At 58.3% G+C, this 57671-nt stretch carries 51 protein-coding genes and 5 tRNA genes (2 of these 56 cut by a window edge); 15 read left to right on the top strand and 41 right to left on the bottom strand.

The window, feature by feature from the left end:
- From rpsG to DXD24_RS02615, 4 genes are all read right to left on the bottom strand, one after another.
- A protein-coding gene (rpsG, locus tag DXD24_RS02630) for a 30S ribosomal protein S7 (protein ID WP_006235013.1) crosses the window boundary here: on the bottom strand, positions 1 to 281 show its 5' portion. The gene continues 193 nt to the left of window position 1, outside the view; 281 of the gene's 474 nt are visible here — the first part of the coding sequence; its start codon is at positions 279 to 281; its stop codon lies off the left edge, out of view.
- 73 nt (positions 282 to 354) lie between these two features.
- Positions 355 to 732, bottom strand: coding sequence for a 30S ribosomal protein S12 (rpsL, locus tag DXD24_RS02625; RefSeq protein WP_006235012.1), 378 nt, complete (start codon positions 730 to 732; stop codon positions 355 to 357).
- A 444-nt stretch (positions 733 to 1176) separates the two neighbouring features.
- Positions 1177 to 2253, bottom strand: coding sequence for a DUF4179 domain-containing protein (locus DXD24_RS02620; RefSeq protein ID WP_117646089.1), 1077 nt, complete (start codon positions 2251 to 2253; stop codon positions 1177 to 1179).
- On the bottom strand, positions 2204 to 2722 hold the full coding sequence (locus tag DXD24_RS02615) for an RNA polymerase sigma factor (protein WP_233502311.1): 519 nt from the start codon (positions 2720 to 2722) through the stop codon (positions 2204 to 2206). Before DXD24_RS02615 ends, DXD24_RS02620 begins: the two co-directional genes overlap by 50 nt.
- On the opposite strand from DXD24_RS02615, the gene DXD24_RS10155 reads away from it, so the two are divergent.
- Positions 2615 to 2935, top strand: coding sequence for a hypothetical protein (locus DXD24_RS10155; protein WP_199407968.1), 321 nt, complete (start codon positions 2615 to 2617; stop codon positions 2933 to 2935). The two genes, DXD24_RS02615 and DXD24_RS10155, sit on opposite strands and share 108 nt — an antisense overlap.
- A gap of 97 nt (positions 2936 to 3032) precedes the next feature.
- Here the strand turns inward: DXD24_RS10155 and DXD24_RS02610 are convergent, their stop codons facing one another.
- The 7 genes from DXD24_RS02610 to DXD24_RS02575 all read right to left on the bottom strand — a co-directional run bounded on the left by DXD24_RS02610 (position 3033) and on the right by DXD24_RS02575 (position 15715).
- Positions 3033 to 7508: a DNA-directed RNA polymerase subunit beta' gene (locus tag DXD24_RS02610; protein WP_187361807.1), complete on the bottom strand. Its 4476-nt coding sequence runs from the start codon at positions 7506 to 7508 to the stop codon at positions 3033 to 3035.
- A gap of 6 nt (positions 7509 to 7514) precedes the next feature.
- Positions 7515 to 10943, bottom strand: coding sequence for a DNA-directed RNA polymerase subunit beta (locus tag DXD24_RS02605; protein WP_233502310.1), 3429 nt, complete (start codon positions 10941 to 10943; stop codon positions 7515 to 7517).
- A gap of 408 nt (positions 10944 to 11351) precedes the next feature.
- Positions 11352 to 12233 (bottom strand): hypothetical protein, encoded by an 882-nt coding sequence (locus DXD24_RS02600; RefSeq protein WP_117646087.1) that lies wholly within the window; start codon positions 12231 to 12233, stop codon positions 11352 to 11354.
- A gap of 93 nt (positions 12234 to 12326) precedes the next feature.
- Positions 12327 to 13085 carry a hypothetical protein gene (locus DXD24_RS02595; protein WP_117646086.1) on the bottom strand — a complete coding sequence of 253 codons (759 nt, stop codon included), beginning with the start codon at positions 13083 to 13085 and terminating at the stop codon, positions 12327 to 12329.
- A 335-nt stretch (positions 13086 to 13420) separates the two neighbouring features.
- On the bottom strand, positions 13421 to 13993 hold the full coding sequence (locus tag DXD24_RS02590) for a hypothetical protein (protein WP_117646085.1): 573 nt from the start codon (positions 13991 to 13993) through the stop codon (positions 13421 to 13423).
- 332 nt (positions 13994 to 14325) lie between these two features.
- Positions 14326 to 14628, bottom strand: coding sequence for a hypothetical protein (locus DXD24_RS02580; protein ID WP_117646083.1), 303 nt, complete (start codon positions 14626 to 14628; stop codon positions 14326 to 14328).
- A 388-nt stretch (positions 14629 to 15016) separates the two neighbouring features.
- Positions 15017 to 15715: a hypothetical protein gene (locus DXD24_RS02575; RefSeq protein ID WP_117646082.1), complete on the bottom strand. Its 699-nt coding sequence runs from the start codon at positions 15713 to 15715 to the stop codon at positions 15017 to 15019.
- A 269-nt stretch (positions 15716 to 15984) separates the two neighbouring features.
- Here DXD24_RS02575 and DXD24_RS02570 point away from each other — a divergent pair, with 269 nt between their 5' ends.
- Positions 15985 to 17010 (top strand): WYL domain-containing protein, encoded by a 1026-nt coding sequence (locus tag DXD24_RS02570; RefSeq protein ID WP_117646081.1) that lies wholly within the window; start codon positions 15985 to 15987, stop codon positions 17008 to 17010.
- Between the two features lie 82 nt (positions 17011 to 17092).
- Here DXD24_RS02570 and DXD24_RS02565 read toward each other — a convergent pair whose 3' ends face one another.
- The 4 genes from DXD24_RS02565 to DXD24_RS02550 form a co-directional block, all read right to left on the bottom strand.
- A complete protein-coding gene (locus DXD24_RS02565) occupies positions 17093 to 18001 on the bottom strand; it encodes a UTP--glucose-1-phosphate uridylyltransferase (RefSeq protein ID WP_117646080.1) in 909 nt (302 codons plus the stop codon).
- 314 nt (positions 18002 to 18315) lie between these two features.
- Positions 18316 to 18693: a 50S ribosomal protein L7/L12 gene (rplL, locus tag DXD24_RS02560; protein WP_006235005.1), complete on the bottom strand. Its 378-nt coding sequence runs from the start codon at positions 18691 to 18693 to the stop codon at positions 18316 to 18318.
- 102 nt (positions 18694 to 18795) lie between these two features.
- Positions 18796 to 19317: a 50S ribosomal protein L10 gene (rplJ, locus tag DXD24_RS02555; protein ID WP_117646079.1), complete on the bottom strand. Its 522-nt coding sequence runs from the start codon at positions 19315 to 19317 to the stop codon at positions 18796 to 18798.
- A 507-nt stretch (positions 19318 to 19824) separates the two neighbouring features.
- A complete protein-coding gene (locus DXD24_RS02550) occupies positions 19825 to 20961 on the bottom strand; it encodes a pyridoxal phosphate-dependent aminotransferase (protein ID WP_117646078.1) in 1137 nt (378 codons plus the stop codon).
- Positions 20962 to 21054: 93 nt separating this feature from the next.
- Between DXD24_RS02550 and DXD24_RS02545 the strand changes: the two genes are divergently transcribed.
- Positions 21055 to 21714 carry a hypothetical protein gene (locus DXD24_RS02545; protein ID WP_117646077.1) on the top strand — a complete coding sequence of 220 codons (660 nt, stop codon included), beginning with the start codon at positions 21055 to 21057 and terminating at the stop codon, positions 21712 to 21714.
- A gap of 1 nt (position 21715) precedes the next feature.
- On the opposite strand, the gene DXD24_RS02540 is transcribed toward DXD24_RS02545, so the two are convergent.
- From DXD24_RS02540 to DXD24_RS02520, 5 genes are all read right to left on the bottom strand, one after another.
- On the bottom strand, positions 21716 to 22279 hold the full coding sequence (locus DXD24_RS02540; protein WP_117646076.1) for a DNA-deoxyinosine glycosylase: 564 nt from the start codon (positions 22277 to 22279) through the stop codon (positions 21716 to 21718).
- Between the two features lie 3 nt (positions 22280 to 22282).
- On the bottom strand, positions 22283 to 23659 hold the full coding sequence (locus tag DXD24_RS02535) for an alpha-amylase family glycosyl hydrolase (RefSeq protein ID WP_117646075.1): 1377 nt from the start codon (positions 23657 to 23659) through the stop codon (positions 22283 to 22285).
- A gap of 154 nt (positions 23660 to 23813) precedes the next feature.
- A complete protein-coding gene (locus DXD24_RS02530; protein ID WP_117646074.1) occupies positions 23814 to 25010 on the bottom strand; it encodes an MFS transporter in 1197 nt (398 codons plus the stop codon).
- A gap of 175 nt (positions 25011 to 25185) precedes the next feature.
- Positions 25186 to 26007, bottom strand: coding sequence for a hypothetical protein (locus tag DXD24_RS02525; RefSeq protein WP_147326343.1), 822 nt, complete (start codon positions 26005 to 26007; stop codon positions 25186 to 25188).
- Between the two features lie 96 nt (positions 26008 to 26103).
- Complete coding sequence (locus tag DXD24_RS02520) at positions 26104 to 27477, bottom strand: 6-phospho-beta-glucosidase (protein ID WP_117646072.1); 1374 nt, start codon at positions 27475 to 27477, stop codon at positions 26104 to 26106.
- Positions 27478 to 27652: 175 nt separating this feature from the next.
- Between DXD24_RS02520 and DXD24_RS02515 the strand changes: the two genes are divergently transcribed.
- Positions 27653 to 28405 carry a MurR/RpiR family transcriptional regulator gene (locus tag DXD24_RS02515; RefSeq protein WP_158550125.1) on the top strand — a complete coding sequence of 251 codons (753 nt, stop codon included), beginning with the start codon at positions 27653 to 27655 and terminating at the stop codon, positions 28403 to 28405.
- A gap of 62 nt (positions 28406 to 28467) precedes the next feature.
- On the opposite strand, the gene DXD24_RS02510 is transcribed toward DXD24_RS02515, so the two are convergent.
- From DXD24_RS02510 to DXD24_RS02495, 4 genes are all read right to left on the bottom strand, one after another.
- A complete protein-coding gene (locus tag DXD24_RS02510) occupies positions 28468 to 30132 on the bottom strand; it encodes a PTS transporter subunit EIIC (RefSeq protein ID WP_158550123.1) in 1665 nt (554 codons plus the stop codon).
- Positions 30133 to 30446: 314 nt separating this feature from the next.
- Complete coding sequence (feoB, locus tag DXD24_RS02505; protein ID WP_117646069.1) at positions 30447 to 32807, bottom strand: ferrous iron transport protein B; 2361 nt, start codon at positions 32805 to 32807, stop codon at positions 30447 to 30449.
- 121 nt (positions 32808 to 32928) lie between these two features.
- A complete protein-coding gene (locus tag DXD24_RS02500) occupies positions 32929 to 33249 on the bottom strand; it encodes a hypothetical protein (RefSeq protein WP_117563780.1) in 321 nt (106 codons plus the stop codon).
- 47 nt (positions 33250 to 33296) lie between these two features.
- Positions 33297 to 34196, bottom strand: coding sequence for an alpha/beta hydrolase (locus DXD24_RS02495; RefSeq protein ID WP_117563781.1), 900 nt, complete (start codon positions 34194 to 34196; stop codon positions 33297 to 33299).
- Positions 34197 to 34442: 246 nt separating this feature from the next.
- Between DXD24_RS02495 and DXD24_RS02490 the strand changes: the two genes are divergently transcribed.
- The 9 genes from DXD24_RS02490 to DXD24_RS02450 all read left to right on the top strand — a co-directional run bounded on the left by DXD24_RS02490 (position 34443) and on the right by DXD24_RS02450 (position 44322).
- Positions 34443 to 35006, top strand: coding sequence for a PTS glucose transporter subunit IIA (locus DXD24_RS02490; protein WP_117646068.1), 564 nt, complete (start codon positions 34443 to 34445; stop codon positions 35004 to 35006).
- 181 nt (positions 35007 to 35187) lie between these two features.
- A complete protein-coding gene (asnS, locus tag DXD24_RS02485; RefSeq protein ID WP_089572552.1) occupies positions 35188 to 36591 on the top strand; it encodes an asparagine--tRNA ligase in 1404 nt (467 codons plus the stop codon).
- Positions 36592 to 36840: 249 nt separating this feature from the next.
- Positions 36841 to 37626: a hypothetical protein gene (locus DXD24_RS02480; protein ID WP_117646067.1), complete on the top strand. Its 786-nt coding sequence runs from the start codon at positions 36841 to 36843 to the stop codon at positions 37624 to 37626.
- Between the two features lie 160 nt (positions 37627 to 37786).
- The gene (locus DXD24_RS02475; RefSeq protein WP_117646066.1) at positions 37787 to 38767 is read left to right on the top strand and encodes an ABC transporter substrate-binding protein; all 981 of its coding nucleotides are present in this window, start codon (positions 37787 to 37789) and stop codon (positions 38765 to 38767) included.
- Positions 38768 to 38971: 204 nt separating this feature from the next.
- On the top strand, positions 38972 to 39895 hold the full coding sequence (locus DXD24_RS02470) for an ABC transporter permease (RefSeq protein WP_117646065.1): 924 nt from the start codon (positions 38972 to 38974) through the stop codon (positions 39893 to 39895).
- Positions 39888 to 40682, top strand: a complete 795-nt coding sequence (locus DXD24_RS02465; RefSeq protein ID WP_022093887.1) for an ABC transporter ATP-binding protein — start codon at positions 39888 to 39890, stop codon at positions 40680 to 40682. The genes DXD24_RS02470 and DXD24_RS02465 overlap by 8 nt, the downstream gene beginning before the upstream one ends.
- Before the next feature lie 148 nt (positions 40683 to 40830).
- Complete coding sequence (locus tag DXD24_RS02460; RefSeq protein ID WP_117646064.1) at positions 40831 to 41598, top strand: mechanosensitive ion channel family protein; 768 nt, start codon at positions 40831 to 40833, stop codon at positions 41596 to 41598.
- A gap of 94 nt (positions 41599 to 41692) precedes the next feature.
- Complete coding sequence (locus DXD24_RS02455) at positions 41693 to 43615, top strand: BMP family ABC transporter substrate-binding protein (RefSeq protein ID WP_117646063.1); 1923 nt, start codon at positions 41693 to 41695, stop codon at positions 43613 to 43615.
- Positions 43612 to 44322: a metallophosphoesterase gene (locus DXD24_RS02450; RefSeq protein ID WP_117646062.1), complete on the top strand. Its 711-nt coding sequence runs from the start codon at positions 43612 to 43614 to the stop codon at positions 44320 to 44322. The genes DXD24_RS02455 and DXD24_RS02450 overlap by 4 nt, the downstream gene beginning before the upstream one ends.
- 125 nt (positions 44323 to 44447) lie before the next feature.
- Here the strand turns inward: DXD24_RS02450 and rplA are convergent, their stop codons facing one another.
- The 11 genes from rplA to DXD24_RS02395 all read right to left on the bottom strand — a co-directional run bounded on the left by rplA (position 44448) and on the right by DXD24_RS02395 (position 50093).
- A complete protein-coding gene (gene rplA / locus DXD24_RS02445) occupies positions 44448 to 45155 on the bottom strand; it encodes a 50S ribosomal protein L1 (protein ID WP_022093892.1) in 708 nt (235 codons plus the stop codon).
- 117 nt (positions 45156 to 45272) lie between these two features.
- Positions 45273 to 45701, bottom strand: coding sequence for a 50S ribosomal protein L11 (rplK, locus tag DXD24_RS02440; RefSeq protein ID WP_022093893.1), 429 nt, complete (start codon positions 45699 to 45701; stop codon positions 45273 to 45275).
- 120 nt (positions 45702 to 45821) lie between these two features.
- Positions 45822 to 46358 carry a transcription termination/antitermination protein NusG gene (nusG, locus tag DXD24_RS02435; RefSeq protein WP_117646061.1) on the bottom strand — a complete coding sequence of 179 codons (537 nt, stop codon included), beginning with the start codon at positions 46356 to 46358 and terminating at the stop codon, positions 45822 to 45824.
- A gap of 3 nt (positions 46359 to 46361) precedes the next feature.
- A complete protein-coding gene (gene secE, locus DXD24_RS02430) occupies positions 46362 to 46700 on the bottom strand; it encodes a preprotein translocase subunit SecE (RefSeq protein ID WP_117583102.1) in 339 nt (112 codons plus the stop codon).
- 76 nt (positions 46701 to 46776) lie between these two features.
- A tRNA-Trp gene (locus DXD24_RS02425) sits at positions 46777 to 46852 on the bottom strand.
- Between the two features lie 13 nt (positions 46853 to 46865).
- Positions 46866 to 47015, bottom strand: coding sequence for a 50S ribosomal protein L33 (gene rpmG, locus DXD24_RS02420; RefSeq protein ID WP_102372646.1), 150 nt, complete (start codon positions 47013 to 47015; stop codon positions 46866 to 46868).
- A 279-nt stretch (positions 47016 to 47294) separates the two neighbouring features.
- Positions 47295 to 48485, bottom strand: a complete 1191-nt coding sequence (tuf, locus tag DXD24_RS02415; protein ID WP_089572520.1) for an elongation factor Tu — start codon at positions 48483 to 48485, stop codon at positions 47295 to 47297.
- A 96-nt stretch (positions 48486 to 48581) separates the two neighbouring features.
- A tRNA-Met gene (locus DXD24_RS02410) sits at positions 48582 to 48658 on the bottom strand.
- A gap of 3 nt (positions 48659 to 48661) precedes the next feature.
- Positions 48662 to 48737, bottom strand: a tRNA-Thr gene (locus tag DXD24_RS02405).
- Between the two features lie 10 nt (positions 48738 to 48747).
- Positions 48748 to 48829 (bottom strand) — tRNA-Tyr (locus DXD24_RS02400).
- Positions 48830 to 49259: 430 nt separating this feature from the next.
- Complete coding sequence (locus tag DXD24_RS02395; protein WP_158550121.1) at positions 49260 to 50093, bottom strand: MurR/RpiR family transcriptional regulator; 834 nt, start codon at positions 50091 to 50093, stop codon at positions 49260 to 49262.
- Positions 50094 to 50244: 151 nt separating this feature from the next.
- On the opposite strand from DXD24_RS02395, the gene DXD24_RS02390 reads away from it, so the two are divergent.
- Positions 50245 to 51663, top strand: coding sequence for a glycoside hydrolase family 1 protein (locus DXD24_RS02390; RefSeq protein WP_117646059.1), 1419 nt, complete (start codon positions 50245 to 50247; stop codon positions 51661 to 51663).
- A 9-nt stretch (positions 51664 to 51672) separates the two neighbouring features.
- The gene (locus DXD24_RS02385; protein WP_117646058.1) at positions 51673 to 53073 is read left to right on the top strand and encodes a PTS transporter subunit EIIC; all 1401 of its coding nucleotides are present in this window, start codon (positions 51673 to 51675) and stop codon (positions 53071 to 53073) included.
- A gap of 533 nt (positions 53074 to 53606) precedes the next feature.
- Here DXD24_RS02385 and DXD24_RS02380 read toward each other — a convergent pair.
- The 6 genes from DXD24_RS02380 to ispD all read right to left on the bottom strand — a co-directional run.
- Positions 53607 to 53681 (bottom strand) — tRNA-Thr (locus tag DXD24_RS02380).
- Positions 53682 to 53907: 226 nt separating this feature from the next.
- Positions 53908 to 54585 carry an NYN domain-containing protein gene (locus DXD24_RS02375; RefSeq protein ID WP_055309418.1) on the bottom strand — a complete coding sequence of 226 codons (678 nt, stop codon included), beginning with the start codon at positions 54583 to 54585 and terminating at the stop codon, positions 53908 to 53910.
- Between the two features lie 3 nt (positions 54586 to 54588).
- Positions 54589 to 55509, bottom strand: a complete 921-nt coding sequence (gene rlmB, locus DXD24_RS02370; RefSeq protein WP_117646057.1) for a 23S rRNA (guanosine(2251)-2'-O)-methyltransferase RlmB — start codon at positions 55507 to 55509, stop codon at positions 54589 to 54591.
- A 186-nt stretch (positions 55510 to 55695) separates the two neighbouring features.
- The gene (cysS, locus tag DXD24_RS02365; protein ID WP_117646056.1) at positions 55696 to 57162 is read right to left on the bottom strand and encodes a cysteine--tRNA ligase; all 1467 of its coding nucleotides are present in this window, start codon (positions 57160 to 57162) and stop codon (positions 55696 to 55698) included.
- Between the two features lie 3 nt (positions 57163 to 57165).
- Complete coding sequence (gene ispF, locus DXD24_RS02360) at positions 57166 to 57660, bottom strand: 2-C-methyl-D-erythritol 2,4-cyclodiphosphate synthase (RefSeq protein WP_006234975.1); 495 nt, start codon at positions 57658 to 57660, stop codon at positions 57166 to 57168.
- A protein-coding gene (gene ispD, locus DXD24_RS02355) for a 2-C-methyl-D-erythritol 4-phosphate cytidylyltransferase (RefSeq protein ID WP_117646055.1) crosses the window boundary here: on the bottom strand, positions 57650 to 57671 show its final stretch. It continues 707 nt past the right edge of the window; only the last 22 of its 729 coding nucleotides appear in the window; the start codon falls outside the window, past its right edge — the gene reads right to left on this strand; its stop codon occupies positions 57650 to 57652. Before ispD ends, ispF begins: the two co-directional genes overlap by 11 nt.

Raw genomic sequence — 57671 nt, 5'->3', positions numbered from 1 at the left:
GAGTTGACCTCCATCGGGACCTGATAGGTAGCGCCACCGACACGCTTGGGCTTAACCTCGAGCGTGGGCTTGACGTTGTCCATAGCCTTCTTGAAGGTAGCGAGAGCGTCGCCACCCTCGGACTTCTCGGCAACGATCTCGAAAGCGGTGTAAACGATGCGCTCAGCGGTGGCCTTCTTGCCGTCAAGAAGGACCTTGTTGATGAGCTGAGTCACCAGGCGGTTGTTGTAAACGGCGTCAGGCTGAACCTCACGACGATTAGCTGCTGCACGACGCGGCATGTGAAATCTCCTTAAGTGTCTACCGTGCGGCGCTTAGGCGGCACGCGGCGAAAGTATCAAAACGTTATCTGGCTTATTTAGCCTTGGGGCGCTTAGCACCGTACTTGGAACGGGCCTGCATACGGTTCTGGACCGGAGCAGCGTCGTAGGCGCCACGGATGACGTGATAACGGACACCAGGGAGGTCACGGACACGACCGCCGCGGACGAGCACGATGGAGTGCTCCTGCAGGTTGTGGCCCTCACCCGGGATGTAAGCGGTAACTTCGATGCCGTTGACAAGGCGAACACGGGCAACCTTACGAAGAGCCGAGTTCGGCTTCTTGGGGCTCGTGGTGAAGACGCGGGTGCACACGCCGCGCTTCTGGGAGTTGTGCTGCAGAGCAGCGTTCTTGGACTTCTTGGGCACGGAACGACGGCCCTGGCGAACCAGCTGGTTAATAGTAGGCAAAGCGTACTCCTTCTCGAATGATTCCAGCTTTCTGTAAAGTGCAACGGCTTGAATCGAGGGGTCAGCATCCCCCTACGAAACACGCAGTTCGATAGGATACGTGGCGTTAGCTGTGTCGTCAACAGACCACGCCGCCGGGCGTATCCCAAAATTGGCACATTTCCGCAAAGCCTACACAAAAGGAATCCCCTCCTGTGCGCGCTGGCGGATCCCCGGCCCGGGCGGGCCGCCCGGGCCGGGGATCCGACGTGCTCGTCGGGGCAACGTTACCTGCCAAAAAGGGACAGGTTTATTTTGGTCGGTTTTATCTGGGAAAACGCCGCTCTTCACGGTGATCCGCATCCATTTGCCACGTTCTTCCGAGAATCAGACAAATAGCGTTCAATCTAACCGCCCATTTAACGCTAAAAAGGCCGCTTCCCCTCTTGGGAAGCGGCCTAGACCTTACGAATAGACGATGGTAAAGGGTACTTTCGTTTCGGTCTCCCCCGTTGATGTGTACCTCGCGCCCTCGAGGGTTACCGAGACCACTTGATCGACATCAATCAACTTCGTTGGCACCCAAATGTTCTCTCCGCTATTGCGTGCCATCGAAACATAGAAATTGTACGCCCCTGCGTCGTCATCTTCGATAATCTGCTCTGACCCATCCTTGTAGGTGACGGTCAGTTTATGATCAACTGCTTCATAGCCCAGATCATCGATGTGCGTCTGGATGGAAAACGGGCTAATCTCGAGAGGCGAGTCATCGGAGCGGAGTTCTTTTGTATCGACGTGCGCTCCGACGTTAAACTCTGGCGTCGATACCTCGATCACCTTCGCATCCTCACCTTTGCCCTCCGTCCAACTGATATTCCAGGTGACCGCATGTCGTAAATCTCGATCGCGATTCCAAGATGCAAAGTACATCGTGCCGTTAATGACCGTGTCGCTTGATGTGTCTTTATCAATGGTGCAGCGTGTATCAGCCCATTCCTCGCCGAAGTTCATGCTGGGTGTACTGACGCCCCCTTCTTCTTCACCATAGAGAACAAGTTCGCCAAGCTCTGCCGCCGGCTTGTAGTAGTTAACGCCATTCGGATTGGACAATGTAAACGTCACAGCACCGCAACCGTTCTCGTCGATTGCCATCTCATGAATGTCGAGCGTATAGCCGTTGCCCTCGACGGACAGATTGACCTTCTGGACTGCACCCTCCAGGCTTTGGGGCGCGATACCATCACCAAACTCTCTGGTGTAGGTATATTTCGTCCCCGACGAGCCGCCATTTGTCCAGGTAACGGACTCTCCGTTGCCATGGTTTCCCCAGGCAGAGGCAAAATAACTGGAATTGACAACAGCGTAGGCGACCCCTCCGGTCGCCAGCACTCCGGCAAGACATCCGATTACGGCAACATACAGAGGCTTCGCGTGACCCTTTCGGCGAAGCGGCTCGCCAGCAGCGGCATAAAGAACACGGTCAGCAAGATCGCTATCGGCTTGGACGGACTCGAAGGCCTGCTTGATCTGGTTGGATTTCACGGTCGCCCTCCTCTAGGATGAACTTGAGCTTCGATCTGCCGCGAGCTAAACGCGTTCGAACGGTCGCGGCTGGCACATGCAGTAACTCGGCAATTTCTGAAGTCGAGAAGCCCAGATAGTAATAGAGCACGATGGAGATACGGAATCGTTCCGGAAGCCGCATGACGTCTAATAGGACGGCCTTGGTCTCGTCCTGCGCCGCCAAGAGCGAATCGGTCAGATTCTCGATATCCTCCACGCGCCTCCACGGTTTTCGAAAGAGAGACTTGCATTCATTGATCGTGACCCGGATAAGCCAGCGGCGAAGATGTTCCCAACTTTCAAAGTGTCCATCGCTTTTAAGCAACTTAAGAAAGACATCTTGGGCAATATCGTCGGCATCGGCGCGATCGCGCAGGTACGTCAAGGCGATCCGAAACACGACATCACGGTGGTCTTCAACCGCCTGTCTAAAAGCTTGTTCTTCCATAATCACCTCCCGGTGACGCTGATGGTTCTTGATGAGGTCCTCACCATAGATACGCTTTGGCCGAACGAAATGTTTCAAATCCAAGCAGGAAAAACCTACCAAAATAAACCTGTCCCTTATTGGCAAGGGATCAACGGAACGCAACAGGTTGAGCATACGCAAGCGAGCGGCCCCCAGAGCGTACAAGGTGGCATGAAAAAGGCAGGGCATTGACCTTTTGGTCATGCCCTGCCTTTTGAATGACAGATTGTAGCTCTGGGGGCCGCGCAGCGACGGAGGTCGCCGCCGTTCGTTAGAACGGCGGAACTAATTACTCCTCGTCGTTGTCCTTGGCCTCTTCGGCGTCGTCGGTGTCCACGAGCTGGTTGAGCAGCTCGTCGAGGGACGCCATGTCCTCGTTGATTGCGCCGTTGGCGGGAGCCTTCTTGTCGTCGATCGGGGCGCCCAGGAGCTCCTCGTCGGCGTCGGCGTGATGCGTCGGAGCGGAGGTACCCAGCAGGATATCGTCCGGACCGTCGGGGCTAAAGACCATCTGCAGCAGCTGCGAGAGGTCTTCCTCGTCGGCAACGTCGTCGTTGTTCTCGAGGATGTAGAGCAGGTCGTGGGCCTCCAGGCCGTCACGGAGCTCCTCGATCGCCTTAGCACCGATACCATCGATGCGCAGCAGATCCTCCTCGGACTTGCCGACCAGGTCGCCGACCGTCTCGATGCCGACCTCGCTGAACTTGTTGGTCCAACGCTGCGACACGCCCAGGTCGTCGAACAGGTACAGGCGAGCCTTCTCGGCGGAGATGGTATGGCCGTTGCGGGTGAACGAACCGTCAGCACCACCGAACTCGTCGTAGCCGGCCCAGTCGAGCTGCTGCGGGAGCTGCTCGTCCAGATCCTTGAGTTCAACCGGAGCCCACTCGGGCAGCGACTTGGCGTTGGGCGAAGCCGGACCGTCGATGTCGACATAGCCGTCGGCCGTGCGATACGTCAACTTGGCGTTGGCATACGGCTTAAGGCCGGTACCAGCAGGGATCTTCTTACCGACGATGACGTTGGACTTAAGGTCGAGCAGGTGGTCGACCTTGCCCTCGATGGCAGCCTCGGTAAGGACGCCGGCGGTACGGATGAACGAAGCGCTCGACAGCCAGGAGTCGATGTTGGACGCGACCTTGAGCGTACCCAGGATGACGGGCTCGGCCACGGGAGCCTGACCGCCCAGACGGGCAACGCGCTCGACCTCGTCAGCGAACTCGTAGCGGTCGACGTACTGACCAAGCAGGTACTTGGAGTCGCCGGGGTTGGTGATCTGAACGCGACGCAGCATCTGACGTGCGAGCACCTCGATGTGCTTGTCGTTCAGGTCGACGCCCTGGCTGGTGTAGACGTCCTTGACGCTCTCGACGAAGGTGTGCATCGTCGACTCGATGTCGGTCAACTTGCGCAGGTTGCGGAAGTTGACGAAGCCCTTGGTGATCTGGTCGCCGGCGCGAACCTCGCAGCCGTCCTCGATCTCGGGCATGAAGCGCACCGAAGCGGGGACGCGACGCTCGTCGAGGACACGGGTGTGATCCTCGGAGTCGGTGAGCGTCAGCACGTACTCGGACTTCTCGGGCTTAATCGAGAGGTGGCCGGAGTACGGAGCCAGCTCGGCCTCGCGACCCAGGATCTTCTCGTTGACGTTACCGACGATATCGAACATACGGCTGACCGTAGGCAGACCCTGCGTAATATCGTCGACGCCAGCGACGCCGCCGGAGTGAATGGTACGCATCGTAAGCTGCGTACCGGGCTCGCCGATGGACTGGGCGGCAATAATGCCGACGGCAGTACCGATGGCGACCGGACGACGGGTGGAAAGATCCCAGCCGTAGCACTTCTGGCACACGCCGTACTTGGAGCGGCAGGTGAGCAGTGCGCGAAGCTTGACCTTCTTGAGGCCCGCATCGACCATCTTCTGGATGTCGGCGACCTTCTCGATGTAGCCGTCCTGCTCAAAGAGCACGGTGCCATCGGGGGCCACGACGTCCTCGATGAAGCAACGGCCGACGAGGTCGGTGTTGAGGTCGGTGGTGCCGGGGATGATGAGGTTGTAGGTGACGCCCTCGTGCGTACCGCAGTCCTCCTCGCGGACGATGACGTCCTGGGCCACGTCGACCAGACGACGGGTCAGGTAACCAGAGTCCGAGGTGTGGGATGCGGTATCGACCAGGCCCTTACGGGCGCCGTAGGTCGAAATGAAGTACTCGAGCGGCAGCAGGCCCTCGCGGAAGTTCGCCTTAATGGGAAGGTCGATCGTCTCGCCAGACATGTCTGCCATCAGGCCACGCATGCCGCCGAGCTGACGCAGCTGGGTCTTAGAACCACGGGCGCCGGAGTCGGCCATCATGTAGAGCGGGTTCTCCTCGTCGAACAAGTCGAGCATGAGCGCTGCGACCTTATCGGTACAAGCGGTCCACTCGTTAACGACTTCGATGTGGCGCTCCGTCTCGTTGATGAAGCCCTCCTCGAAGTACTCGTTGATCTGGTCGACGTTGGCCTGGGCGCGGTCGAGCAGCTCCTGCTTCTCGGCAGGGATGAGAGCGTCCCACACCGAGATGGTGAGGCCGGCGCGGGTAGCGTAGTGGAAGCCGGAGTACTTGATGGCGTCGAGGATCGGACCGACCTTGGCCTCGGGATAGCGATCGCAGCAGTCCGCAACCAGCTTGGCCACATCGCCCTTGACCATCTTATAGTTCATGAACTCATAGTCTTCGGGCAGGCACTGGCGGTTGAAGATGATGCGGCCGATAGAGGTCTCGAAGCGCGCGGTCTTGTTGCCGGTGACGTCGTAGTCGACAAACTCGTTCTTGCCGTTCTTGACGCGGAAGATACGGGTGCCGTCCTCGTTGATGACATTGGCGTCGGCAGCGGACACACGGACCTGAATCTTGGCCTGCATGTCGACCTCGGAGCGGCAGTCATAGGCGTGCAGCGCATCGTCGAAGCTTGCGAACACGTGGTTCTCGCCCGGCAGACCGTCGCGGACCTGGGTCAGGTAGTACACACCGATGATCATGTCCTGCGAAGGGATGTTGACCGGCTTGCCGGATGCCGGCGAGCGCAGGTTGTTCGCAGAGAGCATGAGCACGCGAGCCTCGGCCTGAGCCTGGCTGGACAGCGGCACATGGACAGACATCTGGTCGCCGTCGAAGTCGGCGTTGAAGGGCGAGCAGACCAGCGGGTGCAGGTGGATAGCCTTGCCCTCGACCAGCACCGGCTCAAAGGCCTGGATGGACAGACGGTGCAGGGTCGGTGCACGGTTGAGCAGCACGACGCGGCCGTCGATGACCTCTTCGAGGATGTCCCACACAAAGGTGGCGCCGCGGTCGATAGCGCGCTTGGCGCCCTTGATGTTCTCGACCTTGCCGAGCTCGACCAGGCGCTTCATGACGAAGGGCTTGAAGAGCTCCAGCGCCATGGTCTTGGGCAGACCGCACTGGTGCAGCAGCAGCTTGGGGTCGGTAACGATTACCGAACGGCCGGAGTAGTCGACACGCTTACCCAGCAGGTTCTGACGGAAACGACCCTGCTTGCCCTTGAGGGCCTCGGCGAGCGACTTGAGCGGGCGACCGCCACGGCCAGAGACCGGGCGACCACGACGGCCGTTGTCGAACAGGGCGTCCACGGACTCCTGGAGCATGCGCTTCTCGTTGTTCACGATGATCGCAGGGGCGTCCAGGTCGAGCAGACGCTTGAGTCGGTTGTTACGGTTGATCACGCGACGATACAGGTCGTTGAGGTCGGACGCGGCGAAGCGGCCGCCGTCGAGCTGGACCATCGGGCGCAGATCGGGCGGAATGACCGGGATGACGTCCAGGATCATGTTCGCGGGGCTGTTGCCGCCCTTCAGGAAGGCGTCAACGACCTCGAGGCGCTTGACGGCCTTCTCGCGCTTCTGCTTCTGGGAGTCCTCGTCGGCGATGATGGCCTTGAGCTTCTCGGCCTCGGAAGGAAGGTCGATGGCAGCGAGCAGGTCGCGGACGGCCTCGGCACCCATGCCACCCTTGAAGTACATGGAGTAGTAGCGGGTCATCTCGCGGAACAGCGGCTCATCGGAGATGAGGTCGCGCTCGGTGAGCTTCATGAAGGCGTTGAAGGCGTCCGTACGGAGCTGCTTCTCGTCCTTGCACTCTTCCTCGATGTCGACGATGCCAGAGGCGATCTCCTCGGGGGTCAGCGGCTCCTCGTCGGAGAACTCGTCAAAGTTCTCGGGGTCGCCCTGCTCCTTGAGGGACTCGATCTGGCGGGCGCACTCGGCATCGATCTCTTCCAGATCGGCGGCGAGCTCCTCGCGCAGGTCGTCGGCGTCGGCCTCGCGAGCCTCGTAGTCAACCTCAGTGATGATGTAGCTGGCAAAGTACAGAACCTTCTCGAGGTCCTTGGACTTGATGTCGAGCATACGGCTCATCGGGAAGCTCGTGGGGCTCTTGAAGTACCAGATGTGGGACACGGGAGCGGCGAGCTCGATGTGGCCCATGCGGTCGCGACGCACCTTGGCCGAGGTGACCTCGACGCCGCAGCGCTCGCAGACGATGCCCTTAAAGCGGATGCCCTTGTACTTGCCGCAGGAGCACTCCCAGTCCTTGGCGGGACCGAAGATCTTCTCGCAGAACAGGCCGTCCTTCTCGGGCTTGAGGGTACGGTAATTGATGGTCTCCGGCTTCTTGACCTCGCCGTGCGACCAGGAACGGATCTGGTCGGCGGAGGCAAGGGAGATCTTTACCGAGTCAAAATCAGTAGCTTCGAAATCTGCCACAGTCAACTACTCCTTATCAGTGGTCGTGGCGGCGACAGCCTCGGGCGCCTCGGCGGTCTCGGCATCCTCGGCCTCGACGTCGGCGTCAACGCCGGCGAGCGCAGCCAGGTCGTCGAGAGCAGAGGTCTCCTCGGCGGTCACAGGGGCGGAGGCGTCCTCGTCGGCATCGTGCATGGGCTCGATGTCCAGTGCGAGGGAGCGAATCTCCTTGACGAGAACCTTGAAGGACTCGGGGATTCCCGGGACCGGAACATTCTCGCCCTTGACGATGGACTCGTAGGTCTTGACGCGGCCCACGGTATCGTCGGACTTGACGGTCAGGATCTCCTGCAGGACGTTGGAAGCACCGTATGCGTACAGTGCCCAAACTTCCATCTCGCCGAAGCGCTGGCCGCCGAACTGGGCCTTGCCGCCCAGAGGCTGCTGGGTAACCAGGCTGTAAGGGCCGGTCGAACGGGCGTGGATCTTGTCGTCGACCATGTGGCCGAGCTTGAGGATGTAGGACGTACCCACGGTAATGGGCTCGCGGAACTCCTCGCCGGTGCGGCCGTCGAACAGACGGGTCTTGCCGCGCTCGTCAAGCTGGGTGACGAACTCGGGGCGCATGTGATCGCCAAAGGCAGCGGTGGCCTTGTTGAGCATGTTCTTGTTGGCACGACGGATGACCTCGGCGATCTCGTCCTCCTTGGCGCCGTCGAAGACGGGCGTGGCGGTGAAGAACGGACCGGGGACGTACTTGTCGGAGTCGGCCTGCTCGGTATCCCAACCACACGCAGCAGCCCAGCCAAGGTGGCACTCGAGCAGCTGGCCGACGTTCATACGCGAAGGAACGCCCAGCGGGTTGAGGATAACGTCGATCGGGGTACCGTCAGCCATGTAGGGCATGTCCTCGACCGGCAGAACGTTACAAATAACACCCTTGTTGCCGTGGCGGCCGGCGATCTTATCGCCCTGCTGGATCTTACGACGCTGGGCGACGTAGACGCGCACCTGCTCGTTGACGCCGGGGGCCAGGTCGTCGCCGTTCTCGCGGCTAAAGCGGACGACGTCGATGACGCGACCGTAAGCGCCGTGAGGCATCTTAAGGGAGGTGTCGCGGACGTCGTGGGCCTTGGCACCGAAGATGGCGCGCAGCAGGCGCTCCTCGGCGGTCAGAGCGCTCTCGCCCTTAGGCGTGACCTTGCCGACCAGGATGTCGCCAGGGCCGACCTCGGCGCCGATGCGGATGATGCCGTCCTCGTCGAGGTTGGCAAGCATGTCCTCGGAGAGGTTCGGGATCTCGCGGGTGATCTCCTCGGGGCCGAGCTTGGTGTCGCGGGCGTCGATCTCGTGACGGGTGATATTGATGGTCGTCAGCAGGTCCTCGGCCACCAGGCGCTCGGACACGACGATACCGTCCTCGTAGTTAAAGCCTTCCCACGGCATATATGCCACGGTGAGGTTCTGGCCCAGTGCGAGCTCGCCGTGATCGGTCGAAGGACCGTCGGCCAGAGGCTCGCCCTGCTCAACGGTGTCACCGACGCGCACGAGCGGACGGTGGTTGATGCAGGTGGACTGGTTGGAGCGCTGGTACTTGGCCAGGTGATACTCGTCCATGCCGCCGGCATGCTTGACGATAATCTTGGAAGCGTCGGCAAAGATGACCTCGCCGGCGTTCTTGGCCAGGGTGACCTCGCCAGAGTCCAGAGCGGCGCGACGCTCCATGCCGGTACCGACATAGGGAGCGGCGGGGTGAACCAGCGGCACGGCCTGACGCTGCATGTTGGCGCCCATGAGCGTACGCTTGGCGTCGTCGTGCTCAAGGAACGGGATCAGCGTGGCTGCGACGGAGAGCATCTGACGCGGCGAGACGTCCATGTAGTCGACATCCTCGACAGGCACGTCGGCGGGAGCGCCGAAGGAGCCGTCGAAGTCGCGGGTACGGGCGATCACGGTGTGCGGACGGACGATCTTGCCCTCGGCATCAGTTGTGATGAACTCTTTGGTCTTAGGATCGAGCGGCGTGTTGGCCGGCGCGATGACGTGCTTCTCTTCCTCGTCAGCGGTCATCCAGTCGATCTGGTCGGTGGCAACGCCGTTCTCGACGCGGCGGAACGGAGCCTCGATGAAGCCGTACTCGTTGACGCGGGCGTAGAGGGCGAGCGAGCCGATCAGGCCGATGTTGGGGCCTTCGGGGGTCTCGATCGGGCACATGCGGCTGTAGTGCGAATTGTGAACGTCGCGGACGGCCGTCGGCACGTTGGTGCGGCGGCTGGAGCCGGACTTGTGGCCGGCAAGACCACCAGGGCCGAGTGCGGACAGACGGCGCTTGTGGGTCAGACCGGTCAGGGGGTTCGCCTGGTCCATGAACTGCGAGAGCTGCGAGGAACCGAAGAACTCCTTGATGGAGGCCACGATCGGACGGATGTTGATGAGCGACTGCGGGGTAATCTCGTCGATATCCTGGGAGCTCATGCGCTCACGGACGACGCGCTCCATACGGCTCATGCCGATACGGAACTGGTTGGCGACGAGCTCGCCGACGGTGCGGATGCGGCGGTTGCCAAAGTGGTCGATGTCGTCGACCTTAAAGCCCTGCTCGCCGGCGGCGAGGGACAGGAGGTAGCGCAGCGTAGCGACGATATCCTCGTCGGTGAGCACCGTGACCTCTTCCTCGGTGGTGAGGTTGAGCTTCTTGTTGACCTTGTAACGACCGACGCGGGCCAGATCGTAGCGCTGCGGGTTGAAGAGCAGGCCCTCGAGCAGGCTGCGGGAGGCATCCACGGTGGGAGGCTCGCCCGGGCGCAGGCGACGGTAGATCTCGATAAGAGCATCCTCGCGGGTGAGGGCGGTATCACGCTCGAGGGTGCGCTTGATCACATCGGAGTTGCCGAGCAGCTCGATGATGTCATCGTTGGTGACGGCGATGCCAAGGGCGCGCAGGAACATCGTGGCGCTCTGCTTGCGCTTACGGTCGATGGAGACCATGAGCTGGTCGCGCTTGTCGACCTCAAACTCGAGCCAGGCACCGCGGGACGGGATGATCTGGGCCTTGTAGATCTGCTTGCCCGAATCCATCTCGGAGCTGTAGTACACGCCCGGGGAGCGGACGAGCTGCGAGACGACGATACGCTCGGTACCGTTGATGATAAAGGTGCCCTGATCGGTCATCATGGGGAAGTCGCCCATAAAGACGAGCTGCTCCTTGATCTCGCCGGTCTCCTTGTTGGTGAGACGGACGTCGGTCAGAAGCGGAGCCTGATAGGTCATATCCTTCTCGCGGCACTCCTCGACGGTGTGCGCGGGGTCGCCGAACTGATGCTCGCCGAAGGTAACCTCGAGAACATGGTTCTGGCTCTGGATGGGGCTGGATTCCTTGAACGCCTCACGAAGGCCCTCGTCCTTAAAACGCTCAAAGGATTCCCTTTGAACAGAGATAAGGTTGGGGAGCTCCATGGCCTCCGGGATTTTCCCGAAGCTGACGCGCTTGCGCTCAGTGGCAGTGTATGCGTAGGTCACCAGGTTTTTCCTCCTTCACGGAAATGCTCGGTGGGTTGGCGAGGCATAGCTTCGCCAGTTATCGCAACCTAATAGTTTATCAGGTACCGACCGTTGGGCAAGAAAAGTCTTGACGCGATTGAGTTTTTGGAGTAGCAAAGTTTTTCGACAGAAAATGCGCAGGTAGATTAGTGCGTATCGAACACCTGTTCATATATTTTCTGTGAACAGAGAGCCGGCAATCGCAGCCCAAATAAAAAACGGGTGCAGACCGAAGTCCGTACCCGTTTGCCTACCGCCCCGGACAACCACGCGAATAATCGGAACGCATGTGTCTGAGCGATAGACAAAAATGAAACTCAACCGTTAAACGGTCGTTGAACGCCGCAAGTCACCGAGACGTTTCCCGTATTCCTTGAGCATCACTCGCGACCTGTTCTCAAGCATCTCGGTGAGCTGGCTGAATGTGGAATTAAACGGCACGATTCGATAGTCGTCATCAACAAAAGAACCCTTGAGGTAGTTCTTCTCGACGAACTCGTTCCACCCGTCGAAGTAACCAAGCCAACCCCGAAACGCCGGCCACTGGTGCTTTCTCTTTTCTATGAACAATTGTGGGAACAATTCTTCATCTTTATGCGAACTGCAAGAATAGTACAGCAAGATCCTATCGAGCACCTGATCGTAGCTCTCGCTCAATCCCGAGAGTACAAATTGGTGCCCGCGGGGAACGGGCATGAAATTGCCGATGGTTGCAACCGCATGGGCGAAATCATTCAGATCATTTATTTCGTCATCGTATTCGAGCTCAGATGCCTCGACGCGCAACGAATCCCAATCGATTTTTCCGCGTTTGATATACGACTGGTTCTCGGTCTTGCATCTCCAGAGCGCCGCGTTTGCAGAAACCAAGGTTTCCGCGGAATCAACGATGTCTCTCGGATACTCATCAACAGGCCAGAGAACTTCATACATGTCTTGTACTGGTTGAAAGTGGTAATACTTCGCGGAAGTTTTACAGCAATCGAGATCGAAACCGTCATTGCATCCCTTGTAGCGTGCAAGACGTTGCAGAGCCGTTACTTTCTCGTCTGCATAATTCTGCTCCGACCGCAGCCCCAACCTAGCCTTCAGCTTATCGAAATCGATTAGCGTCCTCAGGTCGGTAAGCCGCTCTCCGTTGCGGTACACATCGGCGGAACACCTCCCGCTCGCGTTGTCTTTGTATAGCTCCACCGGTTTCGACATTTCAGCTCGCTCTCTCCCGCTTAAGGCATCATTCGACACACGATCTAAGCTCCGCGTCTAGCAGTTAATAGTATAGACCACCCGTCTGCCCCCCTAGAGCTTCCAGCCGTTGGCCTCCGCTGTTTTAAGCAGCTGCTCTCGCTCTTCGATACGGTCGATCGCATAGCGAAGGTAAGCGTCCAGAAACCCCGGAACATAGAAATGATGGAACCTGTCGTCAAAGTCAGTAACCCCTTTGATGTGATGGAACTCAATCTCTCCGCCTTCAAAGAAGCATTCGAGACAGCTCCTCTTCGCCCAGGACTCAAGGTCTCCAAGGACATACTTCCCCTGTTCGGCACCCAGCATCAAATCTGCCAGGGTCGGAGGCATCTGGTCGCAGCATCCGCCCCAATCCGAGGCGAAACGGGTTTTTCTCCCGAGACCGTCCCCGTTCCAACAGTCAACAAGGGGGTAAAGCCCTCGGTGCTGCATCCAGCCTTCTGGCAGGATCCACATATTTGCTCGAGTGTATGCAAGCCCCAGAAACATGTGGAGGAGAGGATATTCCTCTTGCGGCAGGAGCCCTTCCAGCATCTCAGCAGTAAGTTTGCCCCGATAGATATCATTCTTATACCAGCGCTCGCCGCGTAGACTCAATAGCTCCCGTATGATCATCCAGGGGCTGAACATGATATCCGCGCGCCCTTTTTCATCAGATCCGAGATGCTCCTTCAGATAAAGGCAATCGATCTCGTACCCGGGATGCTGCCAATAACGGATCCAGTTGCTCAGTGGTCGATTGGGTTGGTACTCCTTCCCCAAGTACGCAGCCATCAAGTTGGTCGATGGCATCGAAATCACATCTACCATGTTTTCTCCTCCTCACACAACCGGGGTCCGGGGCGAATCGAACCGCCTCGGACCCCATCATCGCTCTAGCCTGTGCCGACTACGCCCTTAACTGTCACTCCATAGGACGCTGTCAAATCAACCTTTCCGACATTCACGTTCTTGTATCCCACCTGGGTGGGTACCGTGACAACATAGACACGTTCGCTCGGGTGGCCTTGCCGTCACTCCAAGTGCCGCCCGTGCTGTCGAGCTGGGCGGCAACGTGGATGTCGGCCTGCTTCTTCAACGTATCGTCCTTGGCAGTCTCAGACTGCACCTCGGACGGGGTGGCGGGGTAAGCCACCGCATCGCAACTATTTAACGGTGAGATGCCAATCGAATGTGGCTGTGCCCGCTGGGGTCTTGCCGTCCTCGGCGAGTACGGAAGTCCAGATAGTTCGAGCCGCGTACTCGCCCGAATCAAGTTTCTTCGAAAGTTCTATATGCCGAAGCTCGGCACCAGCGCGGAGGTAGGCACCCTCGGAATTAAAAATCACCTCAGAGGACTCGAAGGAGCCATTATTGTTGAGGTCTACCGCTATGGCGGGCGCTGACAGGATGGGGTTAGACCCTTCTTTCCCGTCCACGGTACAGGTGGCGGGGAGCAAGAGCGTCATATCCTGCCGTGTCTGCCCCGCCCTCCACACGGTGTCAGGGGTTGCCGAATAGCTCACATAGGAGGTCGTCAGGACGGGCTTGGAGGTAGCGCCAGATATTGAGGTCTGCCCTTGGAGGAACGCGACAGGGCTGGAACCAGAGCCGCAGAGAGAGAGCGAAAGGCACAGGAGCAGCGCGGCAAGGAGCAGCGGCAACAGGAGCAGCCAGCGGCGAAAATGCAATACAGCCGCAAACTTAATATTGCCTGTCTCAAACTCCCGAACCTGCACTACCGCCCCTTCCCTAACAAACAGGGAGCGTACAAAATGGCGGCGAGAAGGGTCACGGTGCCTAAGCTCGTGGGAGTAAGACCCGCGAAGCGCAACATCACAATTACGCGCGAAAAGGCGGCGTAGAGCGCGGGTACCCTCCTTTGCTGTAGAGAAGGAATAGAGTTCGTATTCAGGGCGCTTACCATCGGCGGGCTTACGGGCTGGAATACGGCGGGAAGTCCCATCGCGAACATTTTGGGGACTAACCCTCAAACGCTCATAAGTATCGCGGGCACCCTTATACTCGTCAGGCCAACTTATCTCTGGGTCGACAACGAAATGAAGCCACATTAGAAAATGCCTTCCGCAAGGGTGCCGTCAGCGTCTACCGACCCATTCGGGAACAAATCATCGAAGATGCTGGGGTCGATGCCCGGGTCGATACCATCGTTTCGGGGGTCGGAACGATAGGGAAACATGAGGTTATATGGGTCATAGGCGGCGGGGGCATCGGCGGGGACGGCATCGCCTGCGACTATGAGAACTTCCTTGAAACCCTCGTGCGCCAAGATATAGGAGCGGTGGACATCCTGTAGCAGCGGCAGGCATCTACGGGCTAGATTGACGGTAAGATGAGTCTTGATAGAGGACATTTCAGTACTTCCTTCCTTTCTAAAGGCACATATAAGGTTCGGACGAGGGCGAAACGACCCAAGGCCGCGTTTACGACACCGCTCCTCCTTTCGAGGGCACCCTGTTGGAACGGCGCGACCCCAGCTGGGACAGGGACGGCTTCAATCAGATGGGACTGGGACTTGGTCGTAGACATTTCTGTACTTCCTTCCAAAAGGTGCGGAACCGTACCTATGGACCCCATAAAGTAAACGCAATCGCTGGGCTACCCGAGCAATAGCGGCATATAGGTTGCCGAGAGGTAGCCCAAAAGGAAAGCCCCCCGACAATTGCAGCAGGTCAGGGGCTTAGGAGAAATGAATAGCAGCTAGCACCACTGGTTCTTTTTCATTCGCGCCATCAGATACCTCACATCGGCGCGCGCTCTTCCAGGTTCTCGAACATCCATCCGTATGCCTTTGTGTACTTCAAATCGAAAACGCTGTCGTCCAACTCTTCCTCAGAGCAGAGACGCTCCTCGAGAAACCGATTGAAGCTTTTCTTGCTAAACTCGCTCCCCATCGTTCGGCGGCAATACGCCTTCAGCCCCCTTAAAACATTAAAGTCCTCGGATGCCTTATAAAACGTCAGGTCGATCTTGGCGTCATAGAGCGGAAAACCATCTTTATCGGTCATCTTCGTCCAGTTGTCGGTCCAAAATGCGGGGTCGTCAATAGAACTTGGATACACCGCATAGGCTCCATCGTATTGCTTGATACCAAAACGCGTGATGAACACATCGTGGCCACACGCGTCTTCGAGCTCAGCCACGACGTTGACCTTAAATGCCCGGTAAAACGTTTGCAGCGAAGCTGGATTGATGCGCTTGTAATCTTCGAAAAAGCTATCGAAAATCAGCCTGAGTTTCTTGTAGGCCGTTTTGTCGGAGCCCTGAAAATGCTGGGAGCCATCGCTATTTCCCGTGAAGCCGATTACACTACTGCCCCCACCGTATCCATCGGGAGAACAGTAATAGACACCGTTGACGATGCTGTCGAGATGTCCGGAGCCAAAGCAGCCTTCGATTTCGTTGTACTTTTTCGCCGGAATAGAAACGCGCACATCCATAAGCGACTCCTCTTTCTGTCCACAAAATCGTTATCAATCCGAGCTCGTGCGAACGACATCAGGCGCGGCCCATTCGGCTCCCCTTGCTGTACTCTCTGCGGTTTTCAAGGTACGACGGTCCCCTTAGCCCAAACCCTTTCCCCGTGAACGTCGTCTGACACATCCGTCTCGCCTGAGACTCGCTCGCCTTGCTCGGCACATTTGGCATAATAGGGATTTGTATGCACAAGATTTTGTGCATAGTTTCAAATCTTCAGTAGGAGTTGAGCATGTATTCGAAACTTCTCACGCCTTTGCTCATTGTCGAAATCTTGCGGAGGCGCACAAGCGAAGATAGCCCGATGTGCCAGAGCGATATCCAAAAAGAGCTTGAACGGACGTACGGGCTTTCGCTCAGCAGAAATACGATTAGCAGCCACATCGCCACGCTCTTGGAACACTATCCAGACAATCTGGGGTTCAAGGAGCGCGTACGCGTACAATCCGACGGCGCCAAGCAGACAACGATTACGGGCCTGTTTTGGATACACGATTTCAGCGAAGCGGAGATTAGATTTCTCGGAGATGGAGCCATGTCGGCACCGCTTCCGCAGACGCAGAAACGCGAGCTGCTCGACAAACTTGCATCTCTTAATCCCCAGTCGGGGGTCAGCACCCTCAAGAACGTGGTCTCGGCTGACGCCAGAAAGGAGCGGACGGTTGTCAATCGGCTGCTCATCAATATCGGCATACTCGACCAGGCCATCGCTCAAAAGAAGCGTATAAGGTTCCTATGGGGCAGATGCGCTCCAGAGGGAAAGACGCTTGTCTTGAAACCGACAAATCACATGAGCGAGGTCGACCCCAGGCAAATCATCACAAGCGGCGGGCACTACTACCTCTTGGCAACGTATCCCAGCAATGCCGGAAAGATCTTTCATTTTAGAATCGATGTGCTGTTTGATATCGAGCTGACAGATGTCAGGATGAGCACACCGGCAACCAAACAAGAGCTCACCGACTACCAGCAAAAACATTTCATGATGTTTCGGGGCGGCTCAAATGCAACTATCCGCGTACGCAACACCGATCCCGCACTTTTGCGCGTCTTTGACGCTTTTGGGGTGCATGCGCACGTCATCGCGTGCAACAGCGAGTTCGTTGACCTTCGGGTCAAGGCCAACCTCAACGCCATGCGATATTGGATAAAGCAAAATTCTGACAGCATCGAGGCGCTCGCCCCGCAGGAGTTACGCTGTCAACTGGCAAAAGACGCTCAAACGATGCTCGCCCAGTACACGAGAAATAATCCCTGATAACAAGAAGCCACCGCGGCGAAGAAGGCCACGGTGGCTTGTTGATCTTAGCTATTTGAACAGGTCTATCCCAAGCGTTACCTTAGCTGCGCTTAAGACCGCCGCGCTCGTCGATGGCATCCCAGAAGGCGCCGGCAAAGCGAGGATCGTTTGCAGCCATGAGGGCGTTGGTGGCCATCCAGCCAGAGGGGGTACCGGTATCGTAGCCCGACAGCGGGTCGATGACGACAGCGTACATGGCCTCGCGATCGAGCGAACGTGCCATGGCGTCGGTCAGCTGAATCTCGCCGCCCTTACCGGCCTGCTGATCGGCCAGCAGGTCCATGACCAGCGGGCTCAGCAGGTAGCGACCGACGATGTACAGGTTGGACGGAGCCGCCTCGGGAGCGGGCTTCTCGACCAGGCCGCCGATGCGCCAAACGGCGCCCGGCTCGCCATCGGCAACGTCCTCGGCGCCCTCGAGCGAACCCACGCGCTCGCCGGCAATCACGCCGTAGCGGCTGACCTCCTCGGGAGCGCACGCGGCAACGGCGATAACCGAAGCGCCACCGTGCTCCTTGGAAACAGCGAGCATCTTGTCGCAGATGTCGCGGTTGGGCACAACGTAGTCGCCCAGAAGAACCAGGAAGTTCTCCCCTGCCACGGCGTCGGCAGCAGAGCGAATGGCGTGACCGAGGCCCTTGGGCTCGTACTGATAACGGAAGTCGACCGGCATACCGCCCGCATGGGCGACAGCGTCGGCGTAGGCGTCCTTACCGCGCTCGCGCAGCAGGTTCTCGAGCGAACGGTCGGGCTGGAAGTAGTTCAGCAGCTCCGGCTTGCCGGGCGAGGTAACGATGATGGCGTCGTCGACCTCCTCGGGGTCGAGCGCCTCCTCGACGACATACTGGATGACCGGCTTATCGAGAACCGGCAGCATCTCTTTTGGCGTGCACTTGGTGCCAGGCAGAAAACGCGTACCAAGACCGGCGGCGGGGATGATTGCCTTCATATTATTCAAGGATCCTTTCGCAGGCGCAGGATGCGCCCTGTGCGTGCGGCACGGCGGCCGCAGACCAAATTGCGATACCGAAGTATCTTACCGCTGGGACCAGGCGCTACCGCTAGGCAAACGCCATTCTTCAGCAGGTCAACGCAAATTATTGCTCGAACGGTGCAATTTTATCGCCCAACGGTAGTGACCCCAAAGCACTGCAAACGGCAGTAATTTGCATGCCGAGCCAGCAAAAAAGAGGGGTCATAACAAAAAAGACGGGGCTCGCAATGCGAACCCCGTCTGCAAAGAAACCTGGCGAGAAAGCCTGATTACTTGAGGGTGACAGCAGCGCCAGCAGCCTCGAGCTTCTCCTTGGCAGCCTCGGCGTCCTCCTTCTTGGCACCCTCGAGAACAGCCTTGGGAGCGCCCTCGACGACCTCCTTGGCCTCCTTCAGGCCAAGGTTGGTGAGCTCACGGACGGCCTTGATGACCTGGATCTTGTTGTCGCCGAAGCCCTCGAGCACGACGTCAAACTCGGTCTTCTCCTCGGCCTCAGCAGCGCCAGCAGCGGGAGCGGCGACAACGGCGGCAGGAGCAGCGGCGGAAACGCCGAAGGTGTCCTCGATAGCCTTGACGAGCTCGGAAGCCTCGAGAAGGGTCATTTCCTTAAGAGCATCGATGATCTCATCGGTGGTAAGCTTAGCCATTTCTAAGTCCTTTCGGTTTCCGTGTCTGTGCACGGAGATCAGTTAAAACACGGCGCGAATGCGCCAGGGGCGCGGCGTTGCCGCCGCGGGTGAAAACAGCGACTAGGCTGCCTTCTGCTCGGAGACCTGCTGGATCGAACGAGCGAGACCAGAGGAAACGCCGTTGACGCAGACAGCGATGTCGCGAGCGAAACCGGAGATGAGACCGGCGATCTGGCCGAGAAGCTGATCCTTGGTGGGCAGCTCGGCGATAGCCTTAACATCATCAGCGGAAACGGCCTTGCCGTCGGAGATACCGCCCTTGATCTCAAGGACGCCCTTGGACTTAGCGGAGAAGTCCTTAAGGGTCTTAGCGGCCTCGACCGGCTCGGTCTCGTAGAACACATAAGCGACGGGGCCGGCGAGGATCTCGTCGAGCTCGGGCTGCTCCTGGTTCTTGAGAGCGATCTTGACCAGGTTGTTCTTGTAGACCTTCATCTCGGCGCCGCACTCGCGAAGCTGATGACGCAGCTCCTGAGCCTGCTTAACCGTCAGACCGTTGTAGTTGACGACGAACAGACCGGCGTTCTCGGCGATACGGGACTCGATCTCTGCAACCTTGTCGATTTTGTACTGCTGGGGCATGAATTACACCTCCTCGAATTCTTTCCGGGCACGGTCCGCCACAAGGACGTGACGGGGGCATGTCCAAAAAGAAAGCCCCCGCGCTGCATGAGCGACGGGGGCGAGAAGACATATCTACTCGACCACCTCGGCTGGCGGGATATCCCATTAAGCTCGCGGGCAATGCCCGTTTGCACCGGCTGTCTCTGGCAGCGGATTCGTGCGTGAACCGAAAGTATTATGGCGGGGACCCCGGCGTCGGTCAACGGAAATCCGGGCTGCACACAATTCCACCATCCGGCACGCTCCGCCGAAGGCCAGGCGCAAGGTTTTCGCTCGGTCAAGTCCTGGGCTCGCACGAAGGCCACATTAAGTGGCCTTCGGCTCGTGCGGAATCTACGAAAACCTTGCGCCTGGCCTTCGGCGGCGCGTGCCTGCGTTGACTTTGGGCAGCCCGGGTTTTCGTTGGCTGACGCCCCCCACTCATAATGCTTGGGTCGATGGGCTGATGCGTTGCGTCCCGTTGGGCTATAAGGTTGAAATGAAGGTGGACAGGCGGGCTAGGCCTTCGTCAAGGTCTTTGTCGGAGACGCAGTAGCTTAGGCGGATGTGGCCTTCGGTGCCGAAACAGTCGCCCGGGACTAGGGCTACGTTTGCCTCTTTGATGGCTTTAATGCAGAAGGCTTCGCTGGTTAGGCCGAACTTTTTGATGCTCGGGAAAGTGTAGAAGGCGCCGGCTGGTTCCACTACGTCGAGGCCCATGGCGTCTAAGGCTGCGAGTACGCGTTCGCGGCGGGCTCGGTAGACTTTGAGCATGGGGGTTGGGTCGACGGTCAGGGCTCGGGTTGCGGCGTCCATCTCAAAGGAGACGGCGCTCGATACTAGGTATTGGTGGGCCTTTGCGATCTCGGCGATGACGGGAGCTGCCGCTGCGAGCCAGCCCAAGCGCCAGCCGGTCATGGCCCAGGGCTTGGAGAAGCTCTCGATGACGACCGTCTGCTCGCGTAGCTCCGGGTGGCGCTGGGCAAATCGCTCGTAGCCGTCCACGTAGACCAGACGGTTGTACACGTCGTCGCAGACCACGTAGATGCCTGCCTGCTCCGCCACGCGTGCCACGGCGTCGAGCGATGCCGCGTCGAGGATGCAGCCCGTGGGATTGTTGGGCGAGCAGATGACGATGGCTTTGGTCGCCGGCGTCACGCAGGCACGGAGGGCGTCCTCGTCAATCTGAAATTGCGCAGGTTCCGTATCCAAAAAGACCGCCTTGGCATGGTTGGCCACGACGATGCTTTCGTACAGGCCAAAGGCCGGCGTGGGGATGATGACCTCGTCGCCGGGGTTGAGCATGGCCATAAACGCAGCCGACAGGGCCTCGGTCGCACCATCGGTCAGGATGACCTCGTCGGCCGAAAACGCAAGGCCCGCTTCGCCCATATATGCGGATAGCGCCTCGCGCAGGGCAGGGCGACCGTTGTTGGGCGGATAGTGCGTGTCACCGCGGCCCAGTGCGGCGGTCACCTCGGCGCTAATCACATTGGGCGTGGGAAAATCAGGCTCGCCAAGCGCGAGCGCGATGCACCCCGGGTACTGAGTGGCGAGCGCGTTGATCCGGCGGATGCCAGAAGGCTCGAGCGTGGCAAGCGAGGTATTCATGGGCAGACGCATGGCGTTCCTTTCGTAAGGGTTGCACTAGGATAGCGCGCCCGCGCGCCACCAGACGGTGTAACCTAAACGGAAACGAACCGGAAAGGAGGCGGCATGGAGACGACCGCACGCGGCGATGTACCAAAAACGTTGCAAACCATTGCGTATATCAGTATTACCGAGAGCACCGATCTTGAGTTTTTGCTTTGGGACCTGCAGGATGCCATCGCGGCCTATGCCCGGCTTTCCGGCACCGCACTCCCCCACCCGGCTGACTTGAAGACAAATGACGTCGGTGCAGTCGATGGCATAGTGCTCGCCGTTGATGATGCATTTGACGATGAGGCAATGACCGCCGTCGAGCAGATACTCGATCGCCTTGGCGGTACGGGAACGCGTGTCTATGCCATGATTCAAGCCGCACAAGAGGGCGCTGAGCAGGCGCGCGGGGCCGCCGTTCGTCTGCACAAGGCATGCGAGCGCCAGGGCCAATTGTGGTGTGGCGGCGTTGTCATCTGCGCCGGCAGCGGCATTGCGGCGCTTCGTCGCTCCCCGCGCATGGGCCTCTTGCGCCGGCCTTTTTCGGAAGCGATAGATAAGCTTGTGGGCGCTGTGCGCATGGGCTGCTCCATTGAGCATGCGCAGTTGCTTGGCGGTGGCAATGCCGGTAGCGTCGATGCCGACGGCATGGTGCGCGTCAAGCCCGCGCTGCCCGCACCGATCTGGCATGCCATCATGAAACACCTCGGCACCCGCGCCCAATCAGATATCTAAATTACAGAGCACCCCAGTCAACGGCCTCGCGCCAGCGCTCGACAAGGCGTTCCAGGCGCCACGCCGCATTGGCGGGACTTGTCGACGGCAGAACGATGGCCGACAGCCCGGTGCGTTCTTGTAGATAGCGCTTGTAGAGCCGGCCAGCTGTACCACCGTTGCATATCACCTGCTCAATGGGAGCGGCGCCGGTAATGCGCTCGATATGCGCCGGCACAACGTTGCGAATGCTAGCGTCACTCGAGCCCTTAATGTCACAGCTCTCAATCACGTCCCACAGGGCCACGCCGCCGTTCAGCAGCATGGAGCGCTTGGCGGCAATCGAGGCGTCGAGCGTCGCAGGCTCGCTGTCCGCCAAAGGGTCACCCTCGTTGGGCGGCACGGGCACACCGAGGCACGCGGCCATCACGCGCCAAAAGCGATTCTGAGGGTTGCCATAGTAGAAGGCATTGGCACGCGAGAGCACCGAGGGAAACGACCCTAGCACCAAAACGCTCGAGCGCTCGTCAAACACGGGTTCAAACCCATGCTCAATATGTTGATAGCCCTCGTCGGACGCAGCCATGGCCTAGGCCCTCAGCAGATAGCGCACCTCGTAGGGCGCAAGCTCAAGGGCACCCGTCAGCTCAACCGTGGGCGCACCGTCGACAAGCAGATCGACAAAGGAGCCGTTGAGCTCGCCGGCACCAAAGGTGTAAGGCTCATCCACGGCGTTCACCGCCACGAGCACCGTCGCGTCGTCGCAGGCGCGCTCGAACAGCAGCTGTTTGTTCTGAATCACCACGTTGCGGTACGCGCCGTAGTTGAGAGCGCGTGCCGCCGCATCGTCTGTCGAGCGCAGGTGCGCGAGCTGCTTGATGAAGGCCGTCAGCTCGTTGGGCGCAGGCTCATCGAGCGCAGGACGTAGCGCCCAATCGCCATCGGGGCCGCCCTTTTCGCCGGCAATCCCCCACTCGCTGCCATAGTAGACGCATGGGATGCCCGGCATGCCAAAGAGCATGCCATAGGCGGGGCGCAGGCAGGACTTGTCGGTGAGAATGCTCGCCAAGCGCGGAACATCGTGGTTGTCAACAAACGACAGCAGGTGTTTGCCGCGGTAGATGCACCACGGATCGCTGCCAAACTGGCGATGCAGCGAATGGGCAATCTCGAACATGTTGACCGAGTTAAAGCTGGAGTACAGGCCCTTGTAGCACTCGTAGTTGGTGCAGGAGTCGAGCATCTCGTCGTTGACGATCTGGTTGTAGTCGCCGTGAAGCGTCTCACCAATCAGCACAAAGTCGGGCTTGAGCTCACGGGTAAAAGTATGCAGGCGGCGCATAAAGTCGCGATCGAGCATATAGGCGACGTCCAGGCGCAGGCCGTCGACGCCAAAGACTTCGGCCCAGCGGCGCACGGACTCAAGCAGGTAATCGACCACGGCAGGGTTTTGCAGGTTGAGCTTCACGAGTTCAAAATGGCCCTCCCAGCCCTCGTACCAAAAGCCGTCGCCATAGCAGGAGTCGCCGTCAAAGCTGATGTGGAACCAATCCTTGTACGGCGAATCCCACTTGCGCTCCTGCACATCGTGGAAGGCCCAAAAGCCGCGACCGACGTGGTTGAAGACGGCATCGAGCACCACACGGATGCCATGGGCGTGCAGCGTCTCGCACACGGCGGCAAAATCGGCATCCCCACCCAGGCGACGGTCGATATGGCGCAGACTGCGTGTGTCGTAGCCGTGGCTATCAGACTCGAGTGGCGGGTTGATGAGCACAGCGCCAATACCGAGTTCCTGCAGGTAGTCGGCCCATTGGGCGATCTTCATGATAGGCGCATCGGGGTTGGGTGCGGCGTTGGCAGCCTGGGCGAGCTCATCCTCGGCAACGGGCGCGGCGTTTTCGCGCGGAGCTCCGCAAAAGCCCAGCGGATAGATCTGATAGAACGTCGTCTCGTATGCCCACATAGCAGCCTCCCGGTAAGCTCAACACAACGCCATCCATTGTATGCCTGCCGTGCATCCCCTCCCCCAAAATAAGTTGCGGTGGAATAGGGACTGTTTGCCGGGTTTATTGGGCCCAGCAGTCCGTATTTCACCGCAACTGATGAGGAGGATGTGGCTAGGCGACGGGCTTTGCGCGGCGTATGGCTGGGAACATCACCGTGATGGCGAGGATGACGCCCACGACGGCAATCGCCCCGCCCGCGAAGCCGATCCAAGCGATACCGGGACCCGAAACCACGGCGCCGCCGATTGCGGTGCCCGTGCCAATACCGAGGTTAAACAGGCCCGAGAAGATCGACATGGCGACGGCCGACGAATCTGCCGGCGTGTGCTTGATGAGCTCGGCCTGAAACGCCACGTTAAAGGCCGTGGCGCAGCAACCCCACAGTGCGCAGACGGCAAGCACTGTCACGAGCGACGATGCGGCCGGCCCCATGAGCAGCAGAGCCACCGGCACGCCGGAAAGCGTGATAGCAAGGAACGGAAAACGGTGCCCGTCGAACAGGCGGCTGAACAGCCAGCTGCCCACCAAGCCGGAACAGCCAAACGCCGTCAGCGTCATGGTAATGGCGCCCGCATCGACGTGCGCGACCTGCGCCAGGAATGGCTCGATATAGCTGTAGCTTGCGTAATAGCCGGTCGCCATGAAGACCGTGACTGCGTAGAGCGCGATGAGGAGAGGGTTCTTGAGCAGCTCGGGCAGCTGTTTGACGGTAAAGCGCTCACCCGCCGGCATGGCCGGGAACACCGCTGCCTGGTAGACGACCGCGATGGCTGAGAGGCCCCCGACCACGGCAAACGTCATGCGCCAGCCCACGGCCAAGCCAATGGCGCGACCGAGAGGCAGGCCAAAGATCTGCGCGATGGACGAGCCCGTGGCGATCATGCTGATGGCGAGCGCGCCGTGGCGAGTGTCGACCAGGCGCGAGGCCATAATCGAGGCGACTGACCAGAACACGGCATGTGCGCAAGCGACCACCAGGCGCGCGCAGACCAGGATGGGATAGGTCGGCGCCACAGCGGACAGGAACTGACCGAGCGAGAACACGGCCAGCACGCCCAGCAGCATCCGCTTGAACTCGAAGCGCGAGGCAAACACCATGAGCGGCAACGACAGCAGCATGACGCCCCAGGCATAGACCGAGATCATGATGCCAGCTTGGGCCTCGGTGAGCGAAAACGATGCAGCGATGTCGGTCAGCAGGCCGATGGGCATGAACTCCGACGTGTTGAACACGAACGCGCAGCAGGTGAGCCCGATGAGCGGGAGCCACTGCCTGAGCGTGATGCCGTCTTGCTTTGTTTGAGCCATATAGGAAAACCTCTCCGATTATCTTGAGCGGTGGGCGATTATAGCAATGAGAAGTTTATAAAATGAGCAACAAAAGAATTCTTGGAAAACGATTGTTAACAGACGGCGCGCCAATTCTACTTAGAAAGCAAGGTACGCAGGAACTCAATGTCGAAAACGCGGCTTCATCTTCGGGCTATCGCGCCTGCTCGGATACGCACAAGGACACCCCCATGAGCACGTCAATTTCGAGCCAACTCGCAACCGCACAATGAACCAGCAAAAGCAGCATATAAGCAAACGCCCCATAATAAAGTCCCTCATGCACAAGCGCCGTCACTGAAAGTGCCGACGGCAGCGCCGCACTCGAAACTACCCATCCAACAAGAACCTGGATAGCGCAACTTGCAACCAGGTTCCATGCCACCAGCAGCGTTGCGGGACGCGCGATTTCTCTCCAGGAGGAACGAAGCACCGTGACCGAACGCATGATGTAGCGTGGTGCAAACCGAATGCCTCGTAGTCCCCTCTGCTCCACGTCCGCATCTTCAATTAACACGAATACGAACGACGCGGAAAGAAGCGTCACGATTACTGCCACCACAAGCGAGCACAACACCCCGAGCTGACTGCTCGCAAGCGAGGCAAAGACTACAATTGCCGATAAAATCAAGTGAACCAAATAAATTAGCAGCGCCCCAGAAATCTGGAGGGGAACCGTCGAGGCCATGAGATAAACCGGAGGGGTTCGAGCAGGTTGCACCGTCTCTTTGGACCGGTCGACGGCAAATAATGAAAAAGCCACATTCGATAGAAGCAGGTTTAAAAAGGCCGCGACCACAGTGCAAATAAGCGTAATGGACGGATAGATATAGGCGAGCTCAGTTGCAACGTTTGATACACCAATTTGAAGCGCGCTCATAACAAACAAGGGGATATATAACGCCATCGTGCAGCCACTCCGGCATTCCTTCGCCCGATCGCCCGATTCCAGAAAGACATTGAAGTTCTCTCGCAAGTTCACTCTATACCCGTTTTCTTACTAAGCAGGGCGAACGGGCGCCAATATAAACGCCGGTCCGCCCATCCATAATTTCTAGTTTTAACGTCCAGACTAGTCTGTCCAGCCGTCGATGTAGTCGCGGTTAAGCTCAAAGTACTGCGCGGCGATATCTTTCGCCAAGGAGTACGAATTAACGAGCGGGTGCATCGCGAGGCTCTCGACAATGTCGCGCTTCGATCGGTTAACGATGCCACGCGCCACGGTGCGCTCGTAGTACTTGACGCGACGAATCAATTCGAGGTTTCCCGCAGGCACAGAATCGGCTTCGACGCGATGCGGCACGCAGCCATCGGTGGAGATATCGCACGTTGACTCAATGACATCTGTATCGAGAAGGCCGGGGATGGCGCCATTGTTGGGGGTGCACAGGATCATCTGCTGCGTCTTGCCAGAGCGAGCAATATCCATGAAGCGGAGCGCGACACCTGCATATCCGCCAGCATCTTTGCCGTACACGTCAAACGTCCACGGCTTGTCGCGATGAATACCCGTCTCGGCCGCCATGTAGTTGTTTTCGCGCATTCCGTACCACTTCTCAAAGCACGCGAGGCCTTTTTCGAAGTCGTTCTCAATATCGATAGATGCAAGCTCGCTCGTCATTTCTCGATTAATTTCTTCGATTAGTTCGCCGCGCGTCTGGGGCGAAGAGAGAACGTTGGCAACGGCGCGCTCGCGATAGTAGAAATAGTATAGGTACTCATTTGGCACGCATCCGCGATTTAGGACGAGGTCCTTCTCGAAGAACCTAAGATCTGTATGAGCATATGCCCCGTCGTCGTGGATCAAGTCGGACATGATGTCCTCGCCGTCAACCGTCACATTGCGGAAGAACGAGAGGTGGTTGAGTCCATAGCACTCGCCCTGAACCGATGCGGGATCAACGCCTTTATACTCGGCAAACTGATGCAACATGCCCGAGGGGGCATCGCAAATGCCATAAGTAAAATCATAGCCCATATCGCGTAGGGCCTGAGATACGACGCCAGCGGGATTAGTAAAGTTAAACACCTTGACGTCCGGCTTTGCGTACTTCTTGATTAACTCGCAATACGAAGCAAGCGCAGGGACGGAGCGCATGGCAAAAGACACGCCGGCTGCGCCAGTCGTCTCTTGGCCAAGAACCCCATGCGAAAGAGCAATGCGCTCATCGCGAACGCGCATATGGTCCCCACCGACGCGAATCGTCGTGATCACGTAATCGGCGTCCTTAACGGCCTCGACTGCATCGCCCGTCAGTGAAAAATTAAGCGTGGGGCAAAGCATGCCCGAGACATGGGCGGCAAGGCCACCGTAGATGCGCAGCTTCTCGGGATCATTGTCCATAAACACAAGTTCGTCGATTCCAAGCGATGACGCCTGCTGGGCTATGCTCTTTGCCAAAAACATGGAGCGGACGCCACCGCCACCTATGACCGTAAGTTTCATATCGAAACCCCCAATTAGCACATTCAATATTGCATGGTTCGCCTGTGTTTGGATATTGTATCCAGCATGGAGGGCCGCTTCCCGCCCCGGTTGCAAGGCGGGAAAGGAATTCCCCAAGGAGTTATTATTTACGCAACGGAAGCGGCCACACACGTCCGGCGGGAAGGAAGCACCGATGGTTGATAAAAAGCAGATTTCCAAGCTCTACTCAGCCGCAAAGCTATCCGAAACCGAGCAAAGCGTACTCGAATACCTACTCAACAATATCGACACCCTCGATGATATTGGCATAAAACCCGTCGCCATGGCATGCTTTACCAGCATGACGACAGTCATTAGGCTTTCGAAAAAGCTCGGCTACCGTGGCTACCGCGAAATGATGTACGATCTCAAGCACCTTCAGCATGTCTCCCGCGAAATGAATCAATCACTCAAAGACAGTAGCGTCCACTTCGTATGTCACACCGGAGATGTAGACGTATTCATCGCCGCACTGCATCGCAACAGAATGATCGGAGTAAACGGAGAGGGCTTCTCACGCATCGTTGCGCAGTACATGGCGACTAAGCTCGTTGGACTTGGCTTTTTGGCCGTCATACAGGACTTCCTAGAAACCGATCAGTTTGTCGAATCCAACCGAAATACGCTCAGCTGCATGATGCTCATATCCAAATCGGGCCAGACAGAAGCCATCCTGGAAACCGCAAGGGCATGCCACGACGCGGGCATTACGACCCTCGCTTTTACCGGCAACGAAGACAGCGAGCTCGCCAAGACGGCAGACGCGATCTTTACGATACATGACGATCACCCAATGGATCTTAAGAACGTTAAGCCTAACTGCTTTACCGGAAGTTGCATTCTCGCATTCGAAGAACTATTGAGTATCTGCCTTGACAATCTAAAACAAGAAGGCTTGGCCCCCTAAATCATGCGATAGGAAGCCAAGCCCTGGAATTGCACTATGCAATTGCAAGCCACTTGCGCGTTTTACTCGTCACCGAGAACGTCGTGCACCTCAGAAGCGACTTCGCCGACACGAGGACCGTAAACGACCTGGATTGCCTTGTCGCTCAGGCGGATAACGCCCATAGCTTCAAGATTCTTGGTGAACACCTCGTCGTCTGCAACCTTAGAACCATCCTTGACAATCACGCGAAGACGTGAGATGCAGTTGTCAAGATCATCAATGTTGTCGGCTCCACCAAGCGCTTCGACAATGCCGACAGCAAGCGCGCTGTCCTTGGTCGCATGGCCCTGGACTGCCTTCTCGGGAGTGCTACCAGACTCGCCCTTTGCCTCAGCGGCCTTTGCCTCGAACTCGGCTCTGCTGTTGATCAACTCAATATCGTCACCATCATCTCGACCGGGCGTCTTGATATCGAACTTAGTAATAAAGAACCGGAAGAGGAAGAAAGCTGCCAGGAAAAAGGCGGGGAGCAAAATAAGGTACGGAAGCAGATTAAGCTTCTCGGGGCGGAATAAGAATGGGATCAGGTCCTTGATATTTCCCTGGTACACCGAAACGCCCATTGCTTCCGAGAGAACTTCACCCAGTCCGGAAAGCGGAGCGTAAACGCCAAAGTAGAGCCAGGGGGCGGCAAACAGGAACGTAAAGAGAATAGGCTCCGTAACACCAAAGAAAACAGTCGAAATCACTGTGGGGATTAAAAGACCAGCAACCTTCTTGCGGTTCTGGGGCTTGGCACAAGACCACATAGCAAGGGCGATGCCCGGGAACAACGCATAATCGTTAATGCCATAACCAGCCATGAAGGCCCTAACCAAGAGCTTGTCGCTGCTGGGAGAAGCGAGCTGTGCAAGCTGAATGGCGCTATTGCCCACCACGCGCGTTCCATCGACGACCATGGAGCCGCCAAGCTCAGTCCAATACATGGGCGTCTCGAGCAGCGGATGCAAGCCAAACGGCACAAGGCTCTCGAGCACCCAGCGATAGACAAACGTACCGACCAGACCGGAGCCTTTCACGAACGTCGCAATACCCGAGAAGCATCCACCGATGACGGGCCAGACGAAGTACATGATGCCGCCCAGGATGCCACCGGCGACCAGCGATACAATGGGGACCGTTCGACTGCCCGCAAAAAACGCCAGCGCCGTTGGAAGCTTGGTCTTGTAAAAACGGCCGGTGATCCAAGCGACCAGGCAGCCCACGATAATGCCGCCAAAGACACCAGAGCTGTAGCCAAAAAAGCCGAGCGAGGTAGTGTAGAGTGCGGACTGCTCACTCGCCTGAATGGACGTAAGGCCGACCTTCTGAAGAGCTTCCACCGTTGTATTGTCGGCAGCCAAGCCAGCTGCTCCAAGCAGAATCTCAACCGTCTTGAGCATGGTGAGATAGCAGACAAGGGCAGAAAAGGCAGCCCAGCCCTTCTCTTTGCGAGACAAGGAGAAGGCGCAGCCGACGGCAAACAAAACACCGAGGTTTCCAATGATTACCTCGCCGAGACCCTTAAATACCGAGAAGAACGTAAAGAGCGGCGAAGCGGCATACCAGTCCCAATTAACGCCAAGGGACACAAGGGTCAGTTCGGTCGTAAAAACGCTACCGATACCCAAAAAGAGACCGGAAATGGCAATGAGCGTAATCGGAACGAGCATTGCCTTTCCGAACGATTGGAATTTTTCTTTCATCAATTCCCTCCTCAATGAGCCTCTACAAACGACTATTGCATCCCACGTCCCCACACAGGCGAAACGGAAGACATGTTCGGCAATAGAAACAAAGTGATTGTAGAAAGGGGCGCACAAAATACGCATCGACATCGCGTAATACGGTTAAATCGACCGACGATTGCAAGTATTTACGAATCCGTAAACGGCAGCAAATAGGCAGCGAACGGCAATCTGCAGCGTAGGACAGTCCCCGCAGGCCGACAATTGACGGTATTTTGGCTCATTTTTATTGAATTGTTGCTCGCCCAAAAGCGCGGAGCATCAACGCGCCCCTAAGCCAACCCCAGCAATATACCTGCCGAATGCACGACAAACGCCACGATCCAGGCGACCGTCACCTGAAACGCGAACACGGCAACGGCATAGCGCGCGCCCAGCTCACTCTTGACGGCGCCGATTGCCGCCACGCAAGGCGGGTACAGCAGCGTAAAGACCAAGAACACGTAGGCGGTGAACGGCGAAAACATGGTCGACAGTGCCGCGGGCGACGTTGCACCCAAAAGCACCGTGAGGGTCGAGATGACGCTCTCCTTGGCGATAAGTCCGGTGACGAGCGCCGTGGATGCACGCCAGTCGCCAAAGCCGAGCGGCGCCAGCAGCGGAGCGATAATGCTGCCCAGACCGGCAAGCAGACTCTGCGACTGATCGGCGACCACATTAAAGCGGATGTCGAACGTCTGAAGGAACCAAATGACCACCGTAGCGGCAAAGATAATGGTGAAGGCCTTGGTGATGAAGTCCTTGGCCTTATCCCATGCCAGCATCACCGTCGTCTTAACGCTCGGCAGGCGGTAATTGGGGAGCTCCATGATAAACGGCACCGGGTCGCCCTTAAATGCCGTGCGGTTGAGCACCAAAGCCGCTATGCATCCGACCGTAATGCCAATCAGATAGAGCGAGACCATGGCGGGAACTGTCGCCTGCGAGAAAAACGCCCCGCACAGCAGACCGTAGACCGGCAACTTGGCCGAACAGCTCATGAACGGCGTGAGCATGACCGTCATCTTGCGGTCGTGCTCGGATGGGAGCGTACGGGTCGACATGATAGCCGGCACGGTGCAGCCAAAACCGACGAGCATGGGCACAAAGCTGCGGCCCGACAGGCCAAAGCGACGCAATACCTTATCCATGACAAAGGCCACGCGCGCCATGTAGCCCGAGTCTTCCAGAATGGAGAGGAACAAGAAGAGCACGACGATGATCGGCAGGAAGGTCAGCACGCTGCCCACGCCCGTGAGAACACCGTCGACGGCCAGCGAGCGCACCACGTCGTTGGTGCCGAACGCCTTGAGACCCGCATCGGTCGAGGCGATGATGGCAGCGATGCCGTCCTCCATAAGTCCCTGCAACGCCGCGCCGATCACGCCAAACGTCAGCCAAAAGACGAGGCCCATGATCACCAGGAACGCCGGAATGGCTGTGTAACGACCTGTCAGGATGCGGTCAATCTTGACGGAGCGCACGTGCTCGCGGCTCTCGTGCGGCTTTACGACGCAGCGCCCGCACACGTCGCCGATAAAGCCGAAGCGCATGTCGGCCAGCGCAGATAGACGGTCGGTGCCGGCCTCGCCCTCCATCTGGGTAATGATGTGCTCGATGGCGTCAAGCTCGTTGCGATCCAGATGAAGTGCCTCGGTCACCAGCTCGTCGCCCTCAACCAGCTTGGTCGCCGCAAAACGCACGGGAATGTGCGCCGTCGCGGCATGGTCCTCGATCAGGTTGGCAATGCCGTGGATGCAGCGATGCAGTGCACCGCCGTCTGGACCATCGGGCGCACAGAAGTCCAGGCGACCGGGGCGCTCACGGAACCGCGCCACGTGCAAGGCATGATCCACCAGCTCGCCGATACCCTCGTTGCGGGCAGCGCTAATGGGGACAACGGGCACGCCCAACAGGCTCTCGAGCAGGTTGACGTCCACGGCGCCGCCGTTGGCCGTCACCTCGTCCATCATGTTGAGCGCGATGACCATGGGACGATCGAGCTCCATAAGCTGCAGCGTCAGGTACAGGTTACGCTCGATGTTGGTGGCGTCGATGATGTCGATGATGGCGTCGGGGTCTTCGTCCAAGATGAATTGGCGGCTGACGATTTCTTCGCCCGTGTACGGCGACAACGAGTAAATACCGGGCAAGTCGGTAACGCTCGCCTCGGGGTGGTTACGGATAGTGCCGTCCTTGCGGTCGACCGTCACGCCGGGAAAGTTACCGACATGCTGGTTGGAGCCCGTCAGCTGGTTGAATAACGTGGTCTTGCCGCAGTTTTGGTTGCCGGCGAGGGCAAAGTGCAGCGGCGCGCCCTCGGGCACGGCCGTCTTTGCCGCACGGGGCGAATACGTCCCCTCGCCCAGGGCCGGATGCTCCGTCGTGCCGATTGCAGCGTTAGCGCGCGGACCCGTATCGGTGTCGTGAATACCCACAAGCTCGATGCGAGCGGCATCGTCCTTGCGCAGTGTCAACTCGTAGCCACGCAGGCGGATCTCGAGCGGGTCGCCCATGGGGGCGCACTTCATCATGGTGACTTCGGTGCCCGGCGTTAGGCCCATGTCCAAAATATGCTGTCGGAGTGCCTGATCGTCCGATGCCACCGATGCGACAACGGCGTCCTTTCCAATCTCGAGTGTATCGAGCTTCACGCGCTCATCCTTTCGTTAGACGCGGTTAACCGTTTACCGGGGCTAACCAACTCGTAACGACAAATGATAGCGCTCTGAACTATTTTATAAAGTCAAATACCGATGTTTACCTGCGCAAACTTTATGCGGTGCGCCCCGAAAGCTCTTTGCGCATACCGCTCAGCGAGATCGAAATGGAACCCGACCGCGCGGTAGCAGTGAGTCGATCACCCTCAACCGACCCCGTGCATGTAAAGGGCGCCTTGCCCATCAAGACGTGGGAGATAGTACCCGAGAGCTCAAAGAAATCGCCCTCAGCGCGGGCACCCGAGAGAGCGATATTGAGACCCCTGACGTTTAGTACTGCCCTGAGCGCGCCGTTCACCCCATGTGAAAACGTCACCTCGCCGCGTTTGCTCCCCACCGGCGTCTGGGCCAAAACCACATACGTACCCTCAAGCATGGCTCCTCCTCTAAGCAGACTTTTTGAAACGGGCAAGTAGTCTACTTTTACATATGGCGCTCCAGGAAGCGGAAGGCCAGGCGGATCCAAGGACGGACTGCCACTTGCTTGTCCTCGTTGTCGACCGCGGTATTGGCGTTGCCGAGCGAAAGGCCGTGGCCACCCTGGTCAAAGACGTGCATCTCGCATGCGACCCCTTCCTCGGCCATGCGCTGCGCAAACGGATAGACCTGCGCAATCGGCGCCGTCTTGTCGTCCGAAACGCCCCACACAAAGGTCGGGGGCATCTGGCGCGAAACGTGCGTGGTAGGGCAAATGTCGGCCAGGTGCTCATCGGTCGCCTCGCCGCCCGTCACCATCGACAGATAGTCGTTGAGCAAATCGCGCCCCGTCTTGCCACCCGTCTTGGGCACGCGCAGGTCGATGCGCGGGTCGCGCGTCTGCATATCGCGCACATAGGCAAGGTCGAGCAACGGATAGCCCAGCACCACGGCGTCGGGACGAATATCCTCCGGACGAGCCCCGGCAAGGCCCGCGAAAGGTCCGGTCTTCCACTGCGTTGCCAACGAGGCGCAGATCATGCCGCCCGCCGAGAAACCCACGATGCACACGCGCTTGGGATCGACATGCCACTCGTCGGCGTTGGCGCGCACGGTAGCGACCATCTTGGCGAGGTCCGCCTGCGGGTGCGGAAAGCTCACGTCGCCCGTGGCGCTCGTCACATAGTTGAGCACAAAGGCCTGGTAGCCGCGGTCCAAAAACGCAAACGCCACCGGGTCCTGCTCGTGCGGAGCGATATGCGTAAACCCGCCTCCGCCGCAGATGATCACCGCGGGGCGGCGGCCATTGGGCTTGTCGGGCAGCGGCTCGGCACCCAGATACGTAAACGTCGCCGGATAATCCTCGGTCGGCTCCTCGCCCCACAGCGCATGGTTCTCAATAATCATAGGTGCTCCCCCCGTGCGATTCGTGCGCACTCGTTTTTCGCACCTTAGCGTACCCCACTTGAGCCCGCGGCGCAGAAACACCCCCGCAATAAGTTGGCCTTCAACTGATATATCACAAAATCGCTGTTCAGAGGTATCGTTGGACAGCGTAAAATAGGAGCGCTGACCGTGCTGGGAAACACGTACGAAACGTTTCCGGCAAACCACACGCGTGCAACATGCGCGCCTGATACGTTGGAGGCATCTATGGGTCTGCTCGATTCGCTCAAGTCCACGTTCACTTCGTCGGGCGAGGCGTCCGTTCCGCCCGCAGCAAGCTTCGCCACCCGCGAAGGCGTCATCTACGCTCCTGTCAACGGCGTGCTCGTCAATCTGGGTGAGGTTCCCGACGAGACCATCGCCTCGGGCATGCTCGGCCAGGGCTACGGCATCGAGCCCATTACCGGCACCATTTACGCCCCCGCTAACGGCCGCATCGGCGCTACCACCGTCACCAACCACTCCATTGGCATGATCACCGAGGATGGTCTTCGCGTGTTCATCCATGTTGGCCTGGGCACCGTGGAAATGAACGGCAAGGGTTTTGCCCGCTTTGTCGAGATGGGCGATGTGGTCAAGGCAGGCCAGCCGCTCATCAGCTTCGACCGCGAGGCCATCAAGGCCGCCGGCCACGAGGACATCGTGACCGTCATCATCTCCGAGCTCGATCGTCTTAAGAGCATCGACCATGTCGGCGAGTCCGGAACGCTTATCGGCGGCAACCCGCTCGTCAAGCTGGGCGACCCGCTGCTGGTAGCCAAGACCAAGTAGCCAGGCCCCGCGCCACACAGCCAAAAGGCACCTCGTCAAGCGCCCGCGACCATTTGGCCGCAGGCGCTTTTCGTTTGAAAAACCATCCCGCCAATGCCTTATCCGTATAGCCCAAATGAGCCGAGCTGCTAGAATATCGAACTGTATGGATAACTATCATTCAACCGTTATGGGAGGATACGTGAACCGCACCAAAATCGCGCAGCTTTACGCCGATGCCGAGTCGCTTGGCGGCCAGACCGTCACCGTCGCCGGCTGGGTCAAGTCCATCCGCGACATGAAGAACTTTGGCTTTGTTACGCTCAACGACGGCAGCTGCTTCCGCGACCTGCAGGTCGTCATGAACCGCGAGGCACTCGACAACTACGACGAGATCGCCCATCAAAACGTCTCGGCCGCACTCATTTGCACCGGCACCGTCAAGCTGACCCCCGATGCGCCCCAGCCTTTCGAGCTTTCTGCCACCTCCATTGAGGTCGAGGGCGTCAGCGCCCCGGATTACCCGCTGCAGAAGAAGCGCGCAACCGTCGAGTTCCTGCGCACCCAGCAGCACCTGCGCCCGCGCACCAACCTGTTCCGCGCCGTGTTCCGCATCCGTTCTGTCGCGGCTGCCGCCATCCACCGCTTCTTCCAGGAGCAGGGCTTTGTCTACGTCAACACCCCCATCATCACCACGAGTGACTGCGAGGGCGCCGGCGAGATGTTCCGCGTGACCACGCTCGACCCCAAAAATCCGCCCCTCACCGAGTCCGGCGAGGTCGACTGGAGCCAGGACTTCTTTGGCAAGCACGCGAGCCTTACCGTGTCCGGCCAGCTCAATGCCGAGAACTTTGCCATGGCCTTTGGCGACGTGTACACCTTTGGCCCCACCTTCCGCGCCGAAAACTCCAACACCACGCGCCACGCCGCCGAGTTTTGGATGATCGAGCCCGAGATGGCCTTTGCCGACCTGAACGACTACATGGATAACGCCGAGGCCATGCTCAAGTACGTCCTTAAGGACGTTATGGCCACCTGCCCCGACGAGCTCAATATGCTCAACAAGTTTGTGGACAAGGGTCTGCTCGAGCGTCTGGACCACGTGGCAAACTCCGACTTTGCCCGCGTCACCTATACCGAGGCCGTCGAAATCCTGGAGCAGGCCGTCGCCGCCGGTCACAAGTTTGACTATCCCGTGAGCTGGGGCATCGACCTGCAAACCGAGCACGAGCGTTTCCTGACCGAGGAGCACTTTAAGCGCCCGACCTTCGTAACCGACTACCCGGCCGAGATCAAGGCGTTCTACATGCGCATGAACGAGGACGGCAAGACCGTCGCCGCCGCCGACTGCCTGGTGCCGGGTATCGGCGAGATTATCGGCGGCTCCCAGCGCGAGGAGCGCCTGGATCTGCTCGAGGCCCGCATCAAGGACCTGGGCATGAATCCCGAGCAGTACAAGTACTACCTTGACCTGCGCCGCTACGGTTCCTGCAAGCACGCCGGCTACGGTCTGGGCTTCGAGCGCTTGGTCATGTATCTGACCGGCGTGGGCAACATCCGCGACGTCCTGCCGCACCCGCGCACCGTGGGCAACGCCGACTTCTAATCGCCACAGCGCCACCAAACACGTTCCAGCGCATCACGCCAGCGCCTCTCGGCAAGCCGAGGGGCGCTTTTTTCAACAGCATCCGTCAATCTTTTGGCAAGTTTTTGGTCAGTTGGGCAGGGCTGTTGAAAACTCGACCCGCCGCTTGCCGACGACTACCGACCGCCCAGAGCGCCCTGCGCCCCTGGGAAAGCCCCACGTCCTAGGCTCCATACCGTCGCCACCCAAAACGGAAAGGACGTGGGCACCATGACCGAAGCCGCTGTTGAAACCTACGACACCACGACGAGGGGCGCCGCCTCGATGGCAGCCTATCGCGCCGTTCGCATCCTGCAACTATTAAGCGAAAACACCGGCGAGGACAAGGCCATGCTTTCCGATGAGTTGATCCGGTGCCTCGCCCATCCCGACGACCCCGCCCGCATGCCCATCTCGGCGGCGCGGCGCAGCATCTACACCGCCATCTCCGCGCTTCGCCATGCCGGATACGAAATTGAGTACAAGCGCGGCGTGGGGTATCGGCTCTTGACCCGTCCGCTCACCGACGAAGAGATCATCCGGCTCCACGGCATGGTCATGCGCAACCGCTCTACACCCATCGCCATTCGAAAAAGCATGGCGCAGCACCTGGTTGCCATGGCGAGTGCCGACGTTCGCGGCTACCTCGATGCGCCCGAGCCTGCTCCAAGCGCAGACGGCAAATCCACCAAGGCCACACGCACGCCCGTCAAGCGCATCGATGCCTGCGAGCTCATCGAGCAGGCCATCGACCACGGAACCACGGTGAGTTTTGATATTTCGAGTGTCACGGCACGCGGAGAGGTCGAAGTGGCGCGGATGACACTCCGGCCCTTTGCCATCAAGCAACGAGACGGCATCTCGTATGTGCTGGGAACGGTCTATGACGCGCGAGGCGCCGATGACACGTTGCGTACCGTAGAGATCGGCCGAATGAGAAACGTCACCACACGTCTCCTCGACGGCAAGAAGCTCTTCGCCGCCCTGGACGAGGACGACGCCTCCTCCGCCGCATAAGACCCTCCGCCGCCCATTCGACTACCCGTACCGCCCATCCGATTCTGTATTAAAAAACCCGCCAGGCTGTTGTAAAAATGGACATCAGCGCTACTATAGTCCCACTTGCACTTTGTCCCAGTGCAGTGTTTCCAGCCATTTTTATACTGGGGGTAATGATATGAAGGACATCACCATCAGCCGCAGGAGCCTTCTGGTCTCCGCCGGCCTGCTCGCGCTCGCCCCGCTCGCCGGATGCGGCGGCAACTCTGGTTCCGGCTCTGCTGCCGCCGGTTCCGACTACACCATCGGCGTTCTGCAGCTCACCGAGCACTCCGCACTCGACGCCGCCAACGATGGCTTTGTCAAGGCCATCAAGGAGAGCGGTCTTAAGGTCAAGATCGATCAGAAGAACGCCCAGAACGACCAGTCCACGTGTAAGTCCATCGCCGACAAGTTTGTGGGCGATGGCGTCGACCTGATCTATGCCATCGCTACGCCCGCCGCGCAGGCTGCCGCCGGCGCCACCGCTGATATCCCCATCGTTGGCTGTGCCATCACCGACTACGCCGCTTCCGGCCTGGTCCAGGACAACGACAAGCCCGGCACCAACGTCACCGGCGCCTCCGACCTCACCCCGGTCGCCGAGCAGCTCGAGATGATGCAGAAGGTCCTGCCCGACGTTAAGAAGGTCGGCCTGCTCTACTGCACCGCCGAGTCCAACTCCGACGTCCAAATCAAGGCCGCCAAGAAGGAACTCGACAAGCTTGGCCTGGAGTACACCGACTTCACCGTCTCGAGCTCCAACGAGATTCAGTCCGTCGTCGAGTCCGCCGTGGGCAAGGTCGACGCACTCTACTCCCCCACTGACAACACCATCGCCGCGGGTGCTTCGCAGGTCGGCCAGATCTGCAAGGAGAACAAGCTCCCCTTCGTGACCGGCGAGGAGGGCATGTGCACGGCCGGCGGCCTGTTCACCCTCTCCATCAACTACGAGGACCTGGGCTACGCTGCAGGCGAGATGGCCGTTAAGATCCTGAAGGCCGAGGCCAAGCCCGAGGATATGCCGATCAAGCACCTCTCGAGCAAGGACCTGGTCGTCTTCAAGAACGACGAGATGGCCGAGGCCCTAGGCATCGACCTTTCCGCTCTGGACGAGTAGCGCCATGCGCGGGAACGCGTCTAGGGCCCGCACGCGCGTCACAGCCGCGTTATTCAATATCTGAGTCCTTGGGGCGAACGCTAAAGACCGGCGTTCGCCCTGCTTGTTTCGGATGAGACAAAACATCCGTCCGCCGCTCTTTTATGCATTGGTACCGCTATTATGGAAAATCACGTGTCCACCCTATCCTAGGAGGTATGAAGCATGCTCATTGCATTGCAGGGCGCCGTTTCGCAGGGCGTCCTCTGGGGCATCATGGTGCTTGGCGTGTTTATCACGTTCCGTCTGCTCGACATCCCCGATATGACCTGCGACGGCAGCTTTGCCCTCGGCGGCTGTGTCTGCGCCGTGCTCATCGTCAACAATAACGTTGACCCCTTGCTCGCCGTGCTGGCCGGCATGTGCGCCGGCGCCATCGCGGGCGCCGTCACGGGCATCTTGACCACCGTCTTTGAGATTCCCGCAATCCTCGCCGGAATCCTCACCCAGATCAGCCTGTGGTCCATCAACCTACGCATCATGGGCAAGTCCAATACGCCCATCCTTGCCAAGGGCACCATCTTCTCATCCGTCAGCCACATGACGGGCCTGCCGCAGTCCACTGTTGCCATTATCCTGGGCATTGTGCTGGCCGTGGCCATCGTCGCCATCCTGTACTGGTTCTTTGGCACCGAGATCGGCTCGGCGCTGCGTGCCACCGGCAACAACGAATACATGATCCGCGCCCTGGGCGTCAACACCAACTCCACCAAGATGATCGCCTTGGTGCTCTCCAACGCCCTTATCGGCCTTTCGGGCGCGCTCATCTGCCAGAGCCAGAAGTACGCTGACATTGGCATGGGCACCGGCGCCATCGTTATCGGTCTTGCCGCCATCGTCATCGGCGAGGTGCTCGGCCGCCTGCTGCCCGGCGGACTCACGCAGTTTAGCGTCCGTCTTGCCTCTGCCGTCTTTGGCTCCGTGGTGTACTTCCTCATCCGCGCTATCGTGCTGCAGCTGGGCATGGACGCCAACGACATGAAGCTGCTCTCCGCCGTGATCGTTGCCGTGGCCCTGTGCGTGCCCGTGGTTTGGGAGCGCTATAAGCTCCGCAGCTCCTACACGAGGGGAGATGAGGCAGATGCTTAAGCTCTCGCACGTCAAGAAGACCTTTAACAAGGGCACCGTCACCGAGAAGCGCGCACTCACCGGCGTCGACCTCACCCTGAATGATGGCGACTTTGTAACCGTGATTGGCGGCAACGGCGCCGGCAAGTCCACGCTGCTCAACATGATCGCCGGCGTATATCCGCTCGATTCGGGTGTTATTGAGCTCGACGGCACCGACATCTCGCGTCTGAGCGAGTCGCAGCGCGCCAAGTACCTGGGCCGTGTGTTCCAGGACCCCATGCGCGGCACTGCAGCCGACATGCAGATCGCCGAGAATCTAGCCCTCGCCAAGCGCCGCGGCCAGCGTCGAGGTCTTTCGTGGGGCGTCACCAAGGCCGAAAAGGACGAGTACGTTGAGCTGCTCAAGCGCTTGGACCTTGGCCTGGACACACGCCTCAACGCCAAGGTCGGCCTGCTCTCAGGCGGCCAGCGCCAGGCACTCACCCTGCTGATGGCCACGCTCACCAAGCCGCGCCTGCTGCTGCTCGACGAGCACACCGCCGCACTCGACCCCAAGACGGCATCGAAGGTGCTCAACCTGACCGAGGAGATCGTCGACGAGAACCACCTGACCACGCTCATGGTCACGCATAACATGAACGACGCCATCCGTCTGGGTAACCGTCTGATCATGATGCACGAGGGCCATGTGATTTACGATGTGGCCGGCGACGAGAAAAAGTCGCTCACCGTCGCCGACCTGCTCCAAAAGTTCGAGGAGGTCTCGGGCGGCGAGCTCGCCAACGACCGCATGCTGCTGAGCTAACGACCTAGAAAACCACCACAAAGGGGACAGGCACCTTTGTGGTGGTTTTCGTTAACCCTTATATCGAGCGCAGAAGCCCGTCCGATGTGATCGGACGGGCTTTTTGGTGGGTATCATGGTTGAATGATCATTAGGAGGTTTTCCCTACATGGAATTGTTTGAACCGATTCTTCATTTCTTTGAGCAGCGCTGGGTCCACAACATCATCTGGGCCGTCATCTTGGTAATAGTCACCGCCATCGCCACCAAGGTCGTATCCAAGACCCTGCGCCACCTGCTCAACCGCGACGACAACCCGCTTCCGGCATCGAGTATCTTCATCAACATCGCGCGCGCCGTCATCTGGACGATCGGCGGCAGCTTTATCCTCGACAACTGCTTTGGCATTAACGCAAACGCGCTCGTCGCCGCTCTTGGCGTCGGCGGCATCGCCATCTCGCTCGGCTTTCAGGACACGCTGTCAAACCTTATCGGCGGCATGCAAGTGACCTTTATGGGCATCATCAAGCCCGGCGACAATATCGAGGTCGGCGGCGTGTCGGGTGTGGTCCAGGACATCACTTGGCGCCACACGACCATCGAAGATGCCTGCGGGCAGACCATCATCGTCCCCAACTCCAACATCTCCAAGAACACGCTCGTGCACCTCATGCCCTTTGGACGCGTTGTCGTTCCAGTCGCGGTGAAGGACACGTCAAAGTGGGACTCGCTCGATGCGCTGGCAGACGAGCTCGCCTGTGCCACCAAGGTCGCCGTTTCACCCATCTCGGGCTTTGACAAGGAACCCTACGTGCTCTTTAGCGAGATCGGCGACTTTGGCATTAAGGGTAAGATCATCTTTATCGTCAGTGACGACAGCACCACCTTTACGGCAGCCGACGCCTGCATCCGCGCCATCGCCCCCATCATCGCCTAAAACCACCGCAAAGGGGACAGGCACCTTTGTGGTGGTTTCGCATCGTGGTACCATGGTTCATATTGTTGTTTAAACGACTAAGGGAGTAGACACCATGGAAGAGGCCTATCGTCAAGCGCGCAAGCGCGGCGAACAGGGACGCCGTCGCGCCATCAGCCAAAGCGAGCATCCATATCTTACGGACCTCGACAGCTTGGTCGCCCAGCTTCCCTGCGGGCAGCGCGAGAACATCGGCCTGCGGGACATTCCGCTCGAAATGGTCGTCGGCACGGTTACCAAAGGTCGCCAGTCCGCCTTTTCGTGTAACTTTATGCCGCTGCTCCCCTGGAATACCGAATTCGCCCGCAAATGGTCCAACCTCTACGATATCCAAATCTCCGAGGGCTACCGCGACCCCATCATCGTCACCGAGTTCATGCACCGCTTTTACGTCCAAGAGGGCAACAAGCGTGTCAGCGTCCTCAAATTCCTTGACGCTCCGACGGTTTCGGCCAAGGTGACGCGTCTGTACCCCGGTAAGTGGGATTCCGTCGAGAGCCGCCTGTACGGTGAGTTTTGCGCCTTTTGGTACGTATGCCCCCTGTACGAGATTGAGTTTTCGCGCGAGGGCAGCTACGAGATGCTTGCCAAAATGCTCGGCCAAGATCTTGTCGAAAAATGGCCTCAAAAGAAGGTCGACTACCTACGTCACACCTTCCTGCTCTTTAAGCGCGCCTATCTTCGCGCGGGCGGCGACCACTTGGACATTACGCCTGCCGATGCCATGCTCGTCTACCTCAACGTCTACAACCAGGACCGTCTGCTGGATACGCCGACGGATATCGTCGTCAACCGTCTGTGCAAGATTTGGCGCGAGCTTGTCATTGCCGGCAAAAGCGACGAGGACAAAGTCGATCTTGTCGAAGCGCCGCAGCCCAACGAGAAAGAGGGCGCACCGACAAAAGCTACCTCGGGCGTGCTCAACTTCTTTATGAGCAAGACCGTCTACTCCACTGCCAATCCCATGCGAATCGCCTTTATCCACGAGTTTCCCTGTGCCACGTCGAGCTGGGACAGTCTGCACGACCAAGGGCGTCAATATCTCGACGAACACTTTGGCGGCATCGTGTGCACCGAGGCATTTGAGGACTGCCACGATCCGGACGTGTTCTACGCCGCTGTGGAAACGGCTGTCAAGCATGGAGCACGCGTCATCTTCTCGACCTCGCACCGCCTTATGGAATACACGCTCAGGGCCGCCGTTGAGTATCCCCAGGTTCGGTTCCTCAACTGTTCTATCGGCCTTCCCCACCAAAGCGTCCGCTCATACTTTGGCAAGATGTACGAGGCCAAGTTCCTACTGGGCGCCCTTGCCGCCAGCATGGCCGACAACCACCGTATTGGCTACCATGCGTCGGTCTTCGCCTCGGGCGCGCTGAGCGAAATCAACGCCTTCGCTATCGGTGCCTCGCTGCTCGACCCTCGTGCGCAGATTATCCTCACTTGGGGAGATGTTCCCGCCGGCGGTCTTGCCGAAGCCATGTGTCGCGAGGGCGTGAGCGTCATGACCGGCGCCGATATGTCCAAGTCTCTCGAGGACCCCACCGCCTACGGGCTTCACCGTCTGGTAAACGGCAAGGAAGTTACCGGTATTGCTATGCCGGTATGGAACTGGGGCCGTTACTACGAACTCATCGTACGCAGCCTACTGCACGGCACATGGGACGAGACCGCCGATGACCAGCAGGTGCGCGCCGTCAACTACTGGTACGGTATGAGCTCCGGCGTCATCGATATTCGCTACGCTCCGGGCCTACCCTATCAGACGCGTAAACTTGTGCAGCTGCTTCGCAACGGCATTGTCGAGGGCTCCATCAACCCATTTGGCGGCGAGCTCCACAGCCAGGACGGCGTGGTTCAGATTGAGGGCTTCCCTCCCCTGCCGAGTACGCAGATTGTCGAGATGAACTGGCTGGCTGACAACGTTATAGGCTCGATTCCGCAGCTCGATAACGAGCCGGAGGTCCGTGCCCTATGAATATCCTAGCCATTGCCGATGTAGAGGAGCGCTGCCTGTGGGAATGTTTTCGCAAGGAGCGCTTTGAGGACGTTGACCTGATTCTATCCGCAGGCGACCTGGATCCGGACTATCTTGAGTTTTTGGTCACTGTCATCAACAAACCGCTTGTGTACGTTCGTGGCAACCACGACGACCGCTACGCGCGCCATGCACCGGGCGGGTGCATTTGTGTTGAGGACAGCGTATATGTGTACCGAGGTATTCGCATTGCGGGTCTGGGCGGTTCCATGCGCTACCGCGACGGCGCGAACATGTATACCGAGCGCGAGATGGCAAAACGCATGCGCAAGCTATCGCGAAAAATCGCACTGGTAGACGGATGCGATATTCTACTTACCCATGCACCCGTCGCAGGCATGGGCGACCTGGACGACCTGCCGCATCGAGGATTCGAGTGCTTTAATGCGGCTCTTGAGTCTTGGGGTCCCGACTATATGATTCACGGGCATGTGCACCAAAGCTACGGCCCCAACTTTCAACGCGAGCGCCAACACCCATGCGGAACGCAGATTGTCAACGCCTGCGGCTATACCAAGATCGAAATTGACGAGGCGCGCTACCCCACGCGCGGTTGGAAGGCCGCTTGGCTCAACTCGCAAACCATGCGCCGCGAGCTCAAACGCCACGAAGCAATCGAGTCTTCAACCGCCAGAACCCCCTGGTAACTGCCACAAAGGGGACAAGCACCTTTGTGGTGGTTTTGGCCCTAGATAGCAAGAAACCCGGTCCTGCACGAGGCGGAACCGGGTTTCTTTAGCAATGCTTGCTTTGCTCAGGCAGTAACTAAAAGTTACTCAGCCAGGAAGTCACGCTGGACAGCGGGATCGACCTTGACGCCAGGGCCCATGGTGGAAGACACGGAGATAGACTTGACGTACTTGCCCTTAGCAGAAGAAGGCTTGACGCGCAGGATCTCGGTGTACAGGGCAGCGTAGTTCTCGACGAGCTGCTGCTCAGAGAAGGACTTCTTGCCCAGGGGCACGTGGCAGATGCCGTAACGGTCGGCGCGATACTCAACGCGGCCGGCCTTGAGCTCGGAGACCATCTTGGCGACGTCCATGGTCACGGTGCCGAGCTTAGGGTTCGGCATGAGGCCACGGGGACCAAGAATCTTACCGATGCGGCCAACCTTGGCCATCATGTTCGGCGTAGCGATAGCGGCGTCGAAGTTGATCTCGCCCTTTTGAATCTGGGCGACGAGCTCGTCGGAACCGATGATGTCGGCGCCGGCAGCCTCGGCCTCGCGGGCCTTCTCGCCCTCGGCGAAGACGGCAACACGAACGGTCTTGCCGGTGCCGTGGGGCAGGGAGATGGAACCACGGATGTTCTGGTCAGCCTTACGAGTATCGATGCCCAGACGGAAGTGAGCCTCGACGGTCTCGTCGAACTTGGCGGTGTCGAGCTCCTTGATGAGCTTGGCAGCCTGAAGGGGGGTGTAGAGCGTGGCGCGGTCGATCTTCTCGGCAGCGGCGTTATAGCTCTTACCATGCTTAGCCATGTGCATTACCTCCTGTGGTTAAACGGGCGTGAGCCCTCCCACATCGTATCGTGTGCCCTATTGCACACATATAACGGGCGCCCCGGTCGGAGCACCCGTCATTACCTAAAGAAATCGCTACTCAGCGATGGTGACGCCCATGGAACGGGCGGTACCGGCGATGATCTTCTTGGCGGCGTCAATGTCGTTGGCATTGAGGTCCGGCATCTTGATCTCGGCGATCTTGGTGAGCTGCTCCTGGGAGAGCTGACCGACCTTGTCAGCCTGGGGCTTAGCGGAACCAGACTTGAGGTTCAGCTCCTTCTTGATGAGGTGAGCCGCCGGCGGGGTCTTGGTGATGAAGGAGAAGGACTTATCCTCGTAGACAGAGATCTCAACGGGGATGATGTCGCCCTTCTTGTCCTGCGTCTCGGCGTTAAAGGCCTGGCAGAACTGCATGATGTTCACGCCAGCAGCGCCCAGGGCGGGGCCGACGGGAGGAGCGGGGTTAGCTGCACCAGCAGGAATCTGGAGCTTAATGACGTTGGCAACCTTCTTCTCAGCCATGGTCATTCCTTTCGAATCACGAGTGTGAAGTACTTGCTATATCGTAAGCACGCACGTGTTAGAAGCACTCCTGAGATGAGCAGTCACAGAAGAAGCACGCTCGCGCGAACGGACGCAAACTTAAGCGATGACAGCGACCTGGTTAAAGTCGAGCTCGACCGGCGTCTCGCGGCCAAAGATCATCAGCGTGACCTTGAGCTTGCCTGCCTCGGTATTAACCTCGGAGACCTTGCCATCAAAGTCGGTAAGCGGGCCATCGGTGACGCGGACGGACGTGCCGACCTGAATATCAACCGACGTACGCTTGGGCGAATCGCCCTTACCGGGACGACGAGTCATCTTATTGTACTCGTCGCGGGAAAGCGGAGCGGGCTTGCCGTTGCCGCCCAGGAAACCGGTGACGCCGGGCGTGTTGCGAACACACGTCCATGCATCGTCATCCATCTCCATGCGAACCAGGACATAGCCCGGGAAGATCTTGGAATCCTTGGTCTCGCGCTTGCCACCCTCTTTAATTTCGGTGACGCGCTCCATAGGAATCTCGATATCAAAGATACGGTCCTCCATGCCCATAGTCTCGATGCGATGCTCGAGATCGGACTTAACGCGGTTCTCGTATCCAGAGTAAGTGTGAACGACGTACCAACGCTTAGACATGGTTTAGCCCCTCAATCCAGAGAACAGAGCAAGAGCCTCGCCAAAGCCAGCATCGAGCAGAGCGATGACGACGCCGACGACGATCAGAGAAGCGCAAACGACGACCGAGTAGTTCACGAGCTCCTTCTTATCGGGCCACGTGACTCGCTTCATCTCGGACTTCACCGAAGCGAAATACTTCTTGGTGCGGGCGAAGAAACCAGGCTTCTCGTTCTTCTTGGACTTCGCAGCCTTCTCGTTCTTCTTGGCAACGGCCTTCTTGGCCTCAACCTTGGAGTTGGCGGCAGCGTTGTTGGCTGGCGCCGGCTGCTGGGCCTTCTTCTTGTTCTTCTTGTTGGCCATTTGGGTTACCTCCGCGCAATGCGCTTATACATGAGTAAACCGTAAGCCCCCAATTGGGAGCTTACGGAATAATGACTGGCACGCCAGGAAGGACTCGAACCCTCAACACTCGGTTTTGGAGACCGATGCTCTACCAATTGAACTACTGGCGTATGTGACTAGAGACTAGCGAGTCTCTTTGTGCAGCGTGTGGTGACGGCACCAGGGGCAATACTTCTTGATCTCCATACGATCAGGCATGTTCGCCTTGTTCTTGGTGGTCGTATAGTTGCGGCGCTTGCACTCAGTGCACGCAAGAGTAACTAGAGTACGCATGTATCCTGAACCTTTCATTTCAGCCCCGTACGGGCACGAGTTGTTACTTTATCAGCTCTATGTAAGTGCTGTCAATGAAAACCTCGAGTCAATTGGTTCTCGCTGGATCCATTCATATTTGGAACACATCAATGAAGCCAGCGAGATCTAATCGACGGTGCACCCAGGACCATTATCGATCCTCTCGACACCAGCAACGGCTCAATATCCATTGCAGAAAAGAACCCGGCACCCATATAAGTGCCGGGTTCTCTAAGTCAGCTATATCAAAGAGCTAATTTACTCAATGATCGTGGAGACGATGCCCGAACCGACGGTGTGGCCACCCTCGCGGATAGCGAAGCGCAGGCCCTCCTCCATGGCGATCGGGTGGATGAGGTCGCCCTCGATGGTGATGTGGTCACCAGGCATAGCCATCTCGGTGCCCTCGGGGAGCTTGACCGTACCGGTAACGTCGGTGGTACGGAAGTAGAACTGAGGACGATAACCATCGAAGAACGGGGTGTGACGGCCGCCCTCCTCCTTGGTCAGAACGTAGATCTCGCCGGTGAACTTGGTGTGCGGGGTAACCGAACCGGGCTTGCAGAGAACCTGGCCGCGCTCGATGTCCTCACGCTTGATGCCACGGAGCAGCAGACCGACGTTGTCGCCAGCCTCGCAGAAGTCCATGGACTTACGGAACATCTCGATACCGGTAACGACGGTGTTCTGGGTATCCTTGATGCCGACGATCTCGACGGGCTCGTTGAGCTTGAGCTCACCGCGCTCGACACGGCCGGTAGCAACGGTACCACGGCCGGAGATGGTCATAACGTCCTCAACGGCCATCAGGAACGGGAGGTCGTTGTTACGAGCAGGCGTCGGGATGTACTCGTCGACGGCGTTCATGAGCTCGCGGATAGCGTCCATCCACTTGGCGTCGCCCTCGAGAGCGCCCAGAGCGGAACCACGGATGACGGGGATGTCGTCGCCGGGGAAATCGTACTCGGAGAGGAGCTCACGGGTCTCCATCTCGACGAGGTCGATAAGCTCGTCATCGTCGACCATGTCGCACTTGTTCAGGAAGACGACGATGTAGGGAACGCCGACCTGACGGGCGAGCAGGATGTGCTCGCGAGTCTGAGCCATGGGGCCGTCGGTAGCAGCGATGACCAGGATAGCGCCGTCCATCTGAGCAGCGCCGGAGATCATGTTCTTGACGTAGTCAGCGTGGCCCGGGCAGTCAACGTGAGCGTAGTGACGGGAAGCGGTCTCGTACTCGACGTGGGAGACGGAGATCGTAATGCCGCGCTCGCGCTCCTCGGGAGCCTTGTCGATGTTCTCGAACGCAGTGAAGTCAGCCTTGCAGCCCTCGGTCTCGGAGAGAACCTTGGTGATGGCGGCGGTCAGCGTGGTCTTGCCGTGGTCGACGTGACCAATGGTGCCGATGTTAACATGCGGCTTAGTGCGCTCAAACTTCTCTTTGGCCATAAAGCCCTCCTCTTAACAGGTCGTCCCCGGACGGGACTTTGCCTTTATACCATAGTGGCCTCTCAACATACTATTGAGAAGCCACCGTGTTACCTATGGTAGCGGTGACTGGATTCGAACCAGTGACGCCACGGGTATGAACCGTGTGCTCTAACCAACTGAGCTACACCGCCGGATGGAGCCTGCAACCAGACTTGAACTGGTGACCTCTTCGTTACCAACGAAGTGCTCTACCGACTGAGCTATACAGGCACTTGACGGGTGGGAGCTATAGGATTCGAACCTATGTAGGCAAAGCCAACGGGTTTACAGCCCGTCCCCATTAACCACTCGGGCAAACTCCCAATCGTTCAAGTATCCGCAGGTCCTTTGGTCTTTTGGACCGCCGCCCCCGCGAACGAAAAAGATAATACGATGCAACCTTGGGGGCTGTCAACGAAAACCTCTAGATACACGGTTCCGGGCGTATCTATATACCTTTGACCTGCGGTTTTGTTGAGTTTGGATATGAAGGACGGTGAATTTCGCTACGCTGGTGACATTTCCCGAGGGAACACTTTGTCGTAGTGGAGTACGCTGGCTGGAACGAACTTCGATAACGACCCTCTTGCACTATTACATAGGTTGCAATCGGGCTTCCACGGCACAATCGAGCGTGGATTTTCTCCCGTTTGACATCGAGCGTGGATAATCTCCCACTTTTGGCGTGTTTCTGAGGCCAAAGTGGCAGATTATCCACGCTCATTCTCTAGGCGGGAGAACTATAGAGCCGAACTACTCGGGCCAGGCCAAAGTAGACCCATAGAGCGGCTCCCCCTTGGTGCAGGGGTAGCGACTCAAGTAACACGACGATAGCAAGTCGAAGAAATAAGTCATGGCATATTTCGAATAAACGCCGAGTCGGTCAATTCCGTTTCCCGCATTACCAAGACGATATACACGGTCAAAAGACCTCGATTTGTCATCGTTGCTAAACGCAGTAATTAGAATCTTCCTGCCCGAACGGCAATCAAGATACTCACGTGCCTGTGACGCAAATAGCCCGGAGACCGATACGAGAATTATCAATGACTGCGAAACGTCTCCCATGTTTTTCAATTCCGCGACGTTAGCCCCAGCAACTATGCGAACTATCTTGCCCGCATAAAACATTTCCTGCTGAAATCGTACGAGATTGGCGCTCACATTATTGGTGCACCAGATTTCAACGTTTTTATGGCCATCAATTTCGTCGGCAAGGTGCTTAATAGCGATATCGGACACGCCGCTTTCAACCTCAGCGAACATCTCGATCATGCGAACGTCGAGCTCTGCCCTGTACTCCTCGTAGCCAAATTCCTCCTCTCGATGGCTTAAGTCGCTTGGAAAGACTGATTGAGTAAATGATTCTTTCAAATCGCTAAGAGACTGGTAGCCCAATCGATTGCAGAAACGACGAACAGCGGAACGGGTCACGAATGCATCGCGGGTTATTGCGGCAACATTGATTTCGCTCGAACGCCTAATGTGAGCGATGAGATATCGAGCGATGGCGGCATCGTTTGACCCAAACTCGCTGTTGATGATTGAGCTAATGCGATTGAGCACATCGAAGTCATTGATATTCACGTGATCCCTCTTTCCGCTCTCCTCGAAATCATGGTTCATTTATTGAATCAAACAGCTTTGGTCGTTCTCCTATGATTCAAATCAGTTGACGTCATCTTAATCGTAATTCCGCCACACGTATCCACCGTGTTGAATGATGGAAAGGGGATTCATGGACAACGTGAACAACATGCCGTTTCTCTGGGGTTCCGCCACGGCGTCTTATCAGTGCGAGGGTGCCTGGAACGAAGACGGCAAAGGCCTTGGCGAGTGGGATTTCTTTAGCCACACAAGCAATAAGAACATCAACCATGTTGACGGTGATGTATCTTGCGACTTCTACCATCGCTATGAAGAAGATATCCGCATGATGAAAGAAGGCGGACAAAACACTTATCGCTTCTCTCTTTCATGGAGTCGAATCATCCCCACGGGTATCGGCGAAGTGAATGAAGAGGGTATCGATTTTTATAATCGGGTCATTGATTGTTGCCTCGAAAATGGCATAGAGCCCAACGTTACGCTGTTCCATTACGATCTACCATTCACGCTTGCTTGCAAAGGCGGATGGCTGAACAACGACATGGCAGAGTGGTTCTGCAAATACGCCAAGATTTGCTTTGAGCGCTTTGGAGACCGCGTCAAAATCTGGGCTACCGTTAACGAGCCGCATTTCTACAGCTACTGCGTAAACATGTTGGGCAACTATCCCCCCAATCGATCGCTCGACGTTCAGTCGTACATGCAGTTTCAGTACAACCTGATGCGCGCGAGCGCACTCGCAGTCCGAACATATCGTCAAATGGGCTACGACGGCATCATCGGCGCCGTCCACGATGGCGGCGTTGTCGAACTCGACCCGGCAACCGAGCACCCTGATGACGTATTTCGATACGCAGACTTTTTCGCCAATCGCATGATTCTGGCACCAGCGCTTCAGGGTCAACTGCCGCCAGAAATGGACGAAATCCTTGAAAAACTTGGCGTCTCGCTCTATCGATCCCCAAATGACGTAGAAGAATTCAGAGACGGTAAAGTCGATTTTATTGGACTCAACGTGTATTGCCGAGAGTATGTAACCGACTGGCACGGTGGAGAGCTTGCCGTTTCGGCGAACAATAAGGGCGGTTCGAGCAAAAAGGTCGAAGGAAAATGCATTGCGCCCTTGTTTGAAAGCGCCCGCGACAGCAATGTTCCCCGCAATAAATGGGGCCGCGAAATACTCCCAGGTTGCATGTATTCAACCATCATGGATGTCCACGAGCGCTATGACGCGCCCCGCATCTTTATTACGGAAAACGGACATGGCGCCTATGAGCAACCAGACGCAGACGGAATGATCCACGATGATGACCGCATCGAGCTTCTGGGCCAGTTCATCGAGCACATGATGAGGGCTAAGCGCGACGGCGCGCGCGTTGAGGGCTACTACCTCTGGTCGACGATGGATCTGTATAGCTGGATCAACGGCTACGAAAAACGATACGGACTTGTCCATATCGACTTCGAGAACAATCTGGAGCGCACCCCCAAAAAGAGCTGGTATTGGTACCGAGACCTTATCTCGAAGTATCAGGAGCAGGAAGGTTAGGAGAAAGAGATGAAATATCAGGCAATGTCCGAAACAGTCCTAAAGGCTGTTGGCGGCAAAGAGAACATTACATCGGTAACTCATTGTGCGACGCGCCTTCGCATCGACGCACGAGACACCTCGATCATCGATCTCCAGCTCGCCAAATCGGCCGATCAGGCGCTCGGGGCAGTAGTCAGCGGTGGCCAGCTTCAGGTGATCATCGGCCCCAACGTCACCGAGGCTTACAACGACTTCCTCGACTTCGCGGGAATCGAAGTCGGCGGTGGCACGGTTGCCGACGATGCCCAAACCGCCAAAGACCTTGCAGAAGGCATTAAAAGCGGTAACACCGCCATGGGCTTGATTGAGAAATTCGGGAACGTCTCTGCACAGGTATTCATGCCCATCGTCCCGGCGCTCATCGTTGGCGGACTCATTCTTTCGATCAAGAATCTCCTGGTCAATTATTGCGGATTGAGCACCGATAGCGGAACCGCCCAGGTCCTGTTGGCGATCTTTAGCGCTTCGTTTAGCTTCTTACCCGTTTATCTTGGTTATCAGCTCGCGGCCGTCATGAAGATGCAGCCCATCATGGGCGCATTGCTGGGCGCGATCATGATCAGCTCGTCCATTAGCGGTGCCGAGGGTCTCGACTTTCTTGGTATTCCCATCCCGACGAACGACTATTCGAGTACGGTAGTGCCCATCGTACTGGGCGTTGTATTCATGTACTTTGTCGACCGCGGCCTTCAGAAGATTATTCCCGACGTTACCAAACTGTTCTTGAAGCCGCTGCTCACCATGATCATCGTCGTGCCCGTCGAGCTTATTATCCTTGGCCCCGCCGGCAGCATGATGGGCTACGCGCTGAGCGATGCCGTCACGTGGCTTATGGACAACGTGGCATTTATCGCTACTCCGATCCTGGCAGCCCTTAACCCCTATTTCGTCATGCTCGGTCTCGATAAGGCTTACATCGCAATCGAAGTTACGAGCCTGGCGCAGCTCGGTTGGGCACCCATTATCTTTGGATTCATCTCGAACCTCTGCATTGGCGGCACGAGCCTCGCCCTGGCAACTGCCATGAAGGGAAACAAAGAGAAGAGGGGTATGGTCACCACGGTTGCCGTCACCGCACTCTGTGGCGTAACCGAGCCCGCGTTCTACGGTTGCCTCATCGAGCGTCCGCGCCTGCTTGTCGGCACGGCAATCGGCGCGCTCTGCGCTGGACTCCCTGCAGGCATCTTTGTTCTGAAAGAGTATGTTGCGGGAGCATGCCCCGGCCTTCTTTCGGCACTCATCTTTATCGCTCCCGATGGGTCCATGGGTAACTTCGTGCTGGCATGCGTTGTCGCCATCATCGCCATCGTCGTCTCCTTCATCGCTGCACGCGTGATCATCAAGAAGAACCCCAGCTATATTGAGTAGATGCCCGCTGTTTGCATTGGGGACATCCTCGGCAGACCATTAGCAAGAACCCAAGAAGTTCCTTAGGAGCTCGATTAATCCATTCGGATTCCTGAGGCACAAACGGCCCCGATTCCACAATGAAATCGGGGTCGTTGTTTCTAAAGCCGTCGATAGACAATCGGTGTTTACCTTAGCTCCCTATCCAAGTTAATTATCCACGCTCGTTCTCCGGTCGGGAGATTTTCTTCGCTCGCGTATCCAGAAATCCACGCTCGAGCAGGACATCCAGATCCGCGCTCGCCCTTGTCTCGATCTGTAACAGCAAGAGGCCTATTCCGCTTCTAGATGTTACAGATCAAGATATTCCTAAAACACCCTAAGTTTCATCTCAATCTGTAACAGTTAGATGCCGAATATCGGTCTTGGTGTTACAGATTTAGACAAACTGGAGGACGAGACAAACCAAAAACGGGATGGGCGCTAACCCGATGGCGCACCACCTAAATAGAAACGGGCTCTGTCCCATATAGAGACAGAGCCCGAAACTCTCATGGAGCCAGTGACAGGAATCGAACCCGCAACCCACTGATTACAAATCAGTTGCGCTACCGTTGCGCCACACTGGCACACTTGGCGCTTTCGCGCGAAGCCTGTTTAGGATAAAGGAATTGAGGACGGGGCGCAACAGGCCCTTCGACCGACCACATCTCAAAAACCGTTCGTCAGAACGAACAGTTTTATCTGTTCGTCAAAACATAAACCTATTCGTTTTGACAGCTGCAAACCCGCAACCCACTGATTACAAATCAGCGGGTAGACCAATCTAGGAAACGGCTCTCTGCCGCAACTCCCCTACCGTCCGCGCAGGGCCTTGAGCTTGGCCAGGGCATCGGGGCTCAGGCGACTGCCCAGAGTCATCTTGATCTGCGGAGCTTCCTCTGCCTCGTGAACGTCGTTATCGATCTGTTTGATCTCGTCCACCAGCATACGGCTCGAGATGCGCGTTACGCCCTTGCCCATGACGACGGCCTGGATCGTGCCGTCGCTCGATACCACGGAGCACGCGCGGCCTTCCTCGCGTGCCTCGATGCAGAGCTTTTGCACCACAGTATCGGCAGAGACGCCCGTCGGCGAAAACTCGATGCGCACGCCGCGGGCCGGCAGGTTGGGGCGCTCGTTGGAGATATTGCCCGCGCCGTCGAACACGATCACGGCCTCGTAGCGGCCCTGGGCAAAGGCGGCGACGTCGTTGATGAGGGCGGTGCGCGCCATATCGTGAACGTCGCTGGAATACGGATCATCGGAATGGTCGTAGACGAGCTTTTCGTAGCGCGGCGTGCAGTGGATCACGTTGTAGCCGTCGACCACCAGCAGCTCGGGCTTATTGGAGTGCACCGTCGAGACCGGGTCGGCGATGGCCTGCGCAAACGCATTGCCGCCCACGCCATAGGTCGCGGCCGAAACAATCGGCTTGGCCGAGCCTTCGCCAAAGCGCTTGGCCTTGGATTTGGCGCGGTTCTTCTTGGACATGCGCTACTCCTCCCCCATGAGCTCGCCGGCGTTGCGGCGCAGCCACTCAAAGCACAGCGCGGTGGTCGCCTGGGCCACGTTGAGACTCTCGGTCATGCCGCGCTGGGGAAGCTTGGTCAAAAAGTCACATTTCTCGAGCACCAGACGTGAGATGCCGTCGCCCTCGGAGCCCATGACGAGCGCCACGCGGCCCTCGAAGGGAGCATCCCAGCAACTGCCCTCGGCGTGCTCGGAAGCACCGCCCACCCAAAAGCTGGCGGCCTTGAGGTCGTCAAGCGCTCGGGCGATATTGGGAACCTGCGCGATGGGCAGGTGCATGACGGCACCAGCGGAGGTTTTGTAGCTGCCCACGGTCACACCGGCGGCGCGCTTGTTGGCAATGATGACGCCCGCTGCGCCCACGACCTCGGCAGAGCGCACGATCGCACCAAAATTGCCATCGTCGGTCACATGGTCGAGCACCACGACGAGCGCCGGTCCTTCACCCGCGCGATCGAGAATATCGGCGACATCGGCATAGGGGAAATTGCCCACCTCGAGCGCAATGCCCTGGTGAGCGCCATGGCTCGACAGCGCATCGAGCTGCGTGCGCGGCACATACTTAATGCGGACGTCCGCGGCGTTGAGGTCGTCGACCAGACGCGACAAGGCGGCATCGCGCTCCCCGCCCTCGGCGATGAGCGCGCACTTGACGGGAAAGCCGGTACGCAGTGCCTCGGCGGCAGCACGACGACCTTCGATAAACTCGCCCTTGGGAACCTGAACATTGTCGCGGTTGCGATCTCGCTGCGAACGCGCAGCCTGGGCTTGGGAGCGCTCGCGCTGGCCCTTGGGAGTGGCAGCGCGGTCGTTGCGGCGAATCGCACGCGAGCCAGAAGCAGCCTGCTTGCCTCCACGCGGTGCACGTTTGCGATTGTCGGCCATAAAGCGACCTCCTTTAAAAAATTTTCAAACAGGACAAAAGAAGCGACCGCTTAAGACGAATAGCTCAAGCGGTCGGTACGGGTTTTCCAAGTGCCCGAGATTGCCGTGAAAGAGGAGCGACGCGTACTTGAGTACGCGAGCGACGGTTTGAACGGCAAGGTCGGGTGCTTGGGAAACCCGCGGGGATTAGAGAGATTTAATACGAGTGCCCGCGGCAGTATCCTCAATCGTCAGGCCCAGGTCCTTGAGCTGGTCGCGGATGGCGTCGGCCAGATCCCAGTTCTTGGCGGCACGGGCCTCGGCACGGGCCTCGAGAATCTTGGCAGCGGCCTCGTCCACGTCGTCACCCGTGTAGGCGACCAGGCCGGCGGCAACGCCCAGCAGGCCCAGCGGCAACTCGACCTTGGGCTCGGGGAGCTCGACGCCAAACGTATCGAGCAGCTCGACCAGCGTATCGGCAGCAGCAAGCGCAGCGGCCTTGTCGGCAGCATCGCCCGCCCGCTCCAGGTACTGGTTGCACTCGGTCACAAAGCCAAAGACAGCACCCATGGCACCGGCAGTGTTAAAGTCGTCGTCCATGCACTCCTTAAAGGTGGCACGGGTCTCGGCGGCCTTGGCGGCAAACGCCTCGGATGCTGCCTCATCGGCATCGGCCGTCGCATGGTTCGCGGCCCAGCGCAGGTTCTCGACCGTACCGGCGATACGCATGAGCGAGTTCTCGGCACCCTCCAGGCGCTCCCAAGAAAAGTCAAGCGGCGAGCGATAGCTCGTCTGCAGCATCAGCAGGCGCAGGGCCGCGGCAGAGTGCTGTTCGAGCACCTCAGCCAGCGTAAAGAAGTTTCCGAGCGACTTGGACATCTTCTCGCCGTCGACCAGCAGCATGCCCGTGTGCATCCAGGTGTTGGAGAAACCCTGGTGCCAGGCGCAGGTGGCCTGGGCGCACTCGTTCTCGTGATGCGGGAAGGCAAGGTCGGAGCCGCCGCCGTGGATGTCGATCGGGGTGCCCAGGTAGCGATGCACCATGGCGGCGCACTCGGTGTGCCAACCGGGACGGCCCTCGCCCCAGGGGCTCGGCCAGCTGGGCTCGCCGGGCTTGGCGGCCTTCCACAGGGCAAAGTCGAGCGGGTCGTTCTTGTCCTCGTTCTCCTCGATGCGCGCGCCAACCATAAGGTCGTCGATGTTGCGGCCCGAGACCTGACCATAGTTGGGATCGCTGCGCACGGCAAAGTACACGTCGCCGTTATCGGCGGCGTAAGCGTGACCCTGCTCGATAAGCGTCTTGATCATAGCGATCATGGGGCCGATCTCCTTGGTGGCGCGGGGGCGCACATCGGGATCGAGCACGTTGGCGGCGCGCATGACGCCGATGAACTTGTCGGAGAACTCCGTCGCGACCTCGGCGGCCGTTCGGCCCTGCTCGTTGGCGCGCTTGATGATCTTGTCATCGACATCGGTGAGGTTCTGGGCGAACGTGACCTCGTAGCCGCTCGCGATGAGCCAGCGGCGAATCACATCGAAGCTGATGAACGTGCGGGCGTTGCCGATGTGGATGTTGTCGTAGACCGTGGGGCCGCACACGTACATGCGGACCTTGCCGGACTCGATGGGCTGGAACTCTTCCTTTTTATGGGTAGCGCTGTTGTAGATACGCATTCGTTACTCCTTAACGGTTTTCTGTAGCAGGCAGACGGCCCAGGCGCCAATTCCCTCGCCTTGGCCTTCCCAGCCGAGCTTTTCGGTCGTAGTGGCGGCAACGCCCACGTTTTCGACGTCAACGCCCAGGGCATGGGCAAGGTTGGCGCGCATGGCATCGCGGTGCGGGGTGATCTTAGGCTGCTGGCAGGCAATGGTGCAGTCGGCATCGACAAACTCAAAGCCAAGCTCGCGCGCATAGTCCATCACGCGAGCGAGCAGCACCATCGAATCGGCACCCTCGTAGGCGGGATCGGTGTCGGGGAATAGCTTGCCGATGTCTCCCCCGCGGCAGGCTCCCAGAATGGCGTCTGCCAGCGCGTGTGCAAGCACATCGGCATCCGAGTGGCCCAGCAGGCCGCGCTCGTAGGGGATGTCGACCCCGCCGATGATACATCGACGCCCCTCCACCAAACGGTGGACGTCGTAGCCGTGGCCAATGCGCAGGTTACTGAACATGGGGAAGGTCC

The sequence above is a fragment of the Collinsella sp. TF12-2AT genome, assembly GCF_003436735.1.
GTDB lineage: Bacteria > Actinomycetota > Coriobacteriia > Coriobacteriales > Coriobacteriaceae > Collinsella.
Note: the sequence above shows the minus strand (reverse complement) of the source record. Positions and strands in the feature narration are given on the sequence as shown.

Coding starts and splice junctions, on each gene's coding strand:
- DXD24_RS02540 (WP_117646076.1), bottom strand. CDS start 22,279: ATGGCTGCGTCCGACGAGGGCTATCAACATATTGAGCATGGGTTTGAA.
- DXD24_RS02515 (WP_158550125.1), top strand. CDS start 27,653: ATGGTTGATAAAAAGCAGATTTCCAAGCTCTACTCAGCCGCAAAGCTA.
- tuf (WP_089572520.1), bottom strand. CDS start 48,485: ATGGCCAAAGAGAAGTTTGAGCGCACTAAGCCGCATGTTAACATCGGC.
- ispF (WP_006234975.1), bottom strand. CDS start 57,660: ATGTTCAGTAACCTGCGCATTGGCCACGGCTACGACGTCCACCGTTTG.
- DXD24_RS02520 (WP_117646072.1), bottom strand. CDS start 27,477: ATGAAACTTACGGTCATAGGTGGCGGTGGCGTCCGCTCCATGTTTTTG.
- cysS (WP_117646056.1), bottom strand. CDS start 57,162: ATGCGTATCTACAACAGCGCTACCCATAAAAAGGAAGAGTTCCAGCCC.
- DXD24_RS02530 (WP_117646074.1), bottom strand. CDS start 25,010: ATGGCTCAAACAAAGCAAGACGGCATCACGCTCAGGCAGTGGCTCCCG.
- secE (WP_117583102.1), bottom strand. CDS start 46,700: ATGGCCAACAAGAAGAACAAGAAGAAGGCCCAGCAGCCGGCGCCAGCC.
- DXD24_RS02470 (WP_117646065.1), top strand. CDS start 38,972: ATGCTCATTGCATTGCAGGGCGCCGTTTCGCAGGGCGTCCTCTGGGGC.
- rpmG (WP_102372646.1), bottom strand. CDS start 47,015: ATGCGTACTCTAGTTACTCTTGCGTGCACTGAGTGCAAGCGCCGCAAC.
- DXD24_RS02510 (WP_158550123.1), bottom strand. CDS start 30,132: ATGAAAGAAAAATTCCAATCGTTCGGAAAGGCAATGCTCGTTCCGATT.
- nusG (WP_117646061.1), bottom strand. CDS start 46,358: ATGTCTAAGCGTTGGTACGTCGTTCACACTTACTCTGGATACGAGAAC.
- rplK (WP_022093893.1), bottom strand. CDS start 45,701: ATGGCTGAGAAGAAGGTTGCCAACGTCATTAAGCTCCAGATTCCTGCT.
- DXD24_RS02385 (WP_117646058.1), top strand. CDS start 51,673: ATGAAATATCAGGCAATGTCCGAAACAGTCCTAAAGGCTGTTGGCGGC.
- DXD24_RS02475 (WP_117646066.1), top strand. CDS start 37,787: ATGAAGGACATCACCATCAGCCGCAGGAGCCTTCTGGTCTCCGCCGGC.
- DXD24_RS02500 (WP_117563780.1), bottom strand. CDS start 33,249: ATGCTTGAGGGTACGTATGTGGTTTTGGCCCAGACGCCGGTGGGGAGC.
- rplL (WP_006235005.1), bottom strand. CDS start 18,693: ATGGCTAAGCTTACCACCGATGAGATCATCGATGCTCTTAAGGAAATG.
- DXD24_RS02465 (WP_022093887.1), top strand. CDS start 39,888: ATGCTTAAGCTCTCGCACGTCAAGAAGACCTTTAACAAGGGCACCGTC.
- DXD24_RS02570 (WP_117646081.1), top strand. CDS start 15,985: ATGTATTCGAAACTTCTCACGCCTTTGCTCATTGTCGAAATCTTGCGG.
- DXD24_RS02490 (WP_117646068.1), top strand. CDS start 34,443: ATGGGTCTGCTCGATTCGCTCAAGTCCACGTTCACTTCGTCGGGCGAG.
- DXD24_RS02550 (WP_117646078.1), bottom strand. CDS start 20,961: ATGCGTCTGCCCATGAATACCTCGCTTGCCACGCTCGAGCCTTCTGGC.
- DXD24_RS02580 (WP_117646083.1), bottom strand. CDS start 14,628: ATGTCCTCTATCAAGACTCATCTTACCGTCAATCTAGCCCGTAGATGC.
- DXD24_RS02545 (WP_117646077.1), top strand. CDS start 21,055: ATGGAGACGACCGCACGCGGCGATGTACCAAAAACGTTGCAAACCATT.
- rplJ (WP_117646079.1), bottom strand. CDS start 19,317: ATGCCCCAGCAGTACAAAATCGACAAGGTTGCAGAGATCGAGTCCCGT.
- DXD24_RS02600 (WP_117646087.1), bottom strand. CDS start 12,233: ATGTCGAAACCGGTGGAGCTATACAAAGACAACGCGAGCGGGAGGTGT.
- rlmB (WP_117646057.1), bottom strand. CDS start 55,509: ATGGCCGACAATCGCAAACGTGCACCGCGTGGAGGCAAGCAGGCTGCT.
- DXD24_RS02375 (WP_055309418.1), bottom strand. CDS start 54,585: ATGTCCAAGAAGAACCGCGCCAAATCCAAGGCCAAGCGCTTTGGCGAA.
- rplA (WP_022093892.1), bottom strand. CDS start 45,155: ATGGCTAAGCATGGTAAGAGCTATAACGCCGCTGCCGAGAAGATCGAC.
- DXD24_RS02575 (WP_117646082.1), bottom strand. CDS start 15,715: ATGGATGTGCGCGTTTCTATTCCGGCGAAAAAGTACAACGAAATCGAA.
- DXD24_RS02480 (WP_117646067.1), top strand. CDS start 36,841: ATGACCGAAGCCGCTGTTGAAACCTACGACACCACGACGAGGGGCGCC.
- DXD24_RS02595 (WP_117646086.1), bottom strand. CDS start 13,085: ATGGTAGATGTGATTTCGATGCCATCGACCAACTTGATGGCTGCGTAC.
- DXD24_RS02390 (WP_117646059.1), top strand. CDS start 50,245: ATGGACAACGTGAACAACATGCCGTTTCTCTGGGGTTCCGCCACGGCG.
- DXD24_RS02460 (WP_117646064.1), top strand. CDS start 40,831: ATGGAATTGTTTGAACCGATTCTTCATTTCTTTGAGCAGCGCTGGGTC.
- DXD24_RS02495 (WP_117563781.1), bottom strand. CDS start 34,196: ATGATTATTGAGAACCATGCGCTGTGGGGCGAGGAGCCGACCGAGGAT.
- DXD24_RS02450 (WP_117646062.1), top strand. CDS start 43,612: ATGAATATCCTAGCCATTGCCGATGTAGAGGAGCGCTGCCTGTGGGAA.
- DXD24_RS02565 (WP_117646080.1), bottom strand. CDS start 18,001: ATGAAGGCAATCATCCCCGCCGCCGGTCTTGGTACGCGTTTTCTGCCT.
- DXD24_RS02615 (WP_233502311.1), bottom strand. CDS start 2,722: ATGGAAGAACAAGCTTTTAGACAGGCGGTTGAAGACCACCGTGATGTC.
- DXD24_RS02455 (WP_117646063.1), top strand. CDS start 41,693: ATGGAAGAGGCCTATCGTCAAGCGCGCAAGCGCGGCGAACAGGGACGC.
- DXD24_RS02605 (WP_233502310.1), bottom strand. CDS start 10,943: ATGGAGCTCCCCAACCTTATCTCTGTTCAAAGGGAATCCTTTGAGCGT.
- DXD24_RS02535 (WP_117646075.1), bottom strand. CDS start 23,659: ATGTGGGCATACGAGACGACGTTCTATCAGATCTATCCGCTGGGCTTT.